Origin of the sequence: Martinezella calliandrae, assembly GCF_030272695.1 — a bacterium.
GTDB lineage: Bacteria > Pseudomonadota > Alphaproteobacteria > Rhizobiales > Rhizobiaceae > Rhizobium > Rhizobium calliandrae.
Genome location: NZ_JARFYN010000036.1, coordinates 1 through 57,671, shown reverse-complemented (window position 1 = coordinate 57,671; position 57,671 = coordinate 1). Strand labels below are relative to the sequence as shown.

Below are 57,671 nucleotides of genomic sequence, written 5' to 3'. Positions count from 1 at the left end.
CAACCAATTCGGAAATCATGGGCGGTTGGATGAAGGCGGCTGCGGAGGCGCAGGGCATTACGCAAGAGGAAGCCGAGCAGCAGTTCCTCAAAACGACGCGCCCGAGCACGCTCATCAAGCGCTTCGCGACGACTGAAGAGGTCGCAAATCTGGTCGTCTATGTCTGCTCGGAGCAGGCCTCGGCAACAACAGGTACATCCCTGCGTGTCGACGGCGGAGTCGTCAGAACAATCGCATAAGGTAACCCGCTTCTGGCACACCAAGCGGCTCCGAGAAGGGCCAAAGCAGCGGTTCCCCTCTCGGAGCAGTGCAGAAGCCTGACACCGACATCTTCTTCCAGCTTCCGGACCACCGTTGAAGCTCTTTCCTTCTGAATGCCCAGGCTATCGGCTGCGCGGGTGAACCTTTCCATTTCCGCGACCGTTGTGAAAATGAGGAGGGGTTCGAGATTCTGCATTTTCGTACCCTTTATTGTTCCCCGTAAAAGGAACAGTGAGTTCGTACCACAAAGGGCGTGATTGCGGATTATGTCGAGGCGCTCACCAAGGCAGCGCCGCCGCGAGTGGTTGCGCTTTCGTCGATGGGTGCGAACAGGACGAGCGGGGCTCGGCATGATCACGGCCTTGTCGCTTCTGGAGCAAGGTTTGGGCAACCTGAAATCCCAATCGCATTTGTGCGCGCAGGCGGATTTTTCGAAAACTTTCTCTACGGCCTGCAGGTCGCTAAGAGCGGAACGCTCCCGGTCACCTACAATCCGACAAGCCGGAAATCGACCATGGTCGCCACCTCGTTACGGTACTTTCCACGCCAAGCCTCAGGTAAGTGCACGGCGCCGCAACATTGGTTCTGGATTCGCAGCGGGCCACGGATGACCGCTTATGGCGCAAAGCGGACATGACGCAGTGACAACGTGGGTCGCTATTGCCCCCAAAACCGCCATTCCGCCCCATGCGGGTGATTAGATCACGAATTCCTCCTCGTACGTCTGCGGCTCGGGAACGACCGTAACCTCCACCGGAACGATCCAATTGGCCGCGTAGCTCTCGCAGTCGGAACGCGGAAGGTCGGGCTGCACGCACCCCGCCCCATCGATCGCGCGACATCGCAGTATATATCGCCCCACTTCTTCAGGGGTCCACATGTACTCCCACAAGCGCCATGCAAAGGGACGTTCTGTTTCGACGAGCCTTCCCTCGCGCCAGCCCCTGCCATCTCCGGTGCAGACCTGCACCTGCCGGATAACAGCCTCTCCGCTCCAGGCGGCTCCGAAAATCCGATACGGTTGACCGGCGATGAGATGCGCCCCGTGCACGGGACGCGCGATCTGCGCTTTGACCTCCATCTCCGCAAGGGGGACCAGCCTAGGTTCACCGAGGCTCCGCTCCCAACGGAAATAGTCGCGCGCCTGCCAGTAGCCAAGGAACGGTTGCTCCACAACCGTGATATGCGTGATCCACTTGACCCAAGCCATGCCGAACCAGCCACCCACGACCGCGCGTAGCGGGTAGCCGTGATCGCGCGTCAACGGCTCGTCATTCATCGAATAGGCAAGGATCGTGCTGTGAGCGATGGCCTTCTCAAGCGGTAAACTGCGCGCAAAAGCGATGGGGCCGGGAGAAGCCGTTTTCTTGTTCGTGTCGACAACGCCGTTGTCGGCGCCTGCGAGCAGAACCTCACGTGCGGTTGGCTTAACGCCCGCCATTTCCAAAATCTCGTGCAGAAGAACACCTGTCCACGCGGCATTGCCGACGGCTCCGTTCTGCCACTGCAACCCCTCCTTCGGCGGCACATAGTAGACGCGCCCGTTCCCTGCGCACTCGACGACGGCGGTGAAAGTCGTGCTCCGCATCGCCTTAATGCTGTCGAGGTCAAGTTCGATCGGGTGCTCTACCGCCCCGTCAACGCGCAATCTCCAGTCTCGCGCATCGAGGTCCGGCGACGGGAAATGGTTTCGCACGAAGAACAGCTCGGTTGGGATCAGCCAATCGGAGAGCGACGCAAACGGAAACTCGATGTTCGGTGGGGATTTCTGTCGAACTATTAAACTGGGTTGCTCTGGTCTCGGCATCGTCCTCGTCTCCCCTTCCAAGAACACAACGTCGGCTCTCGGTCGCGCCAATTCCGCTTCGATCACACCGCCCCTTGCTGTGCGTCTGTCGCGTTCCGGTTCGGCCGCATTCTAGCACATAGCGCACGTTCCTCGGTTCGACTCGAACGGTAGCAAAGGGCCGTCAAGAACGGAAGAGGCTGCGCTGCCGGACGCGAGACAAGAGCGGGTGTACTGCAGCGCGTCAATGCCGGGTCTATTTTGCATCCGGGCAAGTCGCATAATGCCACTTTGACCCTCAAACCCGGTAAATACATGGTGTTCTGCAACGAACGGGGCATTTCAAGGCGGGAATGCACGCTGATTTCACGGTTGAACCGTTGGCGCACTGGAGCGGGCGCAGTGCTAGCCTGCCGCGCCTCGCGGCGCAAGCGGCTCGCTGGCAGAAAACTGACGGAGCGGCAATGCGCCTTCTTGGTGGTCATTGAGCCACCGGTCGCTGTCGCCGCACAGTGGCCATTACGCAGTGACAACAACGGAACTTTGACGGCGGACAGAATTCGTATTGTCCTACGCGCTTTCAATCTCGTGTACGGCTGCGACAAACTCCGTGCGAGCGATCTCGCCGTCTATACGTCCCGCCAACGCTCCGCGACAGGCCGTGAGTGCCCTAATGAAACAAGCACCGCGACGGTTCGGCCAAGAGTCAATCAAACATGTAACAGCATCGTCCGGTCCATTGATGGACTTGGACCCCACGTTTTGGAATGAAATCGCAACCGGCTGTTTCCAAAGCTCGCCTGGCATCTCTAAACACCTCTTAGGTCGGCATCCAAAAAAAATAGGGTAGGCGGGAGTTCCTTCGGAATGTTCCGCGGCCCGGCCAAATGGGGCGCAAAATTCTCAATAGACATCACTGCAGCCCGACCCCAGCCACATCCGGCTACAGCGCCGTGCGTTGACACTCAGATACATCGTCTTCGCGGGAAGTCTTGTGCCGCATTGCGCCAGCCCAGCTCTTGCGGCATCGAGACAACGATTTGCTTTAAACTGCCACCGGTTCATAATGTGTGGATCGGCCGAACCCTCTGCAGGACAAGTGCCAGTGATAAACCGAGCCCAAGCAATCAGTCAGAGGCTGACCGATGTGCCGATGGCATTAGGGATAGCCTCTCGGCTTAGCGGCGAAACACCTGAACGCGCTGGCACAGATCCGTCTCCATTGCTCGCGCGGTCGGCAGCAAGCCTGACAAAACCCAGGAAGGAAGCTGACCATGTCCGCGCACGATGAAGACGACGCAACCCTCCTGTCTCGGCGAGGCGTCCTGATCAGCGGCACGGCGGTGGCTGCGCTTGCGGTCGCTTCGCCAGCGATCGCTGCGACCGACTCAGCCAGTCAGACGACGCCGGATTCGATCCGCGCGTTCAGGGTCAGTATTTCCAAGGACGCCGTTGCCGACTTGCGGCGCCGTCTTGCCGCCACCCGCTGGCCGGACAGGGAAACGGTCAGCGACGGATCGCAGGGCGTTCAGCTCGCGAAGCTTCGCGAACTCGTCCATTACTGGGGGACGGCATATGACTGGCGGAACCTCGAAGCCAGACTGAACGCCCTGCCGCAGTTCATGACGACGATCGATGGAGTCGACATCCATTTCATCCATGTCCGTTCGCGCCATCCCAACGCGATGCCGCTGATCATCTCACATGGCTGGCCGGGTTCGGTGATCGAGCAGCTCAAGATCATCGGTCCGCTCACGGATCCGACCGCGCACGGCGGCAGCGAGGCAGACGCCTTCCATGTCGTCATTCCATCCTTGCCTGGCTTCGGATTCTCCGGAAGGCCGACGGGAACGGGATGGGATCCGGATCATATTGCAAGGGCCTGGGCCGAAACGATGAAGCGCCTCGGCTACACGCGCTATGTTGCACAGGGTGGTGACTGGGGATCGGCGATTTCCAGTGCGATGGCCCGCCAGTCCGCCGAAGGCCTGCTCGGAATCCATATCAACCTGCCGGCAACAATCCCGCCCGAGGTGGCGGCGGCACTCGGTGGCGGCCCGGTGCCGCCGAACCTCACCGACAAGGAGAAGGCGGTCCTCGACGCGCTCATGGCGTCCGGAAAGGCTGGAAACCTTGCCTATTTCACGATGATGACGGCTCGTCCACAGACGGTCGGCTATGGCGCGACGGATTCTCCGGCCGGGCTTGCCGCATGGGTTCTGGTTCACCCGGGCTTCTCCCAGTGGAGCTATGGCGCCGATCCGCATGCCTCGCCGACAAAGGACGACGTCCTGGACAATATCTCGCTCTACTGGCTGACCAATACCGCAGCCTCTGCAGCGCGCATATACTGGGAGAACGGCGCACGCGGCAGCGTCATCGTCGCGGCCGCACAGAAGACGGGCGACATATCTCTTCCTGTTGCCATCACGGTCTTCCCGAAGGACGTCTATCGTCCCCCGGAAAGCTGGGCCCGGCGCGCCTATCGCAATCTAATCTACTTCCACGAAGTCGACAGGGGCGGCCACTTCGCCGCCTGGGAGGAACCGGAGCTGTTCAGTGCGGAACTGCGCGCCGCGTTCAAGCCGCTTCGGCAACCCGCCTGATCACCCGATGAAGCGGCCGTGTCTCCTTCCGCAGACATGAAGCTGGAGGTCGCGGTCCTCCCCGTGGCTGACATTGAACGCGCCAAGCCCATCTGTTCCGGCCTCGGCAGGATGCTCGACGCGGATTTCGTCAGGAAGGGCGGATCGAGGGCGGTCCAGCTAACCCCGCCCCGGATCGCCGACCTCCATCCATGTGGCCAATGCCGCGTCCTACTTGCTGATCATGTCCGATATCGAGGCGGCCCGAGGAGAACTCGTGCGGCTGGGAGCCGACGTCCGCGGCGTATTCCACCGCGGCGAGAACGGTCGTGCAGCGGTGTCAGCGCTATCCGCTTCGACCACCAGGTAGCCGCAGAATGAATTCACCATGGCCGGTGTTCCGCTCCACATTGGCTTCGCCACCTTGAACTGGAATTGGCTTTCTACCGTCAAACGAATTAAAAGCCTGCCGGTCAACATCGGATAACCTTGTGGAGACAAAAGACGGCCAAGGCCGTTGTTATCGCGATGTTGCCCGATTTCCTCCTCGCGACGGTGACGGTGAGTTCGCCGGGATGGCACGCGTTAGAGGACCCCTCAATTTGCCTGCATGTAATCCGCCACGCTGTAGCAATGGCTCGCCTGATAGGCGTTCCTTCCCCGGTTCATGTGTGTCAGGTTAAACGTGCGAATGGCGCTCACCACGCGGCGACTCGCGAGGAATTTGCGGATCGAGACAGAGCCGCGCACATTGATGCCGAAAATGTCCGCACCACGCGGAAAGAAATAACTGACGTGCTCTGGCATCGCGACGCTTTGCTCGAGAAAGGGTTCGTCCACTCGGCTCGGCGTGGCTGAACGATCTGTAGTGAAATCCGAAAGATGCACGATGAATCTGGCGCGGATATCTTCGCCTTGGGCATAGAGTGTAAAAAGTTCCATCCAGCTCGCATTGACGCGTACGAGCGGCTTGTCCGAGGTCGACGGCAGACAGGAAACCGACCAGTAGTAGCGCTCGGTCTTGCGCAGGATCGGAATGCAGTTTGGACCGTATAGCCTGAGAATCTCCAGTACTTCCCCTGCTTGCGGGCGACTAAGTAGCTTCTCAAATCGAGCGACATATTTGAAGCGCTGTTCCAGGGACTCTAAGCGGTCGCCGGTGTCCGGCAAGTCGATTTTGCCCGCTATCCAATCGCGCTGCTGCTCAACGTCGAGGAATTGCCGCAGGCCAGTGGTTCTCGGGTGAGAGGTCGCGCCCATGTCAGATCAGACGTCCTGCGAAATTCGTATGCTCGTCATCGGCCAACTCATGTGTTCTCGCTAAGGCGTCTGCGAGTCGGAGCATCGCGCCCAATGCGCCCCCGGATGATATCTCGAAGATGGTAAATATGGAAAGTCTGCGCGACCATGATGACAAAGTCGCATGACCGTTCGCCGAGCATGCAATTCACGGTGCCGGCAGCGGACTGACAGTTCTTGGTCAGAGGTGCCAAAAGAGCAGACGCCGGTTTACAGACGCAGGTTTTCGCGCCGATATTGCCAGGCGGCGGCTACTCGAGCGACGTCCAACCTTGACCGTAGTGCGTTTGGCTTCGACCAAATTCTGCAGCACTAAGGGAAGGATTTCCCCGCCTTCAGCATGTCGACCTCAGTGACGGGTGCGATCCTAAGTGAAGGTTGGAAGGTCCATCGCGCCTAGCGAAGTTTAAAGCCATACCGCGTATATGGTATTTTAATAAATTAGAGCCGTGGCGCGAATGGAATTTTTATGGCGTGCATCGCAATTCTGTACGAATGTATTGGCTCGCATCTGCCGATCACATCAGCGCACGGCAGACTGTTGGCTGTGCGATCCCAAATGCTCTGCGATTGCAGTTAGTTACATTTTCACGGGATCTGCGCAAACGATGGATTTGAGGTGAGACATATCATCGTGAGCACCCACCCAACATCCGGAAGAGATGAAACGCTTTTCAAGGTCTCAGATTCCTTGGAAATGTTGCGATTGACGGACGCGCCTCGTGTTGCTCGCTATCTGGCCACTTTCGTTATGACAGCTCTCGCAACGGTCGTGACGGTCGGGCTTGACCGGGAAGTGACAATTCCCAACCTTTCGCTCATTTATGTCCTGCCGGTCGTTGCCGCCGGTGTCATTTTCGGGTTAGGTCCTTCGCTCTTCTCAGCAGTGCTTGGTGCTCTCGCCTATAATTTTTTCCTGACCGAACCGCGCTATTCGCTCATCGTCAACGATCCAGCAAATGTATGGGCAATCGGGTTGCTTTTTGTGGTCGGATGCATTGCCAGTACAGTTGCTTCGATCGCCAGGCGAAAAGCGGATGACGCAATCCTGCTGCGGCGACAAATGGCAATTCTACAGACTTGTAGCCGCGATATAACTGCTGCTGAGGACACAAAGGCAATCGCTTCTATCGCCGCCGACATTTTAGAAGCAATCTTTGAGGTGCCGGTTGTCGTCGTAGACTTGTCTGAAGGAGTGGCGCAGTTCGTCGAAAGGCGCGGCAACGTCCAACTGACTGAAATAGAGATCGAGGCGGCGCGATCGACGCTGACCACCGGCGAGCATGTGACAGCGGGCATTTACCCATTCGATGTCTCGCGCTTCGATTTCTGGCCCGTGACGACAAGGGACGCGCGGCACATGATCGTCGGCCTGGCTTTTTTGCCGCTGCAGCGTCCGTCCGATCCGAGTACCCTCGTTGACGTCGTCAGGGGACTTCTCGCGCTTGCCCTCGATTGCCAGCGAGCTGGCCATGACGGCTGAACTATCGGCTCTTCTTGCTATCGCACAGGATCTCTAGGCCTCGCGGTTACCTCTTCGCGCCTCCGCCGGTTTGAACGAGCTGCTAAAGATTATCTTCAAGGTCGGCTTGTTCGCCAGGATGGGAGAACGGATTTTTCGGTTTGTCGTAGGCCGGATGGAAACTGCTCGGTATCGTGGATCGTTCTTGGCCCCGTTCAGATTTTGGGAAGCGTCATCATCTATTTCTCGCATGCCTTAGACCGAAAGAGGCGTTGAAACAGAGACGCCGATTGTGCTGGAAATCCAAAAACCTTTCGCCTAACTTGTTTGATAGCGTGTGCTGCGTGCGCTGCGGGTTTCCCGGAATCGACGGAGACTTCGATCAACCTTCCAGCGGGGAAGCGCGAACCCATGTCTTCGTCTTCGGCAAGATTAACAGGCCGTATTCAATCCACTCTGCGCCACTTCCTCGACAGCGAGGCATCAGGCGGCATCGTCCTGATGGGTGTCGCGACCCTCGCCATCATCGTCGCTAATTCTCCGGCAGACGACCTATATTTCCGCTTTTTTCACGTCCACGTCGGACCGCTGAGCCTCCAGGATTGGATCAATGACGCGTTGATGAGCGTGTTCTTCCTCTTGGTCGGCCTGGAGATCAAACGCGAAATGCTGGACGGGCAACTTTCGACCTGGAGCAGACGAACTCTTCCTGGTGCGGCCGCCGCAGGCGGCATGCTGGTACCGGCCCTGATCTACATTTTCTTCAACCTCGAGCACGAGGCGGCATTGCGAGGCTGGGCAATCCCCACTGCCACGGACATCGCATTCGCCTTGGGAGTGATGTCTCTCTTAGGCCGACGCGTGCCGACCTCGCTTAAGATATTCCTCGCCGCTCTGGCGATCATGGACGATCTCGGCGCCGTCATTGTCATCGCGCTGTTCTACACGGCCAAGCTCGATTTTCTGGCTCTTGCCGGAGCGGGCATCGTGATCGGCAATCTGGTCATTCTCAACCGCATGGGCGTCAAGGAGCTGTGGCCATACCTTATTCTTGGCATCGCTCTGTGGACCCTCGTCTTCGCCTCAGGCATCCACGCCACCTTGGCAGGTGTCATGCTCGCATTGACGATCCCGCTGAAAAGGACGCCCGGTACGCCTGAGGCCCCACACCACGAATCTCCACTGCACAGGCTGGAGCACGGGCTTCACAAACCTGTCGCCTTTGTCATAGTCCCGATCTTCGGATTCGCAAATGCTGGCGTGTCCTTTGCCGGGATCTCTCGCTCCGTCCTCATGGAGCCTGTTACCCTCGGTATTGCGATGGGGCTTCTTCTCGGCAAGTTGATCGGAGTGCTCGGTACTGTCGCCGTATTGGTGAAGTTCAACTTCGCGGACCTGCCAGCACAGGCAAGTTGGGGACAGATGGTTGGGACGGCTCTCCTTTGCGGTATCGGGTTCACCATGAGCCTGTTCATCGGTCTGTTAGCTTTCGACGACCCAGCTCTTCAAGACAAGATCAAGATTGGCATCCTTGCCGGATCTGTCCTTGCAGGGGTTGCCGGTTCAATCCTCCTCAGCCTGTTTGGGCGGCGCGGACATCTGTAATTCGGCCGCAGTCCACCGGGGCGTCGAACTCGCAATGCTTGCCGATGCCAATGATGAAAAGGCCGCCGATTCGCCGCTGCTCCCAGGCCGTCACCTTCGCGAGGCGCCATGCGGAATTTGTCTCAGTGCAGCAGAGAAGCCAAGCCGATGCCAATCATGCAAATGAGAAGGCCCGCGGAGATGAAGAATAAAACGAGAGGCTTATACCCAAACAACACGGACTCCTTTCGGAGCGGCTACTCCAACAAGGGTGAAATCATTCAACGTGCGGCCTAAAGCCTTGTTCCCTCACATTAATGTCGAGGTGATCGAAGAGGTGATGGGCGTGCGAACGCCTCTCACCCATCACCCGGATTCGTGGTCCGACTCCAGGAAAGCGCGCCTCGATGGGATTGCACCGGTTGCTGCTCGCAAGGTTTCATAAATCTGCGCGCTTTCGAGCAGGTTGGAACGTCGCAGGATTTCGCACGTTCAAACTTTGAAGTTTCGGGGTGCCAAACAGAATGAAGTTCAAATGTCTCCTCAAGTCCCTACGGCCGTGCCTTTTAGCGATGCTCGCTGCCTGCATCTTTTTCCCCTGCTCGGCCACGTTCGCGGCTGAGAGTACAAAGGCTGGTGGGGCATCCGAGGGCTTGTTTCTCATTCAGATTATTGTCCTCGTGGTCGTCGGCCGGTTGCTTGGCGAACTTATGGTGCGGATTGGCCAGCCTTCAATCATGGGCCAGATTCTTGGGGGCGTCCTACTTGGTCCATCAATTTTGGGGACGGTCTTGCCCGACCTCCAACAGCAGCTTTTCCCGCCGACGGGAGCACAAAACGGCATGACGGAGGCCGTGGCGCAGCTGGGTATCCTTTTCCTGCTGCTGCTTGCCGGCATGGAAACCGACCTCGGCCTGGCGAAGCGCCTGAAGAGCGCCGCTCTTGCCGTATCGCTGACCGGAATCGCTATCCCGTTTGCCTGCGGTTTTGCATTGGGGGAACTCGTTCCCGACAGCGTTCTTCCCTATCCAGAAAAGCGGCTTGTGACATCGCTCTTCCTCGGAACGGCACTTTCCATTTCCTCCGTCAAGATCGTCGCATCGGTCGTCCGGGAGATGGACTTCATGCGGCGTAACATCGGTCAATTGATCGTCGCGTCCGCAATTATCGATGATACGGTCGGATGGGTCGTTATCGCAGTCACTTTCAGCTTGGCCGAGAGAGGCACGGTCGACTTAAAGACTCTCACGACGAGCGTGGTTGGAACTTTCGCGTTCATGACCTTCAGCTTCACAATCGGACGGCGATTGGTTTTCGAGGCGATCCGGCTCACCAATGATAAGTTTCGCAGTGATCTCCCCGTCCTCAGCGCAATCATCGCTATTATGGGCGGCATGGCAATCATCACCGATCTGATCGGCGTCCATACCGTGCTGGGGGCGTTTGTGGCAGGAATATTGGTAGGAGAATCGCCGATCCTGACACGCCAGATCGACGGACAACTCCGCGCATTGACAACAGCTCTCTTCATGCCGGTTTTTTTTGGTCTCACCGGATTGAAGACTGATCTCGGTGTTCTTGGCAATCCGGCCACGCTCATGCTTGCCATCGGTCTTATTGTCATCGCGAGCGTCGGTAAATTCGGCGGCGCATTTGTGGGCGCAAAGCTCGGCGGCTACTCAAATGCCGAAGCTGTGGCCCTTGGCAGCGGCATGAACGCTCGAGGATCCACGGAAGTCATCGTCGCCTCGATCGGCCTTTCGGTAGGTGTTCTCGACGAGAAGTTGTTCTCGATCATAGTGGCCATGGCGGTTGTCACGACGATGGCGATGCCGCCGACCTTACGGTGGGCGCTTTCGCGCCTGCCGATGCGTGCGGATGAGCGCGAACGCCTTGAGCAGGAGCAGTTCAAGGAGAACAGCTTTCTTGCAAATTTTGAAAGGATTATGCTGGCGGTCGATTTAACGCCGAGCAGCGATCTTGCGGCGCGGATTGCCGGCCACTTCGCTGCCGAGCGAAAAATGCCAGTAACAGTTCTCAATATCGAACCCGATGCGTCCGACCAGCAGCGACGGCAGACAGGTCCACTGGAGACCACGGCGGTTGACGCAGGAGCGAAAGCCGTTGCGGACCGCGTAACGTCAATTGCAGATGAGGCGATCAACCGGGAGGGGGAAACCGGACAGACGACGCGAAGCGATATTCACGTCACCACGAAATTGAAAGACAGCGATTTGGCGAAGGTTCTGGCGGAGGGCTCCGAGCAGGGACACGACCTTTTGTTCATCGGTGTCGAGCCAGTCTCGGGCGCAAAAGGCGGGTTTGACGATCGACTTTCATTGATGACTTCCGCCTTCAAGGGTACCGCTGTTATCGTCTCCTCTCGGGGTCGAAGCATCCCTCAAGAAGACAAGAACACGCGCATATTGGTGCCGATAAGCGGCACGCAGCGCTCGATTAAGGCCGCGGAATTCGCCTTCCTCATCGCCAAGGTGACGGGATGCTCGATATCAGTCCTGTATATCGAAGAGGCGATGCAAGCTCGTATGCATCCACGGTTAAGCGACAACCGATATGGTCATCTCGAGGCATTCGAAAGGATTGACCAAATCGCCCGTTTTAATGGTGTTGCCGTGGAGAAGATCGTTCAGGAAGGAAGCTCTCCGGAGCTTTCAATTCTGCGTCAATCCCGCAAAGGAGGCTATGATCTAATTGTGCTCGGTGTTTCAAGGCGTGCGGCCCCCCGCCTGTCTTATGGTCGCATTCCCGACACACTTGTCGAGGCAGCGGACCGTTCATTCATCCTCGTTGAGACCGAATAACGGGTAGAGGCCGGACTGGTTGACGATAGCCGGATAGCGTGTAGGCAGAGCGCGCGCCGCGAAGCCGCTATTCATTCAGGCGATGACCTGGGCAGGTTGGTGATAGCGCAAGGCGTCAAGCAGCAAGGCGAAAGCCGGCGAGGTTTGGCGGCAGCTCGGATAGTAGAGGTGATCGCCTTGAATTTCGGGGTACCAGTCCGCTAGTACGCCCGAGGAAGAACAAATGTCGTTGACGATGCCCGAGCGTTCGAAGGGGGAGAAAACAGCCATCGCCTTAAAAGAGATGGCGACCCAATTGGGTGGCCCCACCTCGTGGCAGAGAGGCAGGGCCAGGGAACCGGTACGGCTCGTTTTGCGCCAACAATTTGCTGAGTGGGCGCTTTGCTCGCGCAAATCTTTCTTACCACCGTAAGATGAAACCAAGCTGATGCCCATCGCGACAATCGGCAATTTTCTTGGTCGATTTCAGCCTGGACGCAGGAGAGACAAACTACGAGATTGAAGTCGCAACATCGGCGCCTCGACCATCACCGGATTTTGTAGTTCGGGACTTGATGTTGTCAGCTCCAAAGCCCAGTGCCTGTCTTTGGGCAATGCAAAGTCACTGTCTTCGTCAAGGGGATTGAACAGGATGAGGAGATCATCCCATCCTTCTTCGCATGGCTGCGTGCGGGATAGTCGCAACCCGATAGTTGTGTTTGAATCGTCGTCCCAGTGATCCTCGGTCTGCTCGCCTCCGCCGGGATTGAGCCACATGACGATCAGGCCGTCACGCCAGTTTTCTCGCTTGAGAATCGAGTGTTGCTGCCGCAAAGCGATCAGACGCTTGGTAAAGCTGCGAAGTGCCTCTGAACTGCCGTGGCTGTCTTCCCAATGCAGCCAGCTGAGCTCGTGGTCCTGGCAGTAGCCATTGTTGTTGCCCATCTGGCTGCGTCCGAATTCATCTCCTGCCAGCAGCATGGGTGTCCCATGCGACAAGAACAAGGTTGCGAGAAAATTTCGCTTCTGACGTTCCCGAATGGTATTGATATTTTCTTCTTCCGTTGGACCCTCAGCGCCATAGTTGCAGCTGCGATTATCGTTGTGGCCGTCATTATTGTCCTCGCCATTGGCTTCATTGTGCTTGTCGTTATAGGAGACGAGGTCGTTGAGGGTGAAACCATCATGTGCGGCAATAAAGTTAACGCTTGCCCAGGGACGACGCCCGCGAAGATCATAGACGTCGCCTGATCCCAAAATGCGGGCTGCAAAATCCCTCGTCATGCCCGGGGTTCCCCTCCAGTAGTCGCGCACAGTATCACGATATTTATCGTTCCACTCCACCCAGCCCGGCGGAAACCCGCCGAGCTGATACCCGCCGGGCCCAATGTCCCAGGGCTCGCCGATGAGCTTGATCCTTGACAAGACAGGATCCTGGCCGACGGCATCGAAAAAGCCGCTACGCTGGTCAAAACCTGCTGGTTCACGACCGAGAATCGTGCCGAGATCGAAACGGAAGCCGTCGACATGCATTTCTTCGGCCCAATAGCGGAGCGAGTCGGTCACCATCTGCAGCACACGCGGATGCGAGGTGTTGATCGTGTTACCGGTGCCAGTGTCGTTGATATAGTAACGGGGTTCGTCTGGCAGGGTGCGGTAGTAAGAGAAGTTATCGATGCCCTTGAACGAAAGGGTTGGGCCGAGCTCGTTGCCCTCTGCCGTGTGATTGTAGACGACGTCTAGGATGACTTCGATGCCGGCATCATGGAAGGCGCGCACCATGTCGCGAAAGCCCGCGAGGCCCTTGGGGCCGTAATAACGAGAGGCAGGGGCAAAAAAAGCGAGACTGTTGTAGCCCCAGTAGTTGCGCAGTTGCCTGTCGAGCAGATGGCTGTCATCCAGAAAATAATGTATGGGAAGGAGCTCGATCGAGGTGATGCCGAGACCCCTTACGTAGTCGACGATCGCCGCCTGCCCTAAGCCATCAAACGTGCCACGCAATTGCTCTGGAATTGCCGGGTGCAGGACCGTCATTCCCTTGACGTGTGCCTCATAGAAAATTGTTCGTGACCATGGAATGGATGGTTTTTGAACCGGCGCTTCGCCATTTGCATCAACCACGCGGCACTTTGGCATCTGCGTCGCACTGTCTGTCTCGTCGCAGGAAAGATCCTTCTGCTCGTCGTCAAGACGATAGCCGAACTGTGCTTGCGACCATTCAAGATTGCCGACGAGCTCGCGGGCATAGGGATCGACCAGCAATTTGTGCGGATTGAAACGATGGCCTTTTTCCGGATCGAATGGTCCATGAACACGGTAGCCATACAACACACCCGGCGTCAGGCCCGGAATATAGCCGTGCCAGATTTCGTTGGTATATTCCGGAAGGACAATCCGCTTAGTCTCCTGCTTGCCGCTTTCGTCGAAAAGGCAGAGCTCCACCTTGTCCGCATAAGCACTGAAAAGCGCGAAGTTGACGCCGTGCCCATCATAATTCGCGCCCAGGCGCGTAAAATCGCCCGACTCGATTGAATGCTGCTTGCCGTCGTCCGTCATGGATTACTCGTCGTTGATGCCTAGCGGAAACCCCGCAATGATGCGCTTTGTTCCGGCATTTGGCTTAGACAGGCGCATCGGCGGCGGGATCGTCAGCTGCGCGCAACGAGAATAGATATGGGATGGTCCACAAATAATTGAGCCGCCTGAAGATTGCCGGCCGGCGGCAGCCTGTCCGTCAGCAGATTGCGCATCGGGCTGCGCAGATCTTGCGGCATCATGACAATCGTGTCGCTCCAGAAATCCGAAGAGGGGCGATCAATCAGACGCGGCACGATCGTAACTGCTATCTCCTGACCGTAAACTCGAGCGAAGGCGACGAGGTTAGCCGCTCGCTCCCCTCAGTCTCCAGCGGCACATAATCGCCTTCGAGAAAAAGAACGGGATGGTTACGACGATAGCGGAGCACCTTGCGGATGATTTGCCGTTTCAGTGACGCTACCTTCGATACGGCCGTATTTGTTGTTGCCGGTGCGCACGTCGACAGGTAGTCGACCGGTCTGCGATTGTCCGGATCGACCAGGCTGAAGTCGAGACCCTCGCTTCCCTGGTAGATATCCGGAATGCCCGGAGCCGTGAGCTTGATCAGCAGTTGCGACAAGCTGTTGCGATAACCGATATTCGCAAAGGGATTCAAGGTCCGTGCGAAGTCCTTGGCAAACGCCTTGTTATCAACCGAAAGCAATGCTGCAGCGTAGGCTTCCACCGCCCCCTCATAGGCCGGATTTATATTCATCCAATCTGTCCTCAGTTTCGCCTCGCGTATCGCTTTCAAGGCATAGGCGGCAAACCGATCCTTTAACTCGTCTCCATCGCTTTGTTCGCTATCCTCCGGCCATACGCCAGCGAGCGCCTGATACAGCATCCACTCGATATTGGGCTCCGGCGCCGGCCCGTCCTCAAGGCCGCGGCGGAAGGAAGAGTTGATATTGCACCATCGCTTAACGCCCGCAATCCAGGCTTCCGGATCTTGGGTGAGGCCGTAAAGGCGGGCGCGGGCATCCTCTCCGCGCTTCGTGTCATGCGTCGACGTCGCCGAAAGGCCGCGCCTTTGGCGCCGAACGCGATCCTCCATAAGCCGATGAAAGCTAGCGACTGCGTTCGGGGGCACATCGTGGTCACCTCCGACCTCATTCATCGCGATCAGGCGATTGCATCGATAAAACAGCGTATCCTCGACCGACTTTGCCATCACTGGCCCGCTCAATTGCTGGAATCTTACGCGAAACTCCAAGGCTTCCGCATCGGAAAAATCGCCTTTCAGGAGACCGGCAAGCGCCTGCAAGGCACCAACGGCCGGCAATTGGGATCGTGCCTTTTCGACGGTGCCGTCGATAATGGCCTCATCGTCTGCAGCGGCAACCCCGTGATAGCCGTAGGTGCGATAGACCGGGAAGGCGACCAATAGCTCTCGGAGTGCCGACTGTATTTCGATCCTGCTAAAATCGGGGATAATCGATCCTGCGAGCGAGGCCAAACGCGCCGTTTCTCCAGCAAAATTCCGCTCGACCATCAACAGTTTTGCCTTGCGCAAACCTGCGGCAAAGTCCGCATCCTTTTCACCGTAGAACTTATATGCTCCATCCAACTTGCCTAACCCCTCCCTGCTCACGAAAAGGTCCGCCATGGCCGCGATGAATTCGTAGCCAGTTGTCCCCGATACCGGCCAGTCTGCCGGCAGCGTCTCGCCGCGTGCCAAAATCTTCTCGACTACGATGAAGGTGTCGGGGCCGGTGGCCTGCCGCAAACGCTCGAGATAGGACCTCGGATCGGCCAGTCCGTCGATGTGATCGACGCGCAGGCCTTGAACCTGCCCGACACGAACCAATTCGATGATCAGCCGATGGGTCTCGTCGAATACCCGTGCATCTTCGATCCGCATGCCGACGAGGCCTGATACCTCAAAGAAGCGCCGGTAGCTGAGATTCCGGGCGGCATCCTTCCAGCACAGCAACTGCCAGTGCTGTCTTCTCAGCAGCTTTCTCATCGCCACGACGTCCTCGGAAAAAGCCCGCAATCGGCTCGCCTCCTTCCCAATTCGCTCCATGACATGTGCGACGCTTTCATCTGAAAGCGGATAAAGATGATCGAAATAGGCTAGATACATATGGCCATCCAAAGGTTCGTAGCGGAGTTGTAATTCGCCCGCAGACAAAGCTTCCTCCAACGATTTTCCGAGCTGCGGCAGCGTCAATTTCCGGCTCCAATCGATGTCAAAATAATTGGCATAAACGCTTTTTGACCCATGCCGCAAAACGTCTCGCCACCAGGCATTTTCCACCGAAGCGGCCATATGGTTGGGCACGATATCCAAAATCAAACCCAGCCCTTGACGCTGCACTGCTGCACAGAACCTATCGAAGCCCTCTCGACCGCCAAGTACCGGGTCGATCTCGTTCTGGTCCGTTACGTCATAGCCATGGGTCGATCCCTTCGTGGCCGTGAAGATCGGCGAGGCATAGACATGACTGATGCCGAGATCGCTTAGATAGGGAACCAGCTCTATGGCACGGTCAAATGTGAGGTTGCCGCGAAATTGTAGGCGGTACGTGGAGGTCAACGTTGTCATCGCTTCCTCTGTACGTCGGAGCGCTTTTACCAACGGGGTGGAGGGAGATCTGTTCCCGCGCCAGGAACTGTTCCCGACAAGATTGCGTTGGAGATGCACGGAACGGCAATGTTATCGACGGACATCGCATTATGCAGCACAGCTTCTCATTTGGACCCAAAATCAAGGAACATGCTGTCTTATTTCGGTTGTGGGCGCCCTTGGTGGAGCGGGTGCTCGTCCGGATCGAACAGCGTGGTGAATGGGTGATGCATCCGGGACAAGACGGGTGGCATGTCGTTGAAGTTGCCGATGCGAGCGCTGGCGATCGCTACAAATTCGTTCTGCCCGACGGCCTTGAGGTGCCTGATCCCGCCTCCCGCTTCCAGCCTGGCGACGTCCACGGGCCGAGTGAGCTCGTCGATCCGACATTCGGATGGCGAGCAGAAGGATGGCAGGGCCGCCCGTTCGAGGAATTCGTCATCTACGAGCTTCATATTGGCGCCTTCACCGAGGCTGGCACCTTCCTGTCAGCCATCGAAAAGCTCGACCATTTGCATTGGCTCGGTGTAACCGCCGTTCAGCTCATGCCGGTTGCCGATTTTCCTGGTCGGTATGGTTGGGGTTACGACGGCGTTTTGCCGTATGCACCGGAAAGCTGCTACGGTCGCCCCGAGCATCTCAAGATGCTTGTTGATAAAGCCCATGAGCGCGGTATCTGTGTCCTTCTCGATGTCGTCTATAACCATTTTGGGCCGGACGGGAACTATCTGCCGCTCTACGCGCCGATCTTTAGCGATAAGCACAAAAGCTTCTGGGGCAAAGGCCTGAATTACGATGGCAAAGGCAGTCGTTACGTCCGCGATTTCATCATCGAGAATGCAATCTATTGGCTAAGCGAGTTTCGGATGGACGGCCTGCGGCTTGATGCCGTCCACGCCATGAAGGATGATAGCGACCAGCATATCCTGGCTGAACTGGCCGATCGCGTCAGATGGGCGCTCCCGGAGCGTCAGATCCATCTGATCCTTGAAAACGAGGATAATGAATCAGATCTTTTGGCTCGTGATGAAGACGGCAAGCCACGCCATTTTACCGCGCAATGGAACGACGACATCCATCATGCTCTCCATGTTGCCGCAACCGACGAGACCTTCGGCTATTACAAGGATTACGCCGATTATAGATCGCGCCTGCGTCGCACGCTTTGCGAAGGCTTCGCGTTTCAAGGAGAATACATGGGGTACCGAGGCCGGCCGAGAGGATCACCGAGCGTTAACCTCCCCCCAACGGCCTTTGTCTCCTTCATCCAAAACCACGATCAGATCGGCAATCGGGCCCGAGGCGACCGCATGGTCTCCTCTCATTCTGTAGAGGCGATAAAGGCCATCGCGGCCATTTATCTCCTCTCGCCGCAAATCCCAATGCTGTTCATGGGTGAAGAATGGGGTGCAACCCAACCCTTTCCTTTCTTCTGCGATTTCGACGAAGAGCTGAACACAAAAGTGAAGCTTGGTCGGAAAGAGGAGCTAAAGTATCTGCCCGGGTTTCAAGTCGATGATGCCCTCGATCCGACGTCAGAAACCACCTTTCGCAGCGCGAAGTTGCATTGGGAGGGAACAGAGACAAACGAAGCGCTCATCGAATATTATCGAAGACTGATAAGGATCCGATATCAAATGATTGTGCCGCTCCTAACCCAGGCGCGCTGTTGCAGGGCCACAAACGACAAACACAGCCCGCTGATACGAGTTCATTGGCAATTGGCGCGAGCAACCCTTCATCTGATGGCCAATTTGTCGAACGAGACCGTCATTTCGGCTGTGCCTATCGTTGGGCAGACGTTGTTTGCGTCGGACGGCGTCACAAGCGACTCCGTCGGGCCGTGGTCCGTCGCCTGGAGCCTCTCACCAGCGATTTCGCGGACGGAACGACCGTTGTTGCCTTGCTAGCTGGCGAGACATGCCTTGGTAATAGCAACCGTATTTCCGCACTCCCGAGCCCAAACCTTTAGGATCGCTCATTTCCAGTCATCGCTTCCTGCCGGTCAACGAAAAACATCACGGTTGAAAGTGGCGCAAGATCGAGCAGAAGGGACTGGCTGCGCCCGTGCGCCGGGAAATCGTCGGCAACGGGATCGCCAGGTTCGATACCTCCTCCACCGTAAATTGATGCATCGGTGTTGAGTATCTGCCGCCACCGACCTTGGAAGGGAACGCCTATCCTATATCCCCTGCGGAACATTGGCGTGAAATTTGAGACAACGAGCGCGACCGACCGCCGCCCGACATCGAAGCGGAGCATGGCCAAAACGGACTTTTCGGCATCATCTGCAACCGCCCACTCAAAGCCATCCGATGCGGTATCGCCGTGTTGTAGGCAGGGAAAATGCCGATAGATCCGGTTCAAGTCGCGCACTAGGCGTTGAAGGCCAGCATGAGAGGGATCGTCCAGCAGGTTCCAATCGACAGAACCATCATGGCTCCATTCCGACAATTGACCGATCTCACTACCCATGAAGAGAAGCTTCCTACCCGGGTGGCCCCACATGAAACCCAAAAGCGCACGAAGATTGGCCAACTTCTGCCATTCGTCACCGGGCATTTTGCCGAGCAAAGACCCCTTTCCGTGGACCACTTCGTCATGCGAGAGCGGCAGGATGAAGTGCTCGCTATAGGCGTAGATCATGCCAAAGGTCATCGACCCGTGGTGATATTTTCGATAAACCGGGTCATCGGACATGTAGTGGAGCGTGTCATGCATCCATCCCATGTTCCACTTCATGTCGAAGCCGAGTCCGCCGTCCGCAGCCGATTTGGTGATGTTCGGAAATGCCGTCGATTCCTCGGCAATCATCAGCGCATGTGGATAGCACTCGTGAACGATGCTGTTCAGGTGCTTGAAAAACTCGATGGCTTCCAAGTTTTCGCGACCGCCGTGACTGTTCGGGATCCATTCGCCTTCGGGGCGGCTGTAGTCGCGATAGAGCATGGAGGCGACGGCGTCGACGCGCAATCCGTCTATATGATAGCGGCTGAGCCATTCGAGGGCGCTCGCAATCAGGAAGCCTTTGACCTCGTTGCGGCCGAGGTTGTAGATCATCGTGTTCCAGTCACGGTGAAAGCCCTCTCGCGGATCTTCATGCTCATAAAGCGCGGTACCATCAAAACGCGCCAATCCCCAGACGTCTGTCGGAAAATGCGCCGGCACCCAATCCAGAATGACGCCAATCCCTTGTTCGTGGCAGCGATCGATGAAATAGGCGAAATCTTCAGGCGTGCCGTGGCGCCCGGTCGGCGCAAAGAGACCAAGCGGCTGATAACCCCAGGATCCTCCGAAAGGATGTTCCATGATTGGCAGCAGCTCGATATGGGTGAAACCCATTTCTTCGACATAGGGCACGAGCCGCTGCGAGAGCTCGGCCCAATCCAGCGCGCGGCCGCCATCTTTCATGTCGCGTAGCCAAGAGCCAGCATGAACCTCATAGATCGAAAGCGGCTTGCCAAAATGATCAGTGCTTCGGCGATTGTCCATCCAGGCATCGTCGTTCCAGAGGAAGGGTGCTGACGAGGCGACCACTGACGCCGTCGATGGCGCCGGCTCGGCCGCCCGCGCGACGGGATCAGCCTTCTGGGGAAGCCGGTTGCCGAAACGATCGAGGATCTCGAACTTGTAGCGTTCGCCGACCGTGACATGCGGAATGAATATCTCCCAGACGCCTGCCTGCGGCCGGAGCCTCATCGGATGACGACGCCCATCCCAGGCGTTGAAGTCGCCAACGACAGATACGCGCCTCGCATTCGGCGCCCAAACTGCAAAGCGGACGCCTGCAACGCCGTCAACTGTCATGGAATTGGCGCCGAGCGCCTGCGTCAAGTTGTAATGCGTACCTTCTGAGATTAGATGAAGATCGAGATCGCCGAGCAGCGGTGCGAACCTGTATGGATCAGCCGTCACCTGAACTGCCTCTTGCCAGTGAATTCTCAGGCTATAAGCATTGTGTTCCAGAAGCGATGCGCCGAACAGGCCGGCCGGATGCACGAGTTCGGCCGGGGCCAGCGGCAAGCCAGTGTCCCGGTCGAGGATTTCAACGTGCAATGCGCCGGGAAAAAAAGCTCTGACGCTATAGCGACCGTCGGCACCTTGATGCATGCCAAGGATCGAAAATGGTTCGCCATGTCGACCCTCGACGAGGGCGTTCACAGCATCCGCATCCACACCGTAGAGAATGTCCGCGGCCTCTGTCATGAGCGGCTCCCCGAAAGACGTGCGAGAATGCTGGCAAATCCGCTTAGCGGGATTGGCAGCCACTTCGGACGGTTTCTCGCCTCGTAGGCGATCTCATAGGCGGCCTTCTCCAAAAGAAAGACATCGATGGTCCGCCGCACTTTGGCGGGGCTCTTCGGCAAATCGGGCGAAGCAGCCAGTGCCTCCATATAGGACGTCAGAAAACTTCGCTCAGCCTGTTCAGCGAAGCGCCGGATCACCTGCCTTCGGCGAGTGTCATAATGATCGGAAATCGCGTCGTTTTCGAGCATGGCGGTTGCCGATAGGTAGTCAAGCGATCGCAGCAATCCGGCAGCGTCTCGCAACGGGCTCGTCTTTGCGCGGCGCTCGGCGAGATTGCGAGTCGGTTCGCCTTCAAAATCGATGATGACAGCGTCTCCTTCCGTCACCAGGATCTGACCGAGATGGAAATCGCCATGTGTGCGCGTCAACAAAGTGCCCATCACCTCGTCGGCCAGCGCGCCGGCAAACTTGATGATCCTGTCGCGGTCGGAAAGCAGCATCGATACGCGATCTGCGATCTCGGGCTCGACAATATCTCCAAGGTCGGTCAACTTGGAAAAAGCATAGGCGATCTCGCCTGTCACGGCCTCGCCAATGACAACGATATCGCGCTGCTTTGCTCGGAGTGGAGCAAAGGCTTCGTTTTCGGTCGGCTGTGCCAGCAAGACATGCAGTTCTCCGAGGCGCTCGCCTACCATGGCGATAAAATGCAAAAGTGGGCGCAATTGATCGTCGACGGCTTCGACCGCAGCTTCGGTCATGACGATTTCATCGGCCACACGGCGCAGATTGGACAGCATCCAATTCCATGCGTCACCCTGGTTGCGGATTGCCCCTTGCACGATGATGAGCGTCGATCGGCGCCCCTCGCCGTCTGTACGGGATACCTCGCCGAGAAGCGGCGCAGTATGCTCATAGCCAAGCTCCGTCAAGTATCGTGTCATCTCGACTTCCGGATGGACGCCGACGAAGACGTGGCGGATCAACTTGATCATCGCCAAATCGCCGACGAGCAGCGAACTGTTGGATTGCTCGGCCGACAGCCAACGGATCGGCATATCCTCTGTCAGCGCCAGGCAATCGAGCCGATCGGTGCCGATGAACTCGATTGTGCCGGTGCGTCCGCTGACCGTCGAGCGATCACACAGACCTCGGAGGATGCCGCGTGCCATGGTCTCGACGGCGAATCCGTCGGTTAAGAATCCGACCCGCCTGCCCTGCCGGATGCGCGCCAGGGAAAGTTGCTGGCCAAGTATATTGGTCGCCGTGTCGTCCCATTCGGCGGCGAGCGGCAGCTGGTAGCTTTCCACATGATCTGACAGCACAGCCTCGATCTCTCCGAGCACGATGCCATCTGCAAACGGTATTGGTGTCGCGGAAACAAGCCGCGCCTCCAACAGGGCCTGATCCTTGGCGCCGAACCAGCGTCGCTTCGATAGATAGGCCGGCAGGATGTCCCTGCTCAGCGCCGCGGCGTGTTGTGGTAATTCGGCAAGCTCGGTCAGGCTGCGCCTGATAACGACCGTCACGAAATCGATAAGCTGCTCTGGTGGCGCCGTGCGCCAGGCCGGTCCGTCGGCCTCGGCATTGAGCTGAAACCAGAAGAAGCCATAGGGAGGCAGGGTAAGCAAGTAAGTAAGCTGTCCGATCGGCGGGAACGGCGACATGCCCGTCAACTCGACCGGAACACGCCCTTCGAATTGTCGCAGGTCGAGTTCTACAGCCTGAGGAACGCGCGACAGGTTTGCAACGCACAAGATCACCTCTTCCCCATATTCCCGCAGATAGGCCAGAATCCGCCGGTTGCTGGGCGTTAGGAAATGCAATGAACCTCTGCCGAAGGCGCTATGGCGACCGCGCAATGCCAGCATCCGCCGTGTCCAGTTCAACAAAGAATGCGCGTCCGACACCTGCGCCTCGACGTTCAATGCCTCATAGCCATAGAGCGGGTCGGCGACAGGCGGCAACACGAGGCGCGCCGGATCTGCCCGCGAGAAGCCGCCATTTCGGTCCGGCGACCATTGCATCGGGGTGCGCACCCCGTCGCGGTCGCCGAGATAAATGTTGTCGCCCATGCCTATCTCGTCGCCATAATAGACGACGGGCGTTCCGGGCATTGAAAGCAACAGCGCGTTCATGAGCTCAATGCGGCGGCGGTCGCGCTCCATGAGCGGCGCCAGTCGGCGACGGATGCCGAGGTTGATGCGGGCGCGTTTATCGGAAGCATAGGTCTCCCACAGATAGTCGCGCTCAGCGTCCGTCACCATTTCGAGCGTCAGCTCATCGTGATTTCGAAGAAAGATCGCCCATTGGCAGGTTTCGGGTATTTCCGGCGTTTGGCGCATGATGTCGGTGATCGGGAAGCGGTCTTCCTTGGCAATTGCCATGTACATGCGCGGCATCAGCGGAAAATGAAACGCCATGTGGCATTCGTCGCCGTCACCGAAATATTCGCGCGTATCTTCGGGCCACTGGTTTGCCTCTGCAAGGAGCATCACGCCGGGGTGTGTCGCATCGAGCGACGCACGGATCTCTTTCAGGATCACATGGGTTTCCGGAAGATTTTCGTTGTTGGTGCCCTCACGTTCAACAAGATAAGGGATCGCGTCGAGCCGAAAGCCGTCGATGCCGGTTTCAAGCCAGAAGCGCATGACATCGATAAGCTCCTTCATCACCAGAGGGTTGTCGAAATTGAGATCCGGTTGGTGCGAATAAAAGCGGTGCCAATAGTAGGCTCCGGCGACGGGATCGAAGGTCCAGTTCGACTTTTCAGTGTCCAGAAAGATGATGCGTGTCTCTGGAAATTTCTGGTCATTGTCCGACCAGAGGTAAAAATCCCGCTCCTGGCTTCCAGCGGGCGATTGCCGAGAACGTTGGAACCAGGGGTGTTGGTCGGACGTGTGATTGATGACGAGCTCGATAATCACGCGAATGTTGCGCTGATGCGCGGCCACGACGAACTTTCGGAAATCATCGAGCGTCCCGTAATCCGGACTGACATTGCGATAGTCGGCGATGTCGTAGCCGTCATCGCGTCGGGGCGACGGAAAGAAAGGTAGAAGCCAAATGGCATTGACGCCAAGCGCGGCAATGTGGTCGAGCTTCAGGTGCAAACCTTCGAAATCGCCAATACCGTCGCCGTTAGCGTCGTAAAAGGACTTGATGTGCAGCTGGTAGATGATGGCGTCCTTGTACCAGAGCAAATCCTTAGCGTTTGCGCTGGTGTCGTCCATAGTGGCGGTGTCCATCTCAGACCTCCCCTGTCCTGACGCGCCAGATGGCGAAGGGCAAATGCGCCGGGTCCAGCCTGATCGTTTGCCATTTTCCCGTTCGACTAAACCTTTGGCCGGTAACGAGATCCTCGAAGGCAAGCGTTCCGTCATCAGCCATACGGAACCGCCAAAGCGGAAATTCCACATTGCTTTCTTCTGTCGCGTGCGGATTGAGCGTCACGGCCACGAGCAGAACATTGTGGCGCCCGACGCTAGCTTTTTCGTAGAACATGACGTTTGGGTTTGATGAGGGCAGTAGTGTCAAACCGAGATGGGATTGAAGCGCCGAATTATCCTTGCGGATTCGATTAAGCATCGAGATCTCCGCTTTGATGTTGCCCGGGCGGTCGTAATCCCACGCGCGGATTTCGTATTTCTCGCTGTCGGCGTATTCCTTGCGCTTGGCATCGGGTCGACCCTCGCAAAGTTCGAAACCGTTATAAACCCCCCACAAGCCCGACAATGTCGAAGCCAGAGCGGCCCTGATGAGATAGGCGGGGCGGGGCGCGTTCTGCAGGAAGTCGGGATTGATATCGTGGGTGTTGACGAAGAAATGTGGGCGAAAGAACTCTTTGATTTCGCTCTCAGTTAGGTCGACCAGATATTGCTCCAGCTCTGCCCTGGTGTTGCGCCAGGTGAAGTAGGTGTAGGACTGAGAAAAGCCGATCTTTGCCAGTCGGTACATCACCTTCGGCCTTGTGAACGCTTCTGAAAGGAAAACGACCTCCGGATGACGCGCGCGGATATCGCCAATCATCCATTCCCAGAACGGAAATGGCTTGGTATGTGGGTTATCGACGCGAAACAGCTTTATGCCTTCGTCGATCCACATTTCGACGATGTCACGCAACTCGGCCCACAGCGCCGGCACTGCGTCCTTCGTATAGAAATCGACATTGACAATATCTTCGTATTTCTTCGGCGGATTTTCCGCATAACGGATCGTCCCATCCGGTCTCCAGTCGAACCAACCCGGATGGTTCTTCAGCCACGGGTGGTCTGGGGAGGCTTGAATTGCCAAGTCGAGCGCGATCTCCAACCCAAACCGCTTAGCTTCCGTCACCAGACGTTCGAAATCATCGAATTCGCCGAGAAGCGGGTGAATGGCTTCATGCCCACCGGTTTCGGAGCCGATCGCATAGGGACTACCCGGGTCGGTCGGAGCAGCCACGATAGAATTGTTGCGGCCCTTGCGGTTGGTGCGTCCGATTGGATGGATGGGCGGGAAATAGAGTACGTCGAAGCCCATGTCCCGGATTGCGGGCAGGCGTGCGATGACGTCGTCGAAGTTACCGTGCCGATTAGGGTCGCCGCTTTGTGAGCGAGGAAAGATCTGATACCAGCTGGCAAAAGCAGCCTCGCGCCGCTCGGATTCGACGCCATAGCTGCGCGAGCGAGAGGCAAAGGGACGACGGTCAGCAAGTGCCATGAGCTCACTGGTGCGCGTGGCAAGCAACATCTCGAGCTTGCCGGATGCATCGCGCTTCTCGAACCCAGCAAGAAGTGCGGCAAGCTCTGCCCTGTCTGCAGCCGTCATTGTTTTAGCCGGATCAGCTGAGGCATCGCGGATCAATTCTTCGCCCTCGATCAGTTCCAGGCGCAGATCGAGCCGCGCTTCACTCTTCTTCAGAAGCTCGTAGCGGAAGATGGCGAAAGGATTCTTCCAAGCTTCGATCCGGAATTCGAAGCGACCGATGCGATCGAGGAAGAAGGATCCTTGCCACCGATCGTTTTCGGAAAGGGCCATCCTCGATTGGCGCCAATCCAATTCATCGCACGCGCGGCAAAGCAGGGCGGCCGACAGGAGGTCATGGCCGTCTGCGAAGATGTCCGCCTCGACCTCTACCGTGTCCCCGATGATGCGCTTGATCGGAAAGCGGCCGCCATCGACCTGTGGCGTGATATTTTCGATGGCAATGCGTGGTGACGCGGTCGCTTCGGCAAGGGACAGCTCTCCTTCGCCTACCGCGACGACAGGGTGGGCCTCGGCTGCGAGGACAGTTACGTCGCCCGGGGCAATCCTGTGGTCGGCGAGGGCCGCTTCGACGGGCAAGAAAGGCAACGCCAAGCGATGAACGATGTCACCAGGCAGCATCGCGGCGTGGCGCAAATCCCTGTTGACAATGATCAACCGCGCGCTCTCGGCGGCCCGGAGATCGGGCCGATCTGCCTGTAGGATCGCCGTCACATGGTTCGATGTTTCGAATCGAAGGCAAAATCTTGTTTCTGTGTCGACGCCATCTCGTTGACTGGCATTGAGGTTGCGCAGGTCTGCCGAGATATCGAAGCTGCCCTGCGCTTTCAGGACGCGCAGACCTTCTCCACGACCGAATGTGGGATCGAGCGGCAGGACGGCGCCGAATTCGAAGCCCATCGGCACAAGAAGCCCGTCGCCAAGTTCGGCCGCCAGATGCAGGGCGCGAAGCGATTTGCGCTCGCGGATTTCCCTACCCTCGCTACCATGCGCCAACCGCTTTCCGAAGGGCGCTTCCGGAAAAGCGATTTGCGATCCGAAGGAAAGCTGGAGCCGATATTCCTCCAGGAACCAGCTTTCGCGCAGATCCCACCAGGCAAGTGAGGAGAAAGCGCCGTCGAAACCGCAGTCTTGCAGCGCCGATCGTAGCGCGAAGTCGGTTCCAGGCGTATAGGCAAAACACTTCGTTCCGGGCCTAACGGCTTTCGCGCTCGCGATCAGCCGTCGCCAGCCGTCGGCGGGCAAGCTGTCGAGACCGAGCATCCGATAGCCTGCTATACCGCAGATCGCAAAGCGCTCCAGCCGCGCTTCCCACTCCTCGATCACCTCGTTCAGTGATGGCGCTTGGCACCGAACTTCGGACATGGCTGGAGATGTCGGCGACCATCTTGGGTCGAGGGGCGCGGAGACTTTGGCCGCCTCGGTATCGCGCGACTTTATTGCAAGATCGAGCATAAGTTCGACGCCTCGCGCTCGCGCGTCTTGCGCCAGCGCTGAAAGACCTTCCGCTGCATCTTCTTCAAGCTTGAGCGCCGGATCCAGGCGCCCATAGTTGCCAGTGGAAAAAAGACCCGCGCCGGCCGCTTTGAGAAAGGGTGGGGCCGAAAGTACGATGTCGAAACCGAGCGCGCTTGCGTGATCAAATGCTTCGCTCCATCGGTCTCGACCCGACAAGAGCAGCGGGTTAACGTAGTAGATCCGTGGACGCCTAAACGCGGTGGTTAACTGTGATGAGAACGTCATCAAACTAAACTCCACCCCTGACGCGGAAATGGCTTTTGGTCGTGTCGGCAATCACCGAGACTAACCTTCGAACGCCTCACTTGTTCCTTCCATGATTTCCCCGCAGCTTGACATGACTGGAAAGCGAAGGTGCCTCGTTGCGGCCAGAATCCCATCTGTTTGAACCATTGAAATGTGCAGGGCGAGGATTTAAATTCGGTCCTGTTTGGGAGTATCTGCCTTCGCGGAGGTGGTCGCAGTGATCGTGAGGTATGCTCACCGGCGGGAGATACCGCTGGATTCTGAGGCGCTTGGCGTGTGCCAACGCGCATTCGATGCCAGTTTGATCAAGCTGGAAATCACACGTGAACACCAAGAAGCCGAAACTATCGCCGCCTTGATCATCAAATTGTACCAACAGGGAATTCGCGACGAGGAAAAGCTCTTCCAGCTTGCCGTGACGGCAAGCGATACCCTGAAAGATTGATCTCAACCAAGCTCAATTTCGGTTCTTGCGGATCCTCGCCGTAGACTAAGTCGCCTCCCGAAATCGGAATAACCCCAACGAGCGGCGCCTCCCGTTTGAGCTGGCTCCCCCGTGGAATGGCATCATCCGCGCCAAGAGCTCGCGCGCGGCGAACGGCTGTTTCTCGCCTAACACGATCCCTGCCCTCGCGCTCTTGGAGTACGCCCTCTTTCAACGGCACCTTGGCTGTGTCGGGATATGGGTTCCAACCGGCAGTCCTTGGACCCCAAGCATAAGAGGCGAAGGTGGGACCATGTCCAGTTTGTCGCGTCACGGTCACAGTACCGCGTTAGCAAGAGGAGCCCCTCTCTCGCCGGAGCCCCCCGCCATGACAACACCGGACAGCGACAAGAACTTTGATATCAGCCGCCGCAGACTCCTTGCCGCCGCCGGAATTGGCACCGGTGTGCTGTTGACAGCGTCGTTTGCCGGCGCCGAAGAGAATGCGCTGGCTCCGACCGCCACTGGTGTAACGAATCCCGTCGAAACGCCCCCGGTCGCAGGGCTCCATCTTCAATTCGGCGCCGATGCCTCCGCCGAGATGGTGGTCTCTTGGCATACGCTACAGCCGGTGAAGCAGCCGCGCGTATTGATCGGCCGGCCCGATGGCAAGCTGGAGCAGACAGTCGCCGCGCACGAAGCGAGCTATGTTGACGCCAAATCCAACCAGACCGTCTATGCCTATCATGCCAAAATCGACGGGCTCGACGCCGATTCCCCCTATCTCTACGCTGCGCTGCACGACGGCGCCGAGCCGCAATTCGGCACCTTCCGCACCTCACCGCGTGGTCGCCAACCACTCACGTTCACCAGCTTCGGTGACCAGGGCACACCGACACTCGGCAAGGTCTTCCACCCGCCGGCCGGCGTCACGCTGCAAGGTGTTACCTATATCAACGACAATCTCGGTTCGCCCGCGGCGGGCGATACCACGCTCGGCGTCGAGCGCCTGCGCCCTCTCTTTCACCTGTTCAACGGGGACCTGTGCTACGCCAACCTCGCCCAGGACCGCGTACGAACCTGGTGGGATTTCTGGAACAACAATAGCCGCAGCGCCCGCAACCGCCCGTGGATGCCTTCGCCCGGTAACCACGAGAACGAACTCGGCAACGGACCGATCGGCTACAAGGCTTACCAGACATATTTTTCCCTGCCGCAGGCCGATGGCCAGACCGAGGTGACGCATGGCCTTTGGTACAGCTTCACCGCCGGCTCGGTGCGGGTGATTGCCATCGCCAATGACGATGTCTGCTACCAAGATGGTGGCGATTCCTACGTGCGCGGCTATTCCGGCGGCGCGCAGAAAGCATGGCTCGACAAAGAGCTCGCCGCAGCCCGCAACGACAAGGGCATCGACTGGCTGGTGGTTTGCATGCACCAGGTCGCCATTTCCACCGCCGACAAGTTCAACGGCGCCGATCTCGGTATCCGCGAGGAATGGCTGCCGCTGTTCGACAAGTATGGTGTCGACCTGGTGGTCTGCGGCCACGAGCACCATTACGAGCGCTCTCATCCCATCCGTGGCCAGCAGAACAATAAGACGCTGACACCGATCCCGGTCGGTACCGCCACCGACGTGATCGACACGACCAAGGGAACGGTGCACATGGTGATCGGCGGCGGCGGCACATCCGTGCCCTCCAACGAGCTCTTCTTCAATCCGCCCTGCTGCCGCGTGATCATGGGCGTGGGCGACAAGAACCCGACCACCGGCAAGCGCCCGCCGATCTACGTGGCTGAGGATGCGACCTGGTCGGCCGTGCGCAACGCCGCCCACTCTTATGGCTTCGCCGCCTTCGACGTCGACCCGGGCGCCCATCAAGGCGATCTCACTACCATGAAGGTGACCTATTACGACGTGGTGGGCCAGGATGGCCAACTCGCTCCCTTCGAGAGCTTCACGCTGCGCCGTCCACGGCGCGACTAAAGCGAGCAGGAAGCGGAAACACGCTCGTCTCGGAAGCAAGAACATAGCATCCTGCGAGTGGACCGGAATGTTTTCGCCTACGCAGATCGCGCTGGACGCATTGATGCCAAGGCTCCGGCAGCGACGCCGCCGTAAAGCGCAAGCGCCATAGTAAGGCGACGCGGCAGGTGCTCAGCGGTCCGAAGACCGCCCCTGCCGAATCGGCAACCGATCTGTAGCTCGGTTCTGATTGTGGTCGCTGCGCAGCCAACCGGCGTCCACGCCGATAGAGGCTACGTGATGCTACGGGCTTCATCACACAAGAGATGCTAACCTCCAACCTCCGACACTTCTTGCCTGAGCGATGGTTGGAGGTCTTGCATGTTACTTGGTGCCCCTTGTTTTGCGGCTTCTGGCGTGTTGTCGGCCGCGGCAAACACTTCCTTGGCAACGAACACATCGGTTGCGCGCCGGCACGCTAGCATTCTGGCAATCCAACGCCATTCATTCGGGGTGAGTGCAGACTCAAGCTCGACGATAGGATGACCCATGAAAATAGCGGTTTTCAGCACTCATACCTACGACAAGGCTTTCCTGGACGAAGCAAATCAACGTGAACCGGCACCCTTCGAGCTGATTTACCAGGAAGCCAGTCTGTCTTTGCAGACGGCAGCCTTTGCGCAGGGCTGTGATGCCATATGCGTCTTCGTCAACGATGTTGTGAACGCATCTGTCCTTGAGACTTTGCAAAGGATCGGTGTGAAGGGCGTCTTTCTCCGCTGCGCAGGCTTTAACAATGTCGATATCGATGCGGCCCAAAAGCTTGGTCTCCTCGTCGCGCGCGTACCAGCCTACGCGCCGGAGGCCGTCGCGGAACACACGATAGCGCTGATCCTGACGCTCAACCGGCACACACATCGGGCCTATAACCGTGTCCGGGAAGGTAATTTCATGCTGAGTGGCCTGTTGGGCATGACCCTTCACGGAAAAACGGTTGGCATCATCGGCACGGGCAAGATTGGACTCGCTGTCGCGAAAATTTTGAACGGTTTTGGCTGCCGCCTTCTTGCGTTTGATCCAATGCCCTCCCCGGAATTTACGGCTATTGGCGAAATGGCGGACCTGGATAGCCTGCTAGCACGGTCTCATATCGTCACGCTCCATTGCCCGCTGTCTGAACACAATCGACACATGATCAACAGCAAGAAACTGGGTTTGATGAAACCACGCGCAATGCTAATCAATACGTCCCGCGGAGCTCTAATCGATACGCGTGCGGTCATTCTGGCCTTGAAATCCCGCCACTTGGGCGCGCTTGGTATCGATGTTTACGAAGAGGAAAGCGGGCTTTTCTTTCACGATCGCTCGTCCGATATCATCGATGACGATGTCTTTCAGCGGCTGATGACTTTTCCCAATGTTTTGGTGACGGGTCATCAGGGGTTTTTTACCACTGAGGCTCTGCGCGAGATTGCAGACGTCACGTTTCAAAACTTCAATTGCCTGGCCAACGGAACAAGCTGTCCCAATGCCGTTCTGAAAGCATAAAGCCTGCTTTTGACACTACAGTTGAAATCGACCGAACCAGGAAACGCCAATGTGGCAGCAGACATACGATCCGTTGGGAAACCTTCGTCTCTCCGCATTGGTCGCAGCGCTTCCGATCCTGTTCTTTCTGGTCGCGCTGACTCTATTGAAGCTCAAGGGTTTGACGGCTGCAATCGCTACGCTGGCGATATCCATCATCGTCTCTTCCGTTGTCTTTCACATGCCACTGGAAAAGATAGTTGGAGCTGCCGTCTTTGGCATCCTCAGCGGCTTGTGGCCGATCGGCTATATCGTGCTAATGGCGGTCTGGCTTTACCGGCTGGCGGTCAAAAGCGGCAAGTTCGACGTAATTCGGGGCAGCATCGCTGCGATCTCGGATGATCAACGCATTCAGGTCATTTTGATTGCCTTCTGCTTCGGGGCGTTCCTGGAGGGCGCTGCCGGATTCGGCGTACCGATTGCCATCTGCGCGGCCCTGCTCGTGGAGCTTGGCTTCAAGCCGATAAAGGCGGCCATGCTCTGCTTGCTGGCAAATGCCGCGAGCGGTGCATACGGCGCGATTGGCATACCCATACTGATCGGTGCGCAACAAGGTGGGGTCAATCTGGCACACTTGTCTGCCATGATGATCGCGATCGTCCAACTTTCCACGCTGTTCGTGCCGCTATTGCTCATTCTTGTCCTGGATGGTTATCGAGGCGTCAGGGAAACTTGGCCCGTACTATTCCTGATCGGCGTCCTGTTCAGCGGTCTCCAAACACTCACCTTGTATTTTGTCGGACCGGAACTGACTGACATCGTGGCACCACTGGGCTCCATGGGCGCGCTGGCATTGTTCATGCAGTTCTGGCAGCCAAAGCGGATATATCGAGAGGAAGAAGCTCTGCCGATATCAACGCAGCGGTGGTCGCTGACGGAGATCATTAAGGCTTGGTCGCCGTTTTATATTTTGACCGGTGTCATTTTGTTATGGAGCCTGCCGCAATTTAAAAGTCTCTTCGCGGCGGACGGTCTTCTCGCGGCCACCGTGCTGAAACTCGAAATCCCGTTCCTACATCTTCAGGTTCAGGAAATGCCTCCGATCGTGGACGCAGCTGAGGGGCTGCCAGCCGTTTGGAATGTAGCTCTGATCAGCGCATCTGGAACCGCAATTTTGATCGCCGTCATTCTTACCACCTTGCTCTCATCGAGATTGTCACCTTCTGAAGCGTTCAAGCAGCTCAAGTGGGTCATTCGTGACCTTTGGAGCCCGCTTGCCATGATTTCGCTCATCTTGGCCGTCGCGTATATTGCCAATTTCTCAGGAGCATCATCCAGCATCGGTCTGCGGCTAGCTCGAACCGGCAAAATCTTTCCGCTGATTGCGCCTGTGATCGGCTGGTTCGGCGTGTTCATTACCGGCTCCGCCGTTAACAGCAATATCCTTTTTGCCCATCTGCAATCGGTTACAGCATCTCAGATCGGGGCCAGCCAGGCGCTCCTGGTAGCCGCCAACACGAGCGGCGGCGTGATGGCAAAACTGATCTCGCCGCAGTCCATCGCCATCGCTGCGGCTGCGGTAGGTCAAGTTGGCCGAGAATCAGACATTATGCGGACGACTCTGCCCTATAGTTTTGGACTCCTTGCCTACGTCTGCCTTTGGACATTCATCTTGTCATTCTTGGTTAGGTGATAAGTATCTTCACTTGTGTCTCATTCTCCATGAGCGGCACACAAAGCCTATGAACAACGGCGTTTGTCGGCTGGGTGAGGCAATAGGGGGGATCAATTCCTTGATTCGCTTGACATCAGGATGGTGGCACTTCACGAAGTTTGATCCATAGGGTGCGGAATTCAGATAAAATTTTGTTCGTTGTCTTGCTCGTATCGGCTCCAATCTTCTCTCATGAGTTGAAGCCTCCGGCAAATCCGGTGCGGTTCAGTAAATCGCTTGGCTACAGTTTAAGACACGGAAACCCTGGGGCCGCTTATCAGGCTGCCCATTGCACGGCCTGCTACAAATGGAAAAGGGGTTGCCTTGGCACTTATATTACGCGCCCTCGCTTGTTGTGCGGATAGTATCGGCTGAGCCCGCCGCGAGCGGATATCATCGAGCTGCGGGACGTGGACGGCTTGGTTTTCACTGCGTTGTCACCTGTGGGCGCGGCTTATGCAGCGAATGGCGAACGCGCGATGGCTCGATAAGCTCGCTCAAATCGCCATCCCAGCTGCGGTGGGCTGTTTTGCCTGCTGCTTCGGTTGCGCCGGCGCCGGCTGTCCTGGCTGCTGCCGGAATGCCGGCTACACCTGCGCCGGTTGCGATTGTGCCGGCACAGGCTGAGGTGCCGTCTGTTGCGGCATGGGCTGTTGAGCTATCTGCTGTTGCACCATCCAGAAGTTATGCACCCGCAAGATCGTCGCCTTCGAGCCCCGTCTTGCGGCGTCCGGACAGAAACTTGCGCTAAGCTGCCATTGGGCACATAGTTGCCGCTTAACGGGCTCCACGCCGATGATCACACGGGACGAACCGAATATCAGCAACCTGCTTGGTGGCCCGACAGCATGGGGTCTTGCCACTCGTTTGGCTGTCAAACACCTCGAGCATGCCGGTATAGATCCGGCCCCCTTGCTCTTGCGGTCGAAGGTGCCGCGTATAGCGGTCGACAATGGGACGCGTATCAGTGTCAACGCGCAGATTCGGTTTTTGGAATTAGCCGGATACGCTTCGAATGATGGCTGGATTGGGCTCACCTTGGCAGGCGAGTGCGACTTGCGCGAAATGGGAATGCTCTACTATGTAGCGGCCTCTTCGCACCAGCTGGGTGACGCCCTTAGGCGCGTTGCAAGATACGGCCGGCTCGGCAACGAGGCGCTCGTCGTACATTTGAAAGAAACGTCGGCCCGCTCTATCGGTCTTTCCTACTCCGGTGTGCAGCGCCACCAAGACCGCCACCAGATCGAGCTCTTCGCTTTCGTTTTCCTCCGTTTGTGCCGAAGGATCGTTGGTCGAAATCTCACGCCGGCAAAAGTGACATTCGTTCACCACAGATCCGGCGATTTGGGCCAAATCTGGCGGAAGTTCGGTTGCGAAGTCGAGTTCGACACGAATGCGGACGAAATCATATTCGATCCCGGCGCCATGGAGCTTCCCTTGGCAGGGGACGATCCATTTCTGAACGAGTTGATCGTGAAGATGTGCGAAGAGGCAATCGCGGTACGTTCAACGAATGTCAGCCCATTTCGGATTGTCGTCGAGAACACCATTGCCCCACTCTTGCCGCACGCCGAAGCGACCACAAGGGTTGTTGCAAGGCAATTGGGTCTCAGCGAGCGGACCTTTGCCCGGAGGCTGGCTGCCGAAGGCCTGAGCTTCGGAGATATCCTTGACGCGCTGCGGCGCGATCTAGCCTTACGCTACCTCGACGAAGATCTTCAATCCTCCCAGATCGCTTGGCTGCTCGGTTTCCATCAGCCGAGCTCCTTCAGTCATGCCTGTCGTCGGTGGACGGGGAAGAGTCCGTCGGAGTGTCGGCGCGCTCGTACGTCCACAGCAGCTTAGTAGCGGACCAACGATCTCAATCTTGCTATGAAATTTTGCCGTGTGGCATCCGGCCGCAAGGGATTGGCGTCTAAGAGCAAGACCCAGGCCGCAAATATCCCCATCTAAAGACCAGTTCGACCGCTACCGCATAAGGCCAGCACGAAGCCTATGTGCATGCCGGATGATGGCCGATCAGAACCGCTCGGATCAGCTACACGGCGGCCGCGTAACGGCCGATGGCAATCCGGCACTGGCAACCGCTTCTAGGGCAACACGCATGACCACGATCGAAACCAACAACTTCAAGCGCATGATTGCCGAGGCAATGGCACGAGGCGAGATCGCTACCGCGGAGCGCATCGAAATGGAGCGCAAGATCGTTAGCGCCATCGTCATGCACGCCATCGCCAATCACATGACGGTCAGCGTTTATGATGGCGAAGAATGGATGCTGGTCCGTTCCAAAAGCTATGGCGACATCTTTGCATCGCTGTTCATTACCGACGAGGACCGCCTGCTTTTGCGCAACGCGGACGGGGACAAGGTGGGCTGGTTCTGCCTGGTCTATGGCAAAGACGGATATAATGTGGTGTCCGACTACACTGCCAACCACGCCTGCGAGGCTATTTTCCAGAACGTCATCCGTCCATTGACTGACAAGCTTGGGATGAGGGCGTGATCATGGATCCAGCAACAATCATCGGGCTCATCATCGTGGCCCAAGCGCGGGTTCTGATGATGATGGAAACGAAATAGATGGCGAATGATGGGACCGCGTCCGTCGGCAATATAGGCAGCCCCCGTAACCTCTGGGCGAATTATCGCTATCAACTTTCGCGCAACTTCAGATAATAGTCATACCATACAACAGAGAGGCTCACATGAGGACTTTTCTTTCAGCTCTAGGCTTCGTCTTGCTCGGCTCATCGATTGCATTCGCCGGCCAAGTCGGTGGTTATTACCGCAGCAACGGTACCTATGTGGCGCCCTACTATCGTAGCAATCGCGACAGTTCCGTCACCAATAATTATTCCTATGAGGGAAATACCAATCCATACACGGGTAGCACTGGGACGAACGACTATAATCACGATTTGACGTCCCCGTTCTACAACGGCACGCCTTATTCCGACGGCCACTATGGCCACTCTGGCAGTCGCTATTAGATCTCGTAGCTTCCCTGCGGCCGGATGAAGGGTGTCGAAGAGGACAGTCTCGCCAATGACCCGGGTCGCGGCCGATAGTTCCGACATCGCTGGCAATCTCTGCGATGTAGTCGAAGAGGATGCCCTTAAGCAGGATAACAGCATCTTCGGCGCCACCGCCGAATAGCCGGCATCCGGGGCTCGACCGATCGCGGCAAAGAAGCCCTTCACGGTCGGGACGTTCTTCTCGGCGCTGGATCGGATCGCGCTCGATCCGATCGCGTGCGTCGAATCAATGCAGTTGGAGAAGTCTTGTTCATCAGTCGAACTTGATCAAATCCTTAAAGATCAGTCGACCCCAGCTGTTTTCGCGCGCGTGCACAAGCAGCCCACCCTCCGATAGCCCGCCAAGTTTGATCGGCGAGAAACCGAGATTTTCTGCAAGCGTACCAATCTCCGCTGCGGCGCCGTCATCGTCGCTTGCCAGGAACACGACTCTCCTGCCACCGTGTACTGCCGGGTCTTGGTCAAGGACGGCAGCAACCAAATGGTTGAAGCCTTTCACCAGCTTGGCTCCGGCGAACGCCTTCGCGACGACGGCAGAGGACGGGAGACCGTCCAACTCGTCAAGCGGGGCTAACGTGTTCATCGCGTCGACGATGATCTTCCCTTGCCAGGTGGGCAGCGCCTTGGCGACCTCGGGGTGCGACTCGAAACGGACGGCCAAAAAGATGATGTCCGCCTTGGCAGCTTCGGCCAGGGTTTTGGGAATGATCCCGGGTCCGATTGCGGCTGCACCGGATGCAAAGCTTGCAGGGTCGCGCGTAGTTGCAACAGAAACTTCGATGCCGTTGCGGGCAAACGCCTTGGCAAGAGCGTGGCCGATCTTGCCGAAGCCGATAATTGCGTAGCTCATATTGTCTCCTTCGATTTTTCAGCGCGGTCAGAGCTTGTAGCCACCGCTCGCTTCAATCGTCTGGCCGGTCACCCAGTGGCCCTCATCGGAGGCCAAGAAGGCCACGACGGCGGCGATTTCCGAAGGCTCGCCAAAGCGTCCCAGCGCGATTTCGGCCTCGACCGCCTTTAGGTGTTCGGGATTCTCTCGGATGGCGGCGTTCACGTCCGTTCGCGTGTAGCCCGGCGCTACGGCGTTCGCGGTAATTCCGCGTGGCCCCAGCTCGGACGCGAGCGCGTGGGTCAGGTTGTTGATGGCGGCTTTGGCCATTGAGTAGACGGGCGCGGCTGTCACGGGCTTCGTGGCAGCAGCGGAAGAGATGTTGATGATGCGTCCACCATCGGCGAGACGATCCAGAGCGGCCTGAACGATGAAGAAGGGCGCGCGGGCGTAGAGCGCGATCAGGGTGTCCCAACTGTCCGGCGTCGCGTCTTTGAAGCCAACCCAGCCGGAATTGCCAGCGTTGTTGACCAGAATGTCGAGGGCTTTGTTTCCGTTCCGCTTGGTGAACTCGTCGTCGAGTCTCTCGAACAAGGTCGGGACGGTCGCCGGGTCAACGAGGTCCGCCTGGATCGCGAACGCAGTGCCTCCAGCTTCCTCGATAGCCGCGACCGCCTCGTCTGCGCCAGATTTGCTGGCTTTGTAGGTCAGCGCGACCGTCGCGCCATCCTTTGCAAGACGTTCGGCGATAGCGCGGCCAATGCCCCGCGATGCCCCGGTAACGAGAGCCGTTTTTCCTTTAAGAGATTGTTCCATTTAATTTTGCTCCGCGGAATGTGCGCATTGCCGGATCACTGGAGTGACCGGCCGGGCGTGGTGCGTCAGATTTGCGCTAGGCCGCCGTCGACGGCGACCTCGCTGGCGGTCATGAAGCTGCTATCCTTCGACGCGAGAAAGGCAGCCACCGCCCCGATCTCCGCCGGATCGGCCATGCGCTGGAGCGGAGTCATAGCGCCGTAGGCCTTCTGCCCCTCCTCTCCGAGCGCTTCCTTCGCGAGTTCGGTCGCGGTCGGCCCGGGCGACAGAACGTTTACCCGGATGCCGGTGCCTTTCAGATCCTCAGCCCAAGTTCGCGCGAGGTTACGCACTGCCGCCTTGCTCGCGCTGTAGGCGCTGAATCCCGGGGCGCCGGTGGTGCCGGCACTCGATCCGGTCAGGATGATCGAACCGCCCTGGCCCATCAGCGGCAGCGCCTTTTGGACCGTGAAGATCGTACCCTTCACATTGGTGTCGAAGGTCTCGTCAACGTGCTCGGCGGTGATCTTGCCGAGTGCAAGCGGGCTTCCCGCCCCGGCATTGGCGAAGACGATGTCGAGGGTTCCGCGCTCGGCCTTCACCGCCGCGTAGAGTCGGTCGAGGTCGGCCAGAACGCAGACCGAGCCCTTCACCGCGCGGGCATTAGGCCCGAGGTCGGCTATAGCGGCATCGAGCGCCTCCTGCCGGCGACCAAAGATGAAGACGAAGGCACCCTCCTCGATGAAGCGCTTTGCAGCGGCGAGGCCGATGCCGGTAGCCCCACCTGTGATGATTGCAACTTTTCCCTCAAGCTTTCCCATGACTTTCCTTTCGTCGTGTCAGGCAGCGCCTCTGTTGCCATTTGCGACCGTGCACGGTATTTAGTGGATCACCGATCCAGTTATATGGATCACTGATCCGTTTATCAAGGTTACTTATGCGAGCCGACGCAAAAAAAAATCGCAGCCAAATTCTCACGGTCGCGCGTGACGTCGTCACCGAGCACGGTGCCGACGCGTCTATGCGCGATATTGCCCGCCGGGCCGGCGTCGGCTTGGCCACAATGCTTCGTCATTTCCCGACGCGAGAAGCCTTGTTCGAAGCGTTGCTCTGTACCAATCTGGACACACTGACGCAGAAGGCAGTCGAACTCGAAAGGTCGACTTCGGCTGACGAAGCACTTCTCTCCTGGTTTCGAGAATTGGTGGCATTTGCCCAAAACTATAGGGGCGTTGTCACCATGATGGCGGCTTCCCACACAAACCCGGACTCCGCTCTCTATGCTTCGTGTGCAGCGGTGCACTCAGCAGGCGCGCGACTACTGCTCCGCGCTCAGGGCCAGGGAACGGCGCGCGCCGACATGAATGGGGACGACCTGTTCGCCCTGATAACGGCTCTTGGCTGGGCGGTCGACCAACCCTCCTTCGCCCCACGGGCGGATCATCTCGTTCACCTCATTACGAGCGCCATCCTGACAAATCAGCCCGGCAACGATTTCAAAAAGGCAACTTCTTGAAACAGACCGGCGTCGGAGGGTTCGATGGTTGTCGTCGCGAGATGATCCGCTACCATACGCCCGTCAACGCGCGGTTTGCTGCTCGCCGATTTTTGATTTCCATGATTAAGCGCAATGCGATGCCAACCTCGAAGCAGCATGCTACGCTTCCGCTCCATGTAGCCCTTGTCCGGTTTGGCCCGATCCTGTCGTCTAGCCGGAGAACGGTCTCAAGCCGGCTGTCGGCATTTTCCGCGGCCTGCCGGAAGCACCCGCGACGAGGGGCCTAATTGCTGTTCGCAGACGCCCACAGGACAATCGTCTCGGCAGAGAGCTGTCGATCTACAGCACGGGAGGTTCCATCGATCGCGGTCTGTACCCGCGCGCACGCTTCCGACGCGTTAGCTGGAGAAAGAGATCGACCGCTTCCTTTTCACACGCGAAAAGATGGATTTTGCACTGGCCCCGCTGCCCGATCCGACCCCAGGTTCTGACCAAGCATGCGTCGCCGAACAGCGTCGCCGAAATCTCCATAGCATAGTAGCGAGCCATATTTTTCGTAACATCCGTTCGCTCGACATATAATCGATAGGGCTGAGAGATCATGCGTGCAGACTTCGGCATTTCCGCCGTTAGGTCCAACGAGACTTATGAATCGATCCGGCCGCACCGATTCATGTTCTTGATGAATGCTGCCAAGTTTTCGCGGCCGCCTGGACTGATGTCACGAGGGCCTGAACTTGTCGCATCGGTTGTTCGTCGCTATTGACCGCAGCTGTTCATAAGACAGCGGGCGGCTGCGGGGGTAAATTTCGACCGGCAGCCCGGGCATCCGCGGCATTCTCATCTCTACAAAGTGCTTGGGCACCCCGCGCTCATCGCAGGAATTTCTCTTCGATCTTCCGGATCTCGGCCATGCCCTGCAGTTCGAAGACGTCGTCAACGGAGACGAGATCACAATCAGCATTGACCGCGCTTCCGTCCCGCCTGATCCTCGCGAAGGTCGACCTCATGGCCGCGATGGAAGCGCGGATCGCGTGATTGCCGTAGATCACCATTGCGATGTTGCCGAGCTCCCGGATCCGGTACTCGGTCAGCTGCGGATAGGTAGTCGGCACAATCACGATCGGAGTATGCCCGCTCCACGCTTTGGCGAAGCCTTCGATCTCTTCTGGCACGGCCTGCTTGGAATGGACGAGAATCATGTCTGCGCCGGCAGCTTCATAGGCTGCGGCGCGTCTGAGCGCTTCGTTGAGACCGAAGCCCGCGATCAGGGCCTCAGTGCGCGCAACGACAAGAAAATCCGGATCCCGCCTTGCCGCCACCGCCGCCGCGATCTTTCCCCGAAATTCTTCGATTCCGGCCAGCTCCTGACGACCACCGCACGTGAGGCTACTCACTTTTGGAAAGATCTTGTCTTCGATAACGACGGCCGCCGCACCCGCTTGCTCGTAGCATTTGACCGCATGCACGACGTTGACCGCGTTGCCAAAGCCGGTGTCAATGTCGGCGACAACGGGCAGAGTGGTCGCAGCCACCATCGCCCGCACCATATCGAGATGCTGCGTCATCGACATCAAACTCATATCGGGAAGGCCGTGGAGCGCCGAAAGCTCGAAGCCGGAAGCCCAGACGCCATCGAATCCAGCCTCATCCACCAACAGTGCCGAAAGTGGGCTGTGGCCTGCCATTACGTGGGCGAGGCCCTTGGCTTCAATGGTGAGACGGAGGCGTTTACCGGGCGACACTGGCGGCTCCTAATAGTGATATGACTGCTCCCGCCAAGGCTGCGGTTGCGCAATTCTTCGCCTCGGCCGATGCCGTTTCCTCCGCCTGATCGCAAACATTGGCAAATGCCTCGATCACACAATGTTGGAAAATCCATCGCGTTCTGCGAAACCTATACATTCGATCGGGTCGGCGGCGGCAAAGCGCTAGAGGCGACGGCCGTGCGCTTCGTCGGTCGTTCTTTTGGGAGTTCGCCAGCTGGCATGCTTCGGCAGAGCCGCATCAACCAGCGGCAGAAAGCGCGGGCAAGTTCCGGATTGCCGCTGCGGTCGAGTGCATAGGCGCGGTAATGCATGCCGCTCGGCGCACGCGTGTTTGGAATAACCTTCAGGAAGCCGTCGCGCAAAGCCTGGGCGACAAGGATTTCCGGCGCGATCAGCAGGCATTTTCCGGTCATTGCCGCCGGCAAGGCAAGATAATGATGATCAACACGAGCGCCGGTGGCAACGTCGTTTACCGTCATATCCATAGCCCTCAGCCAGGTCGGCAATATGTCCGGCCTCGATGTGATCGAAAGGATCGGGATCGAACGAGCGCTCGCCAGGCTCTTGCCTTTCAGATGCATGGGCGACCCGACGCAGACGAGTTGCTCTTGGTATATGTCCCATTGATCGCTCGGCTCGATGACATGGAGATCGCGGGTCAGCAGAACGTCGAACCTATCAGATGCGCTCGGCATGGTCAGCGATGTCACGACATCGACCGTCGCTCCCCCCATCTCCCTTGAGAACTCGGGCAGATGCGGGATTAAGATGTGGGTCGCAAAGGTCGATAGCGAAGTCCGCACAACGAGGCGGTTGACCTCGGCACCGGTGTTGCGTCGCATGCGGCGCGCCGTGAAGCAGATCGTGTCCAGGGATTCCGTCACGGCACCGGCAAAAAGGCGGCCATAATCCGACAGATCGCTGGAGCGTCCGCGCCTTTCGAAAAGGCTGGCGCCGAGATAGGCCTCAAGGACTGCCAGGTGTCGGCTGATCGAGCTTTGCGTTGTTCCAAGGGCAGCGGCCGCACCGGTGACGCTCCTTTCACGTGCGATCGTCACGAAAGCACGCACCGCATTCAATGGCACATCCAGCTCTTCGTTGGCCACGAGAACCTCCCGTTCTGATGAAAATACTCTGCATCCATTCGTATACTATAGTATACATTCGCAGTTCGCGATAGTTGTCAATTCACTGTCGTTTTCCCGCCCTATCGCAGCCCTGTCGCGTGCTCCTCGGACCGGAGCAGCCGCCGGTTTGAAAACGGTGGGCAATGCTTCGCCGTTCGGACCCCCTCCGATGGCGCACGCGACGCCGACAGCGCGGCCGCACAGACAGAGGTAAACGGATGGCGAGCATCGACTTCACGCATATAGAAAAGAGCTTCGGCGAGATGGCGATCTTGCGCGATCTCTCCCTCTCGGTTGCCTCCGGTGAGTTTCTGACGATCCTTGGGCCGTCCGGCTGCGGGAAATCAACCCTATTGCGAATCCTCGCCGGTTTGGAGCGGCAGGATCGCGGAACAGTTGCCGTTGACGGCCGGATCGTCGATCACCTTCGACCCAAGCGCCGCGACGTCGCCATGGTTTTTCAGTCCTACGCGCTTTACCCGCATATGACGGTCGCCGCCAACATGGCGCTGCCGCTGACGATGCGGCGGCTCTCGGCCGCGCAGCGCTTCCCCCTCCTCGGAAGGCTCCTACCGAACACGCGCTCCATCGAGTCCGGCATCCGCCGTGACGTCGCTCATCTTGCCGATGCACTTTCGATCAGTCCCCTCCTCGATCGAAAGCCGGGTCAACTCTCGGGCGGCCAAAGGCAACGCGTGGCGCTTGGACGCGCCATGGTGCGGGAACCGGCCGTCTTCCTAATGGACGAGCCGCTCTCCAATCTCGATGCGAAGCTCAGGCTGCAGACGCGCGCCGAGATCAAGGAACTCCATCAGCGTCTTGGTGCGACCTTTGTTTATGTCACCCACGATCAGTCGGAAGCCATGACCATGTCCGACCGGGTCGCGGTGATGATGGAAGGCCAACTCCTGCAGGTCGCCTCTCCCAGCGAGATCTATGCCAATCCCGCCGACCGACGGGTCGCCGAATTCGTCGGCGCGCCGAAAATCAACCTCCTCAGTGCGACCGTCGGCGAAGACGGCAGGATCGAAATCGCCGGGACCCTGCTCTCGGTTCGCGCCAAGGGCAGCGCCGGTCGCACGATCACGCTTGGCATCCGTCCGGAAGCCATTGGCCTATCGGCGAAATCGGATCGCGACGTCATCAGCGGGTACGTGCGCCTCGTCGAGCACATGGGCTCCGACCTTTTCGTCCATGTCGACGTGCCGGGGGCGGTCGCACCGCTGATTGCACGGCTCGCGGCCAGCCATGCGCTCGATATCGTCCAGGGACAGCCGATTTCCCTTAAGATCGACACGGCCAGCCTTCTTCTCTTTGACGCCAACGGGCATCGCGTCAGCGTTGAACGAGTTGGTCCCACCGGCGTGGATGCGCGGTCGAAGGAGCGCGCGTAATGGCGAGCGATTTTCTGCTTTCCGCCGCACCGCTCGAGCGACCTTCGCCGGCCTGGAGCCGGGCTCTTCAGGCGATGGGCGATCGAGCCTTGGCTTTCGGTCTCGCCGCGCCGGCGCTCGTGCTTCTCATCCTCCTGTTCTTTCTGCCGGCTGTCGCCGTCTTCGTCATCGCCTTCACCGACTGGCAGTTCGGCGCACTGAGCTTGCACTTCGTCGGCCTGGCGAATTTCACTGAGGCTTTTTCCGATCCCGACTTCCGCACGTCACTGCTGAACACCATCGTCTATGTGTTGATCGTCTTGCCGGGCACAGTTCTTTCCGGCCTCACCCTCGCGCTCCTGATTGAAGGCGCGCGCAGGTTACGCAGCTTCTACCGCGCCATCCATTTTCTTCCTTTCATGGCGACGCTATCGGCAATGGCTGTCGTCTGGGAAGCGCTGCTCCATCCGACCATCGGGCTCGTCAATCAGACGCTCTCCGCGCTTGGCCTACCGACGGCGAACTGGCTTGCTAATCCGAAAACGGCGCTCACTGCGCTGGCCCTGATCGCGGTCTGGCAAAACCTCGGCTATGCGATGGTGCTGTTCATGGCCGGGTTGAAGGCAATCCCGAGAGATCTCTATGACGCCGCGGATGTCGACGGCGCCGATTGCTGGATCGATCGGTTGCGCACGGTGACCCTGCCGATGCTTGGACCGGTGACGATGTTCGTTATCATCGCCGTTGCGCTTCGAGCCTTCGAGGCCTTCGACACAGTCGAAGTCCTGACGAAGGGTGGCCCCGGTCACGCCTCGGATGTGCTTCTCTACACGCTCTACCGTGAAAGCTTCGAATATCTTCGGACCGGCCATGGCGCGGCGGTCGCAGTGATCTTCCTTTTGATCGTCATCACGCTGACGCTCCTCCAGGCTCGTTTCATGGACGCGAGGGTTCACTACCAATGAGAACGCACACCGCAATTGGCAGCGCTTTCGCATATCTGACCGCCCTTCTGAATAACGCTGTCCTGTTTGTCACGGGCAGCGTGATCATGGCACCGTTCGTCTGGATGCTCAGTCTGTCTGCGAAATCGCCCCAGGAAATCTTCGCGAGACGATCGACGCTCTGGCCGCAGGATCTTTCCGTCATCGACAACTACCGGGAGGCGCTGACCGCCACGCCGCTTGCCCGATACATGGCGAACGGCCTGATCGTCTGCTCGGCGATTTTGCTGCTGCAAATTATGATCTGTGCGCCTTGCGCCTATGCAGTGGCAAAGCTTCGCTTCCCTGGACGAGACCTCGCCTTCGGCGCCGTGCTGATCGCCCTTCTTCTGCCCCATCAGGTTCTTTCGCTGCCGCTCTTCGTCCTTGCCCACTCGCTCGGGATCCTCGACACCTATGTCGCGCTGATCTTCCCCTACCTGGTTTCACCCTTCGGGATTTTCCTGTTTCGCCAATTCTTCAAGTCCGTTCCTGACGACCTCGTTCACGCGGCCCGTCTCGACGGTCTCTCAGAATTCTCGATCGTCTGGCGCATCATGGTGCCCGTCGCCCTGCCCGCCGTCATCGCCTTCTCGATCTTTTCCGTCGTCTCCCACTGGAACGATCTGTTCTGGCCGCTGATCGCCGTCCGGGATCAGGCTCTCATGCCGCCATCCCTCGGTGTACTCGCCTTCAAGAACGAAGAGACAGGCAGCGCCTACGGCCCTCTAATGGCCGCATCGACCATCATCGTTGCACCGCTGCTTCTAGCCTTTCTTATCGCCCAGCGCTGGTTCGTCGAGGGCCTCGCCGCTGGCGCAATCAAATAGCAATGATCACAAAAGGAATTTTCAGATGTCCCTCACCCGTCGCCACTTTCTCGCCGGCGCAGCGCTTGCGGGCCCAGTCCTTGCATTTCGCGGGGCAGACGCGTCGCAAGAGAGACTGCGCCTCGTTGCCGACACGCCCGCCCTCTATCGCGATATCTTTGCGCTTGCTTTCAGCCGGTTGGCGAGTGTCGATCCAGGGCTTGGCGTCGACGTCAGCTGGACCCAGGACTACACGCAAACCTTGCAGCAGTCGCTGCGTGACAAGTTGATCGGACAAGCGCCAGACATCGCGCTCCACGCTCACAATAACATCGCGATGCTTGCCCGCCGGGGCGCGATCGCACCGCTCGACAGTCTGGCCGGCACATCCGATGCCGAAATGCGGTCGACAATCGGCGCGGTCGGCGGCCGACACTATGGTGTTCCGTTCAGCCTCTCCGTTCCGGTCGTGTATCTGAACTGCAACCTGATCGGTCGCCGCGAGAACTTGCCGACGACCTGGGACGAAATCCTGTCCTCGGCCGCAAGTGCAGACGCAGCAAGCGGCGGCGCCTTCTTCAACTATGCCACCGACGGTAGCTGGACGTTCATGGCGTTGATCGAAAGCCTTGGCGGCCGGATCCTTGATGCCGAGGGAACCGGGATCGCATTCGATAGCGCCGAAGGTCTGGAGGCCATGGAGATCCTGTCCAGCTTCGCCAAGGTGCGCAAGGGCGAGACTCTGACGGCCTCACAGGCACGCGAGGCTTTTGCCTCCGGAGCCCTTGGCATTCATATCGATACGACCAGTCGGCTGCGCTTCTTCGAGCAGCAGGCAAAGGGCAAGTTCGACCTTTCCGTCACGCCCTTCCCGCTCAAAAAGTCTCCTGCCGCACGCATACCCCCTTCGGGAGGATCACTCGCGATCATGGCAACCGATCACGATCGGCAGGCCAAAGCTTATGCCTTGCTCCGGTCGCTGCTGTCGGCCGAGGTCCAATCGCAGGTGCTTTCGAAAACCGGCTTCATTCCGGGTCTTGCGACCTTCGAAGGCGAAAAGAGCTTGGACGCCGAGCTTGCCGCATCATCGCATTTCAGTGCGATCGCACCAACGCTCGCGGTTCTCGGTCCCTGGGTCAGCTTTCCCGTTGACAATCCGGCTCGCGTCGATCGCGCAGTCCAGGACGCACTCAACGCACAGGCGGCGCTCCAGTCGACGCCCAGGCAAACGCTTGACCGGATCGTCGCAGCCGCCCGTCAAGGTTAGGCATGGACCTTGAACCAGACGCCGGTCCGGCTGGGCTCGGCTCAATTCAACGAGGATTGCCAATGCATGTTGAGAGCATGGATCGATCGAACCAGGCAGCGATCGACGTCAATAAGCTATGTCACGACAGACTCGCCAGGGTCCGGGCGGAGATGGAGGCAAGCGAATTTGACGCCCTCCTCCTCTTTGACCAGGTCAACATCCGTTATGCCACCGGCGCCCGCAACATGCAGATCTGGGCGATGCGAAACACGGTTCGCTATTGCCTCATCCCACGTGACGGACCCATCGTCCTCTTCGAGATCGGCGGAAGGCGCGAGCCTGCTGAGGGCCTCCCGTCAATCGGCGAAGTACGGCCGGCCAGGCCATGGTTCCACTATTATGCGGGCGAGCATGCTGACACCTATGCGCGCGATTTCGCTGATGAGATCGCGGCAACCATTGCGGCAACGCATCACAGCTCCGTAAAGGCGCTTCGGGTGGCTGTCGACCGATGCGATGCACGCGGAACCTCTGCGCTTCGAGCGGCCGGGCTTTACCTTGGTGATGCACAGCCATTGATGGAGCAGGCTCGGCGTATCAAGACGACCGAGGAGGTCGCAGCGATCCGCCAAGCGATCGCCGTCGCCGAACTTGGCATCGGGCGCATGCACGAGGCATTGCGGCCCGGGATGACTGAAAACGCGCTGTTCTCGCTCCTGCACCAGACCAACATCGAGCAAGGTGGCGAATATATCGAAACCCGGCTCTTAAGTTCCGGGCATCGAACGAACCCCTGGTACCAGGAGGCGAGTGGCAAGGTGATCGCGAAAGGCGAGATCGTCAGCTTCGACTGCGATCTGATCGGTCCGCTGGGTTACGGCGCCGACCTTTGCGGCGCCTTCGTCTGTGGCGTCGAGCGGGCAAGCCCCGCTCAACGGGACCTTTATCGGCGGGCCTATGATCAGATCGAACATAACACTGCCTTGCTTCAACCGGGCTCGTCCTTCCGTGAGATCCTCGAAAAGGCGCAACGACTGCCTGCCACCTATCATCAGTTCCATCGCGTGGCGCATGGAAACGGCATGAGCACCGGTGAATTTCCCGCAATCGGCGGCCGCCCCGGATTCCAGGAGGGACCGATCCACGACGGTGAAATTGAGGAAGGCATGGTTCTCTGTGTCGGCAGCTATGCCGGGCTTCATGCAGGCCATGAGGGTCTGAAGCTGGAACATCAGCTGGTCATTCGTGAAAACGGGCCCGAGCGTCTGTCGAAGTCTCTTTGGGATGGGGTGTTTATGGATCCCTGATCCGACTTTAGCGGCATCACCCAATTTCGAATGTCGTTGCCGCACGCAATTTTTGCAAGAGATAACCTTTTGGAAATAATATATTACTAATATATACGGGCACTGGTCGAGCCCTCCCATTTCGGCGCGTGCGTTTGTCGAGACTGTTCATTGCTAATAAAAGGGACGAATGGAACTGATTCCCAAGTCATCGCTCGTTGAACAACGCCGCGCGATTTTCGAGCGGGTCTCCAGCCGCTACGCATCGAACGGAATGATACTCGATGATCCGATCTATCTTCGTCTCATGGAGGCATGGATTGCGGGCGAGATCGAAATGGAAGAAGCCGCTGCGCACTGGAACAGCGTGCGCAGGAGCAGCATTGCCGAGCGTCGTGCATCGTTGCCCGATATCGATGACGCCGGTGACCGCATGTCATCTGATCTTCTCGCCATGATCGAAAGTGAGGTCAAAAAAGTCGGCAACGCCTTCTAGCTAGCGGCTTTTCCCGACCTTGGAACTGAAATACCATTTGCGAATCCCCCTTGATTTCTCAATCGATGATTGCATATCTTCGTTATTGGCTTAATGGGGTTAGGGCTGCCCCGCTCCAGCGATGATCGAAATGCCACTCCTCGGCATGCCGGCAGCAATCGTAAAACGCCGCCGGAGCCTCCCATGAGTTTCCATCAGTGAAGAGCACCGGAGCGCGAGATGCCAAAGTCGATAAGCCGATCGATCCCCGGTCTCATTGTCGCCGCGCTGGTGATTGGCGGGTACTACGCGTGGAACCACTATCAAGGGAGCGGTTTGCCTCCTGGAATTGCTTCAGGTAACGGGCGGATCGAGGCTACGTAAATCGATATTTCGACGAAGAGCGCCGGCCGGATCAAAGAGATCCATGTTAACGAGGGCGATTTCGTTCAAGCAGGCGACATCCTCGCTCAGATGGACACGACGCAACTGATGGCTGACCGCAGTCAGGCGCAGGCGACCTTGCAACAGGCCGTCAGGTGGTCGTGGTGAAGGGTTGGTTTTCGGTGTGCCGGTGTTTCGGGGAGTGGGGATCGACGTCGTGTGGCCGTAGTTGCTGGCGCTGCTGGCTATAGGGACTCTTGTTCGCGTTCTCCCTGCGACGCTTCCGTCAGTTTCTTCGCTAGTGCTCTCAAGGCTCTTTGTCGAAGTCTAGTCCCTATAGTCATGCTGTTGCTTACGAAGAGTCCGATGTCGATAAATTCGGTCAATACCCGCTGCGCCGACCGTAGACCGCGGTCGTGACGAAAGACATCTGCACCATACCGTTGGTGTCGACGTGATTGCGGTAGAGCCCCTGGATCCGGTCAAGAAAGACGTCGCGACCTATACTCGCCATCACGGACTGGTTGATGCTGGACGATTGAACCAGCGCCATCAATCGTTCGTGGTCAAGATCGTCGTCGAAGGGCCAAAGGCCGTAAGAGACGTCGGCAAATTGAGGCAGCCCCTTTAGATCGCCGATCGGATCCAGGTCGATATATCCTCCGAAACCGTCGGAATTCCGGCCGCGCCTATAGGCGGGAACTTCTGCCTCCTGGTAGGCGAGGTATTCACTGTGAAACCGCGATCCCCACGGGCGCGGTAGATTGTCGATGATCATCAAAATTCCATCGGGTCGAAGAATTCGGGCAGCCTCCGCGTAGAACGCGTCCCGATCAAAACGATGGAGGGCGCTAGCGGCAGCAACGACGGCTGCACATCCATCAGCAAACGGTATGGCTGACGATTGCCCGTCCAAATAGCGCGTACCGCCGGCGCCGGTGGCGCTGGCAATCTCGCGCATCGCGGAATTGGGCTCAAGCCCGACCGTATCCGCATGGGGATAGCGGTGCGCGAGCTGCCGCGTGAAAATGCCGGTACCTGCTCCGACATCGATGATCAGCTGAGGCTCATCCGCGGCGGATAACACCGCCTCCAGCTCGTCAAGTGCCTCCTCGCGGTAATCCGGTCGAGCCTGGTAGGTAGGCGCAAGTGTGTCGAAAGCGGCCCAACGCCGGTCTTGAGGGATATCTGCAGATGTCATCGTTCAGTCCTTTATCTGGATCGGCGACAGATCAGTCCTTTGCGAGCGGCGCCAGCGTTTCGAGTGCTTGGCGGAGGTCGTTCTCGTCGGGTGTTTCGCAAAAGGAGATGCGCAGGCCGTTCATTGCAAGGGTTCGCTCGGGCCGGGCCGCGAATTGAACGCCTGGACGGACCAAAACGCCGGATTCAAGGGCTCGCACAGCGATCGCCGCCGCGTCACCCTTTGTCGGCAGCCAGATGTGAAGGCCCAGCGCACCAGTCGCGATCGCCGGACGACCCAAAACGTCAGCAACGATTTGCCTTCTCGCAGAGGCCTTTGCCCGGATCGCCCGTGTCGCCTCGCCGGCAGTGCCGCTACCGATCAGGGCTAGCGCCAGCTCGGCCTGCAAAGCTGCAACGAACCACATCGACATCCTCCCAAACCTTGCCATCAGCACTTCGACGTCGGCACTTCTCGGCGCCAGGAGATAGGCGACCCGCATGCCCATGACGACGGTCTTTGCCAGCCCCATGACATACCAGGTCCGGTCGGGCGCAAGGGTCGCGATCGGGGGTGGACCGTGTTCGACCATGAGGGCCTGGGCATCGTCCTCGATGATGAGCACGTCATGCCTCTCGGCGATCGCACAAATCTCAAGCCGCCGTTCCAACGGCATGACCGTGGCGGTCGGGTTCTGCAGCATCGGTATCGTATAGAGGACTTTCCTGGTTTTGATCCGTCGGCACATGTCCTCAAACGCATTCGGCTCCAGACCCCAGGAATCCATCGGAATACCCTGGATCTCGAAACCAAACATCCCAGAAAGTGCCTGCATGTTCGGGTAGGACATTTCTTCGGTCAGCAACGTTCCTTCCCGCCCGACCAGGAAGTTGAGAAGCAGGAAAAGGACGTTGAGCGTGCCGTTGGTAACGACCATCCGATCAATATCGGGAAGGAAGCCGAGCCGCTGCGAAATCCATTGCGCTCCGCAGAGCCGATCTGCTTCCGTTCCCTGTGGGCGATTTTTCCGAAGAAGGCCGCCGGCCTCTGGTAAGCTCATGCGCTCTTGCAGGCATTCTGCGAGGGCGGATTCAAGTTGTTCAACGACTGGCGGAACCGCACGGGATAAATCGACGATGGCGTTGCGCATGGGCGTATCCTTCAGCGAGTTGTCCGATGTAACCACATGGCCTCTGCCAACAAGGCAATCGACAGGACGATGCAGAGAGCAGTGATGGCGATGTAGGCCCCGCCTCGAGGCGCCGGGATCCGAAGCGGTGCCATGTGGAGGACCGCGAGGATCGCGAAGAAAATGATGAGGATAGGCGCGAATGAGGCCGCCGGAATCCATGGCCGGGCGAGAAAGAAAAAGGACAGCAGCGGGACATCGTACGAGAGCGGCACGCCATAAAAAGCGCCGTCCGACAAACCGAACACACTGAAATAACTCAGCCTTAAAGCCCCCGCGACCAGCAGCAAGGCCGCAACCACCACAGCGAAAGGCGAATGCTGAACTGTAGTCACGATCACAAGGGCCGGAAGCGTTGCCCCATAGAGCAGATCACCAAGAGCATCGAGGCACTTGCCAAATTTGGCAGTCTCGGCGTCTCGGCCCCTTGTTCGGCCCGCGACGACACCGTCGACCTGGTCTGCGAGAACCGAACAAAGCCCGAGTGCGAGTGCGATCTCGGTCCGGCCGGTGATCAAGGTGGCAAGCGCTGTGCCCGAGATTGCGATTCCGATAGCCGTGATTGCGTTCGCTGGATCGCGCAGATGGCCTAGCATGATCCCCTCGAACAATGCGTGCCGCCAACGATGCCAGCAAAAATGGCTTCCGCCCGCCACAGGTCCTCCGGTGTATCGATCTCGTACCATCGGATGCCGTCGCAGAGGACAGGCTCGATGATGAGCCCCTGCTCAGCAACGAGCCGCGTCAGGATCTCTTCCAGATACGATCCGACCTTTCCCGACTGAATCTCTCCGCTCAGAGCCGGCAGCAAAAGTTCCGCCGAGGTCGCCCTGGAAAAGCGTGAGAGATTCATCGTTTTGTATGTCGGACTAGCGATCTTCAAAAGTCCGGCGGCAGTTTGCTTCAGCCGATATTCTGCGACCGAGCCCAGTTCATCGAGGACGACGGCCGATCCCTCCATCGCGGTGTCGAAAGATGCGACGGCGGTCACGTTATCAGCCATGTGCGCAGCAAGCCGCCGCAGCGCCGCTTCTTCGAAGTAAATGTCGGCCTCCAGGACATAACAATCGCCGGAAAGCAGGTACTCTCGAGCAAGCCACAAGGAATGGGCGCTGCCCGTGGCACCAAAGCAATCGGATTCGACATACTGGACCGCAACGCCGTCGAATTGCCGGCCGCATGCATATTCTATCGCATCTTTTCGATGGCCGACGACGATGGTCACCTCTTCGACACCGATGGCTCGAAGACAGCGCAGTGCATTGAAGAGGATCGGCGTACCACCAACTTCGACCAGAGGTTTGGGTCGAAGTTCCGTCAACGGCAGCAATCGCGAGCCCGTGCCGGCCGCAAGGATAATCGCGCGTTTGGCGGACGATCGCGCCGACATCAGAGATCCTCCAACGACGACGAGCCTTGCGGTGGCTCGAAAAATGCGACCAGCCGGTCACAGCCAGCTCGCACACGCTCGGGAGCAAGCCCATAGGATAGCCGCAGACCGGCCGGGTCACCGAAAACCGTGCCTGACACGACAACGACACCGGCTTCTCGCAGCAGGGCGGCGGCGACGTCATCGGCTGTCCTTCCAGCAAAGCGCCCTTCTTGTGATTGCAGGAGTTCTGACATGTCGAGGTAGAAGTAGAAGCCGCCTGCAGCATCAGCCAGACGGATAGCTTTCAAACTTGAGAGTGCGTCTAGGCCCGCGCGACGTGCCGCGTCAAGTTGGCCACGTAGGTTGGCTTCCGCCGAGACATCGCCCTCAAGGAGGTATTTCAATACCGCGTGCTGGGCGATCACGTTCGGGTTCGACGTGGTGTGGCTTTGCAACGCTTTCGCCGCGGAGATGACATCGGCTGGCGCCGCCATATAGCCGATACGCCAACCCGTCAGCGCAAGGCTCTTGGAAAAGGCGTTGACCATGATGGTGCGAGAGCGAACCTCGGGGACCAGCGACAGGATCGAACGGTGGCGGATGCCATCATGCGTAAAGGCGCCGTAACATTCGTCGAAAAGGATCCAGAGGTCGCAGGCGATCGAAAGCTCGGCGATGTCGATGAGCGTGCGCTCGTCGTAGATCGCACCCGTCGGATTGTTCGGAGTGTTGATAACGATCGCTCGTGTCAGTGGCGTAAGCGCATTTTCGAGATCGGCGAGCTGCGGCACATATCCATTTTCCCTGGTCTCGATCTGCACCGCTCTGGCACCAGCAAGGCGTATTTGGGCGGCGAACGTACTCCAACAGGGGGCCGGAAGAAGAACCTCGTCGCCGGGGTTGAGAAGGATCATGAACGCATTGAACAAGGCCTGTTTCGCACCCGCCGTTACGGCGATTTCCTCCACCCCGAAAGCTAGTCCCGTTTCGCGAGAGACCCTGAGCGCCAGCGCATGACGCAGCCCCGCGAGCCCGATGGGATCGGTATATCCATTGATGCCGAGACGGATCGCGTCCATCGCGCCTTCTCTGATTGTTAAGGGCAGTTCAGCCGAGATCTCTCCAGCGCTGAGATCGATGATGTCCCGCCCAGAACCGCTGGCGACTTTGGCGGAAGCCCTGGCGAGCGATGTTCCCGACACGCTGAGTAAGCTGGTACGATCCGCGAGCATGCGGCACCTCATCTGCTAGGTGAAAGGATCAATTGAAGGCGATGCGATCGCTCTAACCCAGGTAGCGCCGTTCGGCTTCGGCCAATTCGTCGTAATCCATCAGATCGAAAAGATCGGCTAAAGGAGCGATCGTCGCCTCCACCGACGCAACGCTTTCTTCCGCCTTGATCTCGGCGCAGGCGCGCCGCATCGCTGCGGCGGCGGCACGTAAGCTGTGATTGGCCCAGATCACGACGGAAACGCCCATTTCGCGATAGAGCGATGTCGGCGTTGTGAAATATGTCGTTGGCACGACCACAACCGGTAGCCTCTTGTGCCACTGCCTCATGAAATCCTCGATTTCAGCGGCGTCTCTTCGCTTCGAATGAACGAGGATCGCATCGGCGCCGGCGTCGGCATAGGTGTTCGCCCGAGTAAGCGCCTCGTCCATGCCTTGACCGGCAATCAGTGCTTCCGTCCGTGCGACGAGGATCAGATCGGGCGCTGTATCTTTCACCGCCTGAAGCCGTCCAGAAAATTCCCGCGCCTGCGCCAGTGGATGCGGTCTCTCCATGAAGCTGTTCATTTTCGGATAGAGCTTGTCCTCAAGGCAAAGTCCCTGGGCGCCACGCTGTCTCAACTTGCATGCCAGAAGCCGGGCGTTGTTGAAGCTGCCGAATCCACTGTCTCCGTCGACGAGAACGGGCAAACCGCTGCTGTCTACGATTCGCTCGACAACCTCGGTGACCGTCGTCCAGGACGCCTCGTTGCAGTCGCGGTAACCGAGCGACGAAGAAATCGTCAAGCCGGACGCCCACAATGCTGGAAATCCCGCCTCCCTTGCGATCGTCGCTGACAGGCCGTCGTGGGCTTCCATCAGGAATGATGGGCTGTCGGCGCAAAGGAGTCGCGACAGACTGGCGGGTGGCGCTGTTCGATCATTTGCCCTGTTTTTTAGGTATTCATTCTCCGGCATCTGTGTCACTCCTCTTTACAAGGAGGAAAGCACGCTTATTGAAGCTCTTGCAAGTATTAACATAATTATACTAAAGAAATATATCAAACATATCGCAAATTTATGTTTGATATAGAGTATGGTAACGCTTGTTCCGAACATAAATCGTTACATTGCTGAAGTATTTCTCGTCTGATCTGCTGTTGCGGCGCTTTAATTATCACTGATATTTTTGCGACTCGAAGAACTGCGCCGGGAACGCTAAACCCGTCATTAGCGGGGTTACCGGTGCGCAAGGAATCTGAACGATGGCGGAATGGCAGCCGCAGCCGAATGACGAACGGATGGGACGAGACAAGGCGACCCATGCCTATTCGACCATCAAGACGGTGTTGCTCTCGCATCGGGTGCCGCCCTCTACATTTCTCAACATCAAAGCCATCGCCCTCGCCTTGAAGCTGAGTCCGACGCCCGTACGCGAGGCGTTGACCCGGCTCGCCCATGAAGACATCGTTCTTCAGGCGCCCTCCGGGCGAGGCTTTTTTTCCCGCGCATTTAGAATTGATGAACTTGCTTCCGAGTTCGAGGCCGCTCGCCTAATCTCAACCTATACGCTTCTTGAGCAGCAAAGTCAGGTCGCTGCACGCCAGACGTGGATCTTTGCAACCGATGATATTCCTTCCGATCCGGTGCTTTGCCGTTCCCTTATGGTCGAGCGCTTCTATCTTCGCTTGGCGGAACTTTCGCAAAACTTTCGGCTTCAACGGGTCATGGAAGGCTTCGTTGAGCGTAGCCGCTTCATTCGTTTGCACGATCTCAGCGCGCCCGGTCGCCTGGTTGCAATCGATGAGCTCCTGCTTGATTTGAAGGAACTGATTGTTGCTGACGCTATGGAGGTCGTAGCAGAAAGATTGCGAGATGAGACGCGCATTGCAATCGAGCAACTTCCCGACATGATGCAGCAGATCCTACGTCGGGCACATTCGGCGGCTCTCTCCATGGAAGCTGCTTTGACACTCACCGAATAGGTCCGGGCGGTCTGACGAGCCAGCGCAAACAGTCTTTCCAGACTTCTCCGAAGGCGGCGACTGGCCGCAAAGACAGCGGAATGTATACTATAGTGTGTCGCACTATAGTGAACATTGCGCCAAAGCCTGGTTATGCATATCCGTGCGATCGTAGGCTTGAACGTCCTCAGAATCCGTCGCGAACAGCAGTTGTCGCAGGAACAGCTGTCGTTGCGAACGAAGTTGACGCGCGCCTATCTAAGCGGCATAGAAGCCGGTACCCGAAACCCGACGGTCGATGTGTTAGCGAGGCTAGCCGCCGCTTTGGATGTCGGGGTCGAGGATCTGGTCAAAGCGCCGTGACCGTGGAGCGCCTCTCGTCCTTGACGGGCTAATCGAACGGGAACCGAACTTCAATTTGGCTAGGCCGCTATCTGCAATGGCACGGCATTTTCATCGAGTTCCGCCCCATCAGACCATGGCAACGGTCACTTTGTGAGGATTGAACCGTGGCATAGTTTGCCAAAGTGCCATGATTGCCCCGGTTGCTATCTTTAGCTGTTGCGGTTTTGGCCTCATGTAATCATGAGCTGCGGTGCCACTGAGCCACTGCACCTTCTCCGGGTTTTCCGGAGCTGCCACTGCAGGCTCGATGGGATATGTCTGACCGAAGATTGGCGGCGCCTCGTTCGGCCCGTAGCAACGCCAAGCCCGCACTTTCTCGGCCCTGGCATCGCGATGCCATTCCTCGCGCACTCGCAAAAATGCGACTTGCCGCCCTCCACTTCATTTTGGCCCTATGGGTGCGCCCCGATCGTCCCCGGTCGCTTCGTCAGCCATCAAGGTCGCGATGGGCGCAGCCCGAAACAGCAAAGGAACTCAGACAATGGCAACCATCGGCACCTTCACCACCACCGAAAACGGCTTCAATGGCTCGATCCGCACGCTCGCCCTCAACGTCAAGGCCCGCATTGCCCGGGTCGAAAACCCCTCCGACAAAGGCCCGCACTTCCGCATCTTTGCCGGCAATGTCGAGCTCGGCGCCGCCTGGCAGAAGCGCGCGGCTGAAACCGACCGCGACTACCTCTCGGTCAAGCTCGACGACCCAAGCTTCCCCGCCCCGATCTACGCCACTCTTACCGAAGTCGAAGGCGAGGACGGCTACCAGCTGATCTGGTCCCGCCGCCCTAGCCAGGACTGACAAGCAAGGCCCCGCCGAAAGGCGGGGCCGATCCGCTGTTTTGAAAAGAAGACCCGAGTGGGCCCAATGGCCAAAGCCCTGCACACCCGTCCTGCCGAGACCATATCGCAACATATTCTTTTACTTGAGATCTCCACGCCGGCAAACGTATGACCACCGTTGCTCATAAATCGCCAAGGCTAGTTTCGCTTCAATTCTTCTTGAATCGAGCGATAGCTTTCTGAAAATCTTGCTGAGTTCGCCGGTCAAGGATACATGCCATTACGACTGCTGCATTCTCAGGCCCATGGTACCGCAAGCCTCCTGATAAGCCGACGGACTGACACCCAGCATCGATCTAACCAAAACTACAGCCGCCACTGATATCGGCGAGTAACGGTTTCGTGGGTGCCGCTTGAGACTGGATGCGCTCACCAGCTTCTATGGCACCGCCGGGGTAGGTCTCACGGCACTGCTCGTCGGCCTCCACGGCTGTTAGCCTGTAACCACCCGATCTGTACTTGTCAGGCTCAGGCGCGCTGACGTCGTGGAACGCTCTTCACAATTCCAAACCCAATCCTTTGCTGAGGCTGCGTTTCAATTCGTAATCCCGCGAACGTTCGGCGCTTCGAGCACGATCGACAATGCC

44 protein-coding genes and 3 pseudogenes (1 of these 47 running past the window's edge) are annotated in these 57,671 nt (G+C 58.1%); 24 read left to right on the top strand and 23 right to left on the bottom strand.

All coding sequences use genetic code 11. The features are described 5' to 3' along the window. A protein-coding gene (locus PY650_RS23875; RefSeq protein WP_285882074.1) for an SDR family NAD(P)-dependent oxidoreductase crosses the window boundary here: on the top strand, positions 1 to 239 show its final stretch. The gene continues 556 nt to the left of window position 1, outside the view; only the last 239 of its 795 coding nucleotides appear in the window; its start codon lies off the left edge, out of view; its stop codon occupies positions 237 to 239. Here PY650_RS23875 and PY650_RS23870 read toward each other — a convergent pair. The 3 genes from PY650_RS23870 to PY650_RS23860 form a co-directional block, all read right to left on the bottom strand. Beyond that, positions 158 to 457: a helix-turn-helix domain-containing protein gene (locus tag PY650_RS23870; RefSeq protein ID WP_285882073.1), complete on the bottom strand. Its 300-nt coding sequence runs from the start codon at positions 455 to 457 to the stop codon at positions 158 to 160. The two genes, PY650_RS23875 and PY650_RS23870, sit on opposite strands and share 82 nt — an antisense overlap. Before the next feature lie 501 nt (positions 458 to 958). Continuing rightward, on the bottom strand, positions 959 to 2,068 hold the full coding sequence (locus PY650_RS23865; RefSeq protein WP_285882072.1) for a sulfite oxidase: 1,110 nt from the start codon (positions 2,066 to 2,068) through the stop codon (positions 959 to 961). A gap of 549 nt (positions 2,069 to 2,617) precedes the next feature. Next, complete coding sequence (locus PY650_RS23860; protein WP_285882071.1) at positions 2,618 to 2,854, bottom strand: DUF982 domain-containing protein; 237 nt, start codon at positions 2,852 to 2,854, stop codon at positions 2,618 to 2,620. 467 nt (positions 2,855 to 3,321) lie between these two features. Here PY650_RS23860 and PY650_RS23855 point away from each other — a divergent pair, with 467 nt between their 5' ends. Further along, a complete protein-coding gene (locus PY650_RS23855; RefSeq protein ID WP_285882070.1) occupies positions 3,322 to 4,653 on the top strand; it encodes an epoxide hydrolase family protein in 1,332 nt (443 codons plus the stop codon). Between the two features lie 576 nt (positions 4,654 to 5,229). Here the strand turns inward: PY650_RS23855 and PY650_RS23850 are convergent. Next, complete coding sequence (locus PY650_RS23850; protein ID WP_285882069.1) at positions 5,230 to 5,892, bottom strand: hypothetical protein; 663 nt, start codon at positions 5,890 to 5,892, stop codon at positions 5,230 to 5,232. 736 nt (positions 5,893 to 6,628) lie between these two features. Here PY650_RS23850 and PY650_RS23845 point away from each other — a divergent pair. From PY650_RS23845 to PY650_RS23835, 3 genes are all read left to right on the top strand, one after another. Continuing rightward, a complete protein-coding gene (locus PY650_RS23845; protein WP_432761572.1) occupies positions 6,629 to 7,414 on the top strand; it encodes a DUF4118 domain-containing protein in 786 nt (261 codons plus the stop codon). 390 nt (positions 7,415 to 7,804) lie between these two features. Then, a complete protein-coding gene (nhaA, locus tag PY650_RS23840; protein WP_285882066.1) occupies positions 7,805 to 8,998 on the top strand; it encodes a Na+/H+ antiporter NhaA in 1,194 nt (397 codons plus the stop codon). Positions 8,999 to 9,501: 503 nt separating this feature from the next. Beyond that, on the top strand, positions 9,502 to 11,799 hold the full coding sequence (locus tag PY650_RS23835) for a cation:proton antiporter domain-containing protein (protein ID WP_285882065.1): 2,298 nt from the start codon (positions 9,502 to 9,504) through the stop codon (positions 11,797 to 11,799). A 75-nt stretch (positions 11,800 to 11,874) separates the two neighbouring features. Here PY650_RS23835 and PY650_RS37455 read toward each other — a convergent pair whose 3' ends face one another. From PY650_RS37455 to treY, 3 genes and pseudogenes are all read right to left on the bottom strand, one after another. Further along, positions 11,875 to 12,234, bottom strand: a complete 360-nt coding sequence (locus PY650_RS37455; protein ID WP_432761571.1) for a hypothetical protein — start codon at positions 12,232 to 12,234, stop codon at positions 11,875 to 11,877. A gap of 30 nt (positions 12,235 to 12,264) precedes the next feature. Beyond that, positions 12,265 to 14,334 carry a glycogen debranching protein GlgX gene (gene glgX, locus PY650_RS23825; protein WP_285882064.1) on the bottom strand — a complete coding sequence of 690 codons (2,070 nt, stop codon included), beginning with the start codon at positions 14,332 to 14,334 and terminating at the stop codon, positions 12,265 to 12,267. Between the two features lie 92 nt (positions 14,335 to 14,426). Next, positions 14,427 to 16,903 (bottom strand): annotated as a pseudogene (treY, locus tag PY650_RS23815) (malto-oligosyltrehalose synthase). 131 nt (positions 16,904 to 17,034) lie between these two features. Between treY and treZ the strand changes: the two are divergent. Beyond that, entirely contained in the window at positions 17,035 to 18,834 is a 1,800-nt protein-coding gene (gene treZ / locus PY650_RS23810) for a malto-oligosyltrehalose trehalohydrolase (protein WP_285882061.1), read from the top strand. A gap of 58 nt (positions 18,835 to 18,892) precedes the next feature. Here treZ and glgB read toward each other — a convergent pair whose 3' ends face one another. From glgB to PY650_RS23795, 3 genes are read right to left on the bottom strand one after another with little or no spacing between them, the layout of a single operon-like run. Next, positions 18,893 to 21,130, bottom strand: coding sequence for a 1,4-alpha-glucan branching protein GlgB (gene glgB, locus PY650_RS23805; protein ID WP_285882059.1), 2,238 nt, complete (start codon positions 21,128 to 21,130; stop codon positions 18,893 to 18,895). Continuing rightward, the gene (gene treS / locus PY650_RS23800) at positions 21,127 to 24,420 is read right to left on the bottom strand and encodes a maltose alpha-D-glucosyltransferase (RefSeq protein ID WP_285882058.1); all 3,294 of its coding nucleotides are present in this window, start codon (positions 24,418 to 24,420) and stop codon (positions 21,127 to 21,129) included. Before treS ends, glgB begins: the two co-directional genes overlap by 4 nt. Before the next feature lies 1 nt (position 24,421). Next, the gene (locus PY650_RS23795) at positions 24,422 to 27,661 is read right to left on the bottom strand and encodes a maltotransferase domain-containing protein (RefSeq protein ID WP_285882057.1); all 3,240 of its coding nucleotides are present in this window, start codon (positions 27,659 to 27,661) and stop codon (positions 24,422 to 24,424) included. A gap of 322 nt (positions 27,662 to 27,983) precedes the next feature. Between PY650_RS23795 and PY650_RS23790 the strand changes: the two genes are divergently transcribed. From PY650_RS23790 to PY650_RS23760, 7 genes are all read left to right on the top strand, one after another. Then, positions 27,984 to 28,127, top strand: coding sequence for a hypothetical protein (locus PY650_RS23790; protein ID WP_285882056.1), 144 nt, complete (start codon positions 27,984 to 27,986; stop codon positions 28,125 to 28,127). Between the two features lie 367 nt (positions 28,128 to 28,494). Continuing rightward, on the top strand, positions 28,495 to 30,093 hold the full coding sequence (locus tag PY650_RS23785; protein ID WP_285882055.1) for a purple acid phosphatase family protein: 1,599 nt from the start codon (positions 28,495 to 28,497) through the stop codon (positions 30,091 to 30,093). Positions 30,094 to 30,621: 528 nt separating this feature from the next. Then, entirely contained in the window at positions 30,622 to 31,620 is a 999-nt protein-coding gene (locus tag PY650_RS23780) for a 2-hydroxyacid dehydrogenase (RefSeq protein WP_285882054.1), read from the top strand. Between the two features lie 49 nt (positions 31,621 to 31,669). After that, positions 31,670 to 33,292, top strand: a complete 1,623-nt coding sequence (locus PY650_RS23775) for an L-lactate permease (RefSeq protein ID WP_285882053.1) — start codon at positions 31,670 to 31,672, stop codon at positions 33,290 to 33,292. 816 nt (positions 33,293 to 34,108) lie between these two features. Continuing rightward, complete coding sequence (locus PY650_RS23770) at positions 34,109 to 35,158, top strand: AraC family transcriptional regulator (RefSeq protein ID WP_285882052.1); 1,050 nt, start codon at positions 34,109 to 34,111, stop codon at positions 35,156 to 35,158. A gap of 163 nt (positions 35,159 to 35,321) precedes the next feature. Then, positions 35,322 to 35,819, top strand: a complete 498-nt coding sequence (locus PY650_RS23765) for a hypothetical protein (protein ID WP_285882051.1) — start codon at positions 35,322 to 35,324, stop codon at positions 35,817 to 35,819. Positions 35,820 to 36,021: 202 nt separating this feature from the next. Next, entirely contained in the window at positions 36,022 to 36,306 is a 285-nt protein-coding gene (locus PY650_RS23760) for a hypothetical protein (protein WP_285882050.1), read from the top strand. 298 nt (positions 36,307 to 36,604) lie between these two features. Here the strand turns inward: PY650_RS23760 and PY650_RS23755 are convergent, their stop codons facing one another. The 3 genes from PY650_RS23755 to PY650_RS23745 all read right to left on the bottom strand — a co-directional run bounded on the left by PY650_RS23755 (position 36,605) and on the right by PY650_RS23745 (position 38,796). Further along, entirely contained in the window at positions 36,605 to 37,201 is a 597-nt protein-coding gene (locus PY650_RS23755) for an NADPH-dependent F420 reductase (protein ID WP_285882049.1), read from the bottom strand. A gap of 27 nt (positions 37,202 to 37,228) precedes the next feature. After that, positions 37,229 to 37,996, bottom strand: coding sequence for an SDR family NAD(P)-dependent oxidoreductase (locus tag PY650_RS23750; protein ID WP_285882048.1), 768 nt, complete (start codon positions 37,994 to 37,996; stop codon positions 37,229 to 37,231). Positions 37,997 to 38,061: 65 nt separating this feature from the next. Beyond that, positions 38,062 to 38,796 (bottom strand): SDR family NAD(P)-dependent oxidoreductase, encoded by a 735-nt coding sequence (locus PY650_RS23745; protein WP_285882047.1) that lies wholly within the window; start codon positions 38,794 to 38,796, stop codon positions 38,062 to 38,064. A gap of 116 nt (positions 38,797 to 38,912) precedes the next feature. Between PY650_RS23745 and PY650_RS23740 the strand changes: the two genes are divergently transcribed. Continuing rightward, positions 38,913 to 39,491: a TetR/AcrR family transcriptional regulator gene (locus tag PY650_RS23740; protein WP_285882046.1), complete on the top strand. Its 579-nt coding sequence runs from the start codon at positions 38,913 to 38,915 to the stop codon at positions 39,489 to 39,491. 321 nt (positions 39,492 to 39,812) lie between these two features. Here PY650_RS23740 and PY650_RS23735 read toward each other — a convergent pair whose 3' ends face one another. The 3 genes from PY650_RS23735 to PY650_RS23725 all read right to left on the bottom strand — a co-directional run bounded on the left by PY650_RS23735 (position 39,813) and on the right by PY650_RS23725 (position 42,348). Continuing rightward, on the bottom strand, positions 39,813 to 40,076 hold the full coding sequence (locus tag PY650_RS23735; protein ID WP_285882045.1) for a WGR domain-containing protein: 264 nt from the start codon (positions 40,074 to 40,076) through the stop codon (positions 39,813 to 39,815). 269 nt (positions 40,077 to 40,345) lie between these two features. Next, the gene (locus tag PY650_RS23730; RefSeq protein WP_285882044.1) at positions 40,346 to 41,218 is read right to left on the bottom strand and encodes a phosphonopyruvate hydrolase; all 873 of its coding nucleotides are present in this window, start codon (positions 41,216 to 41,218) and stop codon (positions 40,346 to 40,348) included. A 152-nt stretch (positions 41,219 to 41,370) separates the two neighbouring features. Further along, positions 41,371 to 42,348, bottom strand: a complete 978-nt coding sequence (locus PY650_RS23725; RefSeq protein ID WP_285882043.1) for a LysR family transcriptional regulator — start codon at positions 42,346 to 42,348, stop codon at positions 41,371 to 41,373. Between the two features lie 239 nt (positions 42,349 to 42,587). On the opposite strand from PY650_RS23725, the gene PY650_RS23720 reads away from it, so the two are divergent. From PY650_RS23720 to PY650_RS23690, 7 genes and pseudogenes are all read left to right on the top strand, one after another. Continuing rightward, the gene (locus PY650_RS23720; protein ID WP_285882042.1) at positions 42,588 to 43,763 is read left to right on the top strand and encodes an ABC transporter ATP-binding protein; all 1,176 of its coding nucleotides are present in this window, start codon (positions 42,588 to 42,590) and stop codon (positions 43,761 to 43,763) included. Positions 43,764 to 43,837: 74 nt separating this feature from the next. Continuing rightward, a complete protein-coding gene (locus tag PY650_RS23715) occupies positions 43,838 to 44,707 on the top strand; it encodes a carbohydrate ABC transporter permease (protein WP_285882100.1) in 870 nt (289 codons plus the stop codon). Beyond that, positions 44,704 to 45,555 carry a carbohydrate ABC transporter permease gene (locus tag PY650_RS23710; protein ID WP_285882040.1) on the top strand — a complete coding sequence of 284 codons (852 nt, stop codon included), beginning with the start codon at positions 44,704 to 44,706 and terminating at the stop codon, positions 45,553 to 45,555. Before PY650_RS23715 ends, PY650_RS23710 begins: the two co-directional genes overlap by 4 nt. Positions 45,556 to 45,580: 25 nt before the next feature. Further along, positions 45,581 to 46,801: an extracellular solute-binding protein gene (locus PY650_RS23705; RefSeq protein WP_285882038.1), complete on the top strand. Its 1,221-nt coding sequence runs from the start codon at positions 45,581 to 45,583 to the stop codon at positions 46,799 to 46,801. Between the two features lie 62 nt (positions 46,802 to 46,863). Next, on the top strand, positions 46,864 to 48,090 hold the full coding sequence (locus tag PY650_RS23700) for a M24 family metallopeptidase (RefSeq protein WP_285882037.1): 1,227 nt from the start codon (positions 46,864 to 46,866) through the stop codon (positions 48,088 to 48,090). A gap of 169 nt (positions 48,091 to 48,259) precedes the next feature. Further along, positions 48,260 to 48,565 carry a hypothetical protein gene (locus tag PY650_RS23695; protein WP_285882035.1) on the top strand — a complete coding sequence of 102 codons (306 nt, stop codon included), beginning with the start codon at positions 48,260 to 48,262 and terminating at the stop codon, positions 48,563 to 48,565. Between the two features lie 219 nt (positions 48,566 to 48,784). After that, positions 48,785 to 49,078 (top strand): annotated as a pseudogene (locus PY650_RS23690) (HlyD family secretion protein); the annotation flags it as partial. 232 nt (positions 49,079 to 49,310) lie between these two features. Here the strand turns inward: PY650_RS23690 and PY650_RS23685 are convergent. From PY650_RS23685 to PY650_RS23660, 6 genes are read right to left on the bottom strand one after another with little or no spacing between them, the layout of a single operon-like run. Next, positions 49,311 to 50,129 (bottom strand): class I SAM-dependent methyltransferase, encoded by an 819-nt coding sequence (locus PY650_RS23685; protein WP_285882034.1) that lies wholly within the window; start codon positions 50,127 to 50,129, stop codon positions 49,311 to 49,313. A 31-nt stretch (positions 50,130 to 50,160) separates the two neighbouring features. Beyond that, entirely contained in the window at positions 50,161 to 51,258 is a 1,098-nt protein-coding gene (locus PY650_RS23680; protein ID WP_285882032.1) for an aminotransferase class I/II-fold pyridoxal phosphate-dependent enzyme, read from the bottom strand. A gap of 11 nt (positions 51,259 to 51,269) precedes the next feature. Continuing rightward, complete coding sequence (locus PY650_RS23675; protein WP_285882031.1) at positions 51,270 to 51,893, bottom strand: CDP-alcohol phosphatidyltransferase family protein; 624 nt, start codon at positions 51,891 to 51,893, stop codon at positions 51,270 to 51,272. Continuing rightward, positions 51,887 to 52,687 (bottom strand): phosphocholine cytidylyltransferase family protein, encoded by an 801-nt coding sequence (locus tag PY650_RS23670; protein ID WP_285882030.1) that lies wholly within the window; start codon positions 52,685 to 52,687, stop codon positions 51,887 to 51,889. The genes PY650_RS23675 and PY650_RS23670 overlap by 7 nt, the downstream gene beginning before the upstream one ends. After that, complete coding sequence (locus PY650_RS23665; RefSeq protein ID WP_285882029.1) at positions 52,687 to 53,901, bottom strand: aminotransferase class I/II-fold pyridoxal phosphate-dependent enzyme; 1,215 nt, start codon at positions 53,899 to 53,901, stop codon at positions 52,687 to 52,689. Before PY650_RS23665 ends, PY650_RS23670 begins: the two co-directional genes overlap by 1 nt. A 52-nt stretch (positions 53,902 to 53,953) precedes the next feature. Further along, positions 53,954 to 54,856, bottom strand: coding sequence for an isocitrate lyase/phosphoenolpyruvate mutase family protein (locus PY650_RS23660; protein ID WP_285882028.1), 903 nt, complete (start codon positions 54,854 to 54,856; stop codon positions 53,954 to 53,956). 287 nt (positions 54,857 to 55,143) lie between these two features. On the opposite strand from PY650_RS23660, the gene PY650_RS23655 reads away from it, so the two are divergent. The 3 genes from PY650_RS23655 to PY650_RS23645 all read left to right on the top strand — a co-directional run bounded on the left by PY650_RS23655 (position 55,144) and on the right by PY650_RS23645 (position 57,043). Then, positions 55,144 to 55,863, top strand: coding sequence for a GntR family transcriptional regulator (locus PY650_RS23655; protein WP_285882026.1), 720 nt, complete (start codon positions 55,144 to 55,146; stop codon positions 55,861 to 55,863). Between the two features lie 156 nt (positions 55,864 to 56,019). Continuing rightward, positions 56,020 to 56,205 (top strand): helix-turn-helix domain-containing protein, encoded by a 186-nt coding sequence (locus tag PY650_RS23650; protein WP_285882025.1) that lies wholly within the window; start codon positions 56,020 to 56,022, stop codon positions 56,203 to 56,205. A gap of 523 nt (positions 56,206 to 56,728) precedes the next feature. Next, on the top strand, positions 56,729 to 57,043 hold the full coding sequence (locus PY650_RS23645) for a DUF736 domain-containing protein (RefSeq protein ID WP_285882024.1): 315 nt from the start codon (positions 56,729 to 56,731) through the stop codon (positions 57,041 to 57,043). 241 nt (positions 57,044 to 57,284) lie between these two features. On the opposite strand, the pseudogene repC reads toward PY650_RS23645, so the two are convergent. Further along, a pseudogene (gene repC, locus PY650_RS23640) lies at positions 57,285 to 57,403 on the bottom strand (replication initiation protein RepC); the annotation flags it as partial. Positions 57,404 to 57,671 lie beyond the last annotated feature (268 nt).

Coding starts and splice junctions, on each gene's coding strand:
- PY650_RS23870 (WP_285882073.1), bottom strand. CDS start 457: ATGCAGAATCTCGAACCCCTCCTCATTTTCACAACGGTCGCGGAAATG.
- PY650_RS23865 (WP_285882072.1), bottom strand. CDS start 2,068: ATGCCGAGACCAGAGCAACCCAGTTTAATAGTTCGACAGAAATCCCCA.
- PY650_RS23860 (WP_285882071.1), bottom strand. CDS start 2,854: ATGCCAGGCGAGCTTTGGAAACAGCCGGTTGCGATTTCATTCCAAAAC.
- PY650_RS23855 (WP_285882070.1), top strand. CDS start 3,322: ATGTCCGCGCACGATGAAGACGACGCAACCCTCCTGTCTCGGCGAGGC.
- PY650_RS23850 (WP_285882069.1), bottom strand. CDS start 5,892: ATGGGCGCGACCTCTCACCCGAGAACCACTGGCCTGCGGCAATTCCTC.
- PY650_RS23845 (WP_432761572.1), top strand. CDS start 6,629: ATGTTGCGATTGACGGACGCGCCTCGTGTTGCTCGCTATCTGGCCACT.
- nhaA (WP_285882066.1), top strand. CDS start 7,805: ATGTCTTCGTCTTCGGCAAGATTAACAGGCCGTATTCAATCCACTCTG.
- PY650_RS23835 (WP_285882065.1), top strand. CDS start 9,502: ATGAAGTTCAAATGTCTCCTCAAGTCCCTACGGCCGTGCCTTTTAGCG.
- PY650_RS37455 (WP_432761571.1), bottom strand. CDS start 12,234: ATGGGCATCAGCTTGGTTTCATCTTACGGTGGTAAGAAAGATTTGCGC.
- glgX (WP_285882064.1), bottom strand. CDS start 14,334: ATGACGGACGACGGCAAGCAGCATTCAATCGAGTCGGGCGATTTTACG.
- treZ (WP_285882061.1), top strand. CDS start 17,035: ATGCAGCACAGCTTCTCATTTGGACCCAAAATCAAGGAACATGCTGTC.
- glgB (WP_285882059.1), bottom strand. CDS start 21,130: ATGACAGAGGCCGCGGACATTCTCTACGGTGTGGATGCGGATGCTGTG.
- treS (WP_285882058.1), bottom strand. CDS start 24,420: ATGGACACCGCCACTATGGACGACACCAGCGCAAACGCTAAGGATTTG.
- PY650_RS23795 (WP_285882057.1), bottom strand. CDS start 27,661: ATGACGTTCTCATCACAGTTAACCACCGCGTTTAGGCGTCCACGGATC.
- PY650_RS23785 (WP_285882055.1), top strand. CDS start 28,495: ATGACAACACCGGACAGCGACAAGAACTTTGATATCAGCCGCCGCAGA.
- PY650_RS23780 (WP_285882054.1), top strand. CDS start 30,622: ATGAAAATAGCGGTTTTCAGCACTCATACCTACGACAAGGCTTTCCTG.
- PY650_RS23775 (WP_285882053.1), top strand. CDS start 31,670: ATGTGGCAGCAGACATACGATCCGTTGGGAAACCTTCGTCTCTCCGCA.
- PY650_RS23770 (WP_285882052.1), top strand. CDS start 34,109: ATGATCACACGGGACGAACCGAATATCAGCAACCTGCTTGGTGGCCCG.
- PY650_RS23765 (WP_285882051.1), top strand. CDS start 35,322: ATGATGGCCGATCAGAACCGCTCGGATCAGCTACACGGCGGCCGCGTA.
- PY650_RS23760 (WP_285882050.1), top strand. CDS start 36,022: ATGAGGACTTTTCTTTCAGCTCTAGGCTTCGTCTTGCTCGGCTCATCG.
- PY650_RS23755 (WP_285882049.1), bottom strand. CDS start 37,201: ATGAGCTACGCAATTATCGGCTTCGGCAAGATCGGCCACGCTCTTGCC.
- PY650_RS23750 (WP_285882048.1), bottom strand. CDS start 37,996: ATGGAACAATCTCTTAAAGGAAAAACGGCTCTCGTTACCGGGGCATCG.
- PY650_RS23745 (WP_285882047.1), bottom strand. CDS start 38,796: ATGGGAAAGCTTGAGGGAAAAGTTGCAATCATCACAGGTGGGGCTACC.
- PY650_RS23740 (WP_285882046.1), top strand. CDS start 38,913: ATGCGAGCCGACGCAAAAAAAAATCGCAGCCAAATTCTCACGGTCGCG.
- PY650_RS23735 (WP_285882045.1), bottom strand. CDS start 40,076: ATGATCTCTCAGCCCTATCGATTATATGTCGAGCGAACGGATGTTACG.
- PY650_RS23720 (WP_285882042.1), top strand. CDS start 42,588: ATGGCGAGCATCGACTTCACGCATATAGAAAAGAGCTTCGGCGAGATG.
- PY650_RS23715 (WP_285882100.1), top strand. CDS start 43,838: ATGGGCGATCGAGCCTTGGCTTTCGGTCTCGCCGCGCCGGCGCTCGTG.
- PY650_RS23710 (WP_285882040.1), top strand. CDS start 44,704: ATGAGAACGCACACCGCAATTGGCAGCGCTTTCGCATATCTGACCGCC.
- PY650_RS23705 (WP_285882038.1), top strand. CDS start 45,581: ATGTCCCTCACCCGTCGCCACTTTCTCGCCGGCGCAGCGCTTGCGGGC.
- PY650_RS23700 (WP_285882037.1), top strand. CDS start 46,864: ATGCATGTTGAGAGCATGGATCGATCGAACCAGGCAGCGATCGACGTC.
- PY650_RS23695 (WP_285882035.1), top strand. CDS start 48,260: ATGGAACTGATTCCCAAGTCATCGCTCGTTGAACAACGCCGCGCGATT.
- PY650_RS23685 (WP_285882034.1), bottom strand. CDS start 50,129: ATGACATCTGCAGATATCCCTCAAGACCGGCGTTGGGCCGCTTTCGAC.
- PY650_RS23680 (WP_285882032.1), bottom strand. CDS start 51,258: ATGCGCAACGCCATCGTCGATTTATCCCGTGCGGTTCCGCCAGTCGTT.
- PY650_RS23675 (WP_285882031.1), bottom strand. CDS start 51,893: ATGCTAGGCCATCTGCGCGATCCAGCGAACGCAATCACGGCTATCGGA.
- PY650_RS23670 (WP_285882030.1), bottom strand. CDS start 52,687: ATGTCGGCGCGATCGTCCGCCAAACGCGCGATTATCCTTGCGGCCGGC.
- PY650_RS23665 (WP_285882029.1), bottom strand. CDS start 53,901: ATGCTCGCGGATCGTACCAGCTTACTCAGCGTGTCGGGAACATCGCTC.
- PY650_RS23660 (WP_285882028.1), bottom strand. CDS start 54,856: ATGCCGGAGAATGAATACCTAAAAAACAGGGCAAATGATCGAACAGCG.
- PY650_RS23655 (WP_285882026.1), top strand. CDS start 55,144: ATGGCGGAATGGCAGCCGCAGCCGAATGACGAACGGATGGGACGAGAC.
- PY650_RS23645 (WP_285882024.1), top strand. CDS start 56,729: ATGGCAACCATCGGCACCTTCACCACCACCGAAAACGGCTTCAATGGC.